The 54,634-nt window shown below is 60.5% G+C and carries 49 protein-coding genes, 1 other RNA gene and 2 pseudogenes; 35 read left to right on the forward strand and 17 right to left on the reverse strand.

What is annotated here, in order from left to right:
- Positions 1 to 870 (forward strand): acyl-CoA dehydrogenase family protein (locus tag DBR18_RS09880; RefSeq protein WP_256588660.1); only part of this gene is annotated, 870 nt, incomplete at its 5' end.
- Between the two features lie 88 nt (positions 871 to 958).
- On the opposite strand, the gene DBR18_RS09885 is transcribed toward DBR18_RS09880, so the two are convergent.
- On the reverse strand, positions 959 to 1,999 hold the full coding sequence (locus DBR18_RS09885) for an NADP(H)-dependent aldo-keto reductase (protein WP_041073179.1): 1,041 nt from the start codon (positions 1,997 to 1,999) through the stop codon (positions 959 to 961).
- A gap of 244 nt (positions 2,000 to 2,243) precedes the next feature.
- Between DBR18_RS09885 and rplM the strand changes: the two genes are divergently transcribed.
- The 7 genes from rplM to DBR18_RS09920 all read left to right on the forward strand — a co-directional run bounded on the left by rplM (position 2,244) and on the right by DBR18_RS09920 (position 7,130).
- Positions 2,244 to 2,672: a 50S ribosomal protein L13 gene (gene rplM, locus DBR18_RS09890; protein WP_003228062.1), complete on the forward strand. Its 429-nt coding sequence runs from the start codon at positions 2,244 to 2,246 to the stop codon at positions 2,670 to 2,672.
- A gap of 14 nt (positions 2,673 to 2,686) precedes the next feature.
- On the forward strand, positions 2,687 to 3,079 hold the full coding sequence (gene rpsI, locus DBR18_RS09895) for a 30S ribosomal protein S9 (RefSeq protein ID WP_007961615.1): 393 nt from the start codon (positions 2,687 to 2,689) through the stop codon (positions 3,077 to 3,079).
- A 270-nt stretch (positions 3,080 to 3,349) separates the two neighbouring features.
- Positions 3,350 to 3,943, forward strand: coding sequence for a ubiquinol-cytochrome c reductase iron-sulfur subunit (petA, locus tag DBR18_RS09900; protein ID WP_003228055.1), 594 nt, complete (start codon positions 3,350 to 3,352; stop codon positions 3,941 to 3,943).
- Positions 3,943 to 5,154, forward strand: a complete 1,212-nt coding sequence (locus DBR18_RS09905; protein ID WP_007961618.1) for a cytochrome bc complex cytochrome b subunit — start codon at positions 3,943 to 3,945, stop codon at positions 5,152 to 5,154. Before petA ends, DBR18_RS09905 begins: the two co-directional genes overlap by 1 nt.
- Positions 5,154 to 5,936 (forward strand): cytochrome c1, encoded by a 783-nt coding sequence (locus DBR18_RS09910; RefSeq protein ID WP_108590188.1) that lies wholly within the window; start codon positions 5,154 to 5,156, stop codon positions 5,934 to 5,936. Before DBR18_RS09905 ends, DBR18_RS09910 begins: the two co-directional genes overlap by 1 nt.
- A 146-nt stretch (positions 5,937 to 6,082) precedes the next feature.
- Positions 6,083 to 6,700, forward strand: coding sequence for a glutathione S-transferase N-terminal domain-containing protein (locus tag DBR18_RS09915; protein ID WP_003228048.1), 618 nt, complete (start codon positions 6,083 to 6,085; stop codon positions 6,698 to 6,700).
- A 16-nt stretch (positions 6,701 to 6,716) separates the two neighbouring features.
- A complete protein-coding gene (locus DBR18_RS09920) occupies positions 6,717 to 7,130 on the forward strand; it encodes a ClpXP protease specificity-enhancing factor (protein WP_108590189.1) in 414 nt (137 codons plus the stop codon).
- Positions 7,131 to 7,281: 151 nt separating this feature from the next.
- Here DBR18_RS09920 and DBR18_RS09925 read toward each other — a convergent pair whose 3' ends face one another.
- The 4 genes from DBR18_RS09925 to DBR18_RS09940 form a co-directional block, all read right to left on the reverse strand.
- Positions 7,282 to 7,860 carry a BON domain-containing protein gene (locus tag DBR18_RS09925; RefSeq protein WP_108590190.1) on the reverse strand — a complete coding sequence of 193 codons (579 nt, stop codon included), beginning with the start codon at positions 7,858 to 7,860 and terminating at the stop codon, positions 7,282 to 7,284.
- Positions 7,857 to 8,450, reverse strand: coding sequence for a phosphoheptose isomerase (locus DBR18_RS09930; protein WP_025109297.1), 594 nt, complete (start codon positions 8,448 to 8,450; stop codon positions 7,857 to 7,859). The genes DBR18_RS09925 and DBR18_RS09930 overlap by 4 nt, the downstream gene beginning before the upstream one ends.
- A gap of 104 nt (positions 8,451 to 8,554) precedes the next feature.
- Positions 8,555 to 8,917: a YraN family protein gene (locus DBR18_RS09935; protein ID WP_007961623.1), complete on the reverse strand. Its 363-nt coding sequence runs from the start codon at positions 8,915 to 8,917 to the stop codon at positions 8,555 to 8,557.
- Positions 8,917 to 10,728: a penicillin-binding protein activator gene (locus DBR18_RS09940; protein ID WP_108590191.1), complete on the reverse strand. Its 1,812-nt coding sequence runs from the start codon at positions 10,726 to 10,728 to the stop codon at positions 8,917 to 8,919. The genes DBR18_RS09935 and DBR18_RS09940 overlap by 1 nt, the downstream gene beginning before the upstream one ends.
- Positions 10,729 to 10,905: 177 nt before the next feature.
- On the opposite strand from DBR18_RS09940, the gene rsmI reads away from it, so the two are divergent.
- From rsmI to lpxC, 18 genes are all read left to right on the forward strand, one after another.
- Positions 10,906 to 11,811, forward strand: coding sequence for a 16S rRNA (cytidine(1402)-2'-O)-methyltransferase (gene rsmI / locus DBR18_RS09945; RefSeq protein WP_108590192.1), 906 nt, complete (start codon positions 10,906 to 10,908; stop codon positions 11,809 to 11,811).
- Positions 11,812 to 11,884: 73 nt separating this feature from the next.
- An RNA gene (rnpB, locus tag DBR18_RS09950) (RNase P RNA component class A) lies at positions 11,885 to 12,237 on the forward strand.
- A 401-nt stretch (positions 12,238 to 12,638) separates the two neighbouring features.
- Positions 12,639 to 13,094 (forward strand): division/cell wall cluster transcriptional repressor MraZ, encoded by a 456-nt coding sequence (mraZ, locus tag DBR18_RS09955; RefSeq protein WP_003205355.1) that lies wholly within the window; start codon positions 12,639 to 12,641, stop codon positions 13,092 to 13,094.
- The gene (rsmH, locus tag DBR18_RS09960; protein WP_371921081.1) at positions 13,091 to 14,038 is read left to right on the forward strand and encodes a 16S rRNA (cytosine(1402)-N(4))-methyltransferase RsmH; all 948 of its coding nucleotides are present in this window, start codon (positions 13,091 to 13,093) and stop codon (positions 14,036 to 14,038) included. The genes mraZ and rsmH overlap by 4 nt, the downstream gene beginning before the upstream one ends.
- Positions 14,035 to 14,328: a cell division protein FtsL gene (gene ftsL / locus DBR18_RS09965; RefSeq protein WP_108590193.1), complete on the forward strand. Its 294-nt coding sequence runs from the start codon at positions 14,035 to 14,037 to the stop codon at positions 14,326 to 14,328. Before rsmH ends, ftsL begins: the two co-directional genes overlap by 4 nt.
- Complete coding sequence (locus DBR18_RS09970) at positions 14,328 to 16,067, forward strand: penicillin-binding protein 2 (protein ID WP_177325714.1); 1,740 nt, start codon at positions 14,328 to 14,330, stop codon at positions 16,065 to 16,067. The genes ftsL and DBR18_RS09970 overlap by 1 nt, the downstream gene beginning before the upstream one ends.
- Positions 16,067 to 17,530 carry a UDP-N-acetylmuramoyl-L-alanyl-D-glutamate--2,6-diaminopimelate ligase gene (locus DBR18_RS09975; protein WP_108590194.1) on the forward strand — a complete coding sequence of 488 codons (1,464 nt, stop codon included), beginning with the start codon at positions 16,067 to 16,069 and terminating at the stop codon, positions 17,528 to 17,530. The genes DBR18_RS09970 and DBR18_RS09975 overlap by 1 nt, the downstream gene beginning before the upstream one ends.
- Positions 17,523 to 18,890 (forward strand): UDP-N-acetylmuramoyl-tripeptide--D-alanyl-D-alanine ligase, encoded by a 1,368-nt coding sequence (gene murF / locus DBR18_RS09980; protein WP_108590195.1) that lies wholly within the window; start codon positions 17,523 to 17,525, stop codon positions 18,888 to 18,890. Before DBR18_RS09975 ends, murF begins: the two co-directional genes overlap by 8 nt.
- The gene (mraY, locus tag DBR18_RS09985; protein WP_007961631.1) at positions 18,890 to 19,972 is read left to right on the forward strand and encodes a phospho-N-acetylmuramoyl-pentapeptide-transferase; all 1,083 of its coding nucleotides are present in this window, start codon (positions 18,890 to 18,892) and stop codon (positions 19,970 to 19,972) included. The genes murF and mraY overlap by 1 nt, the downstream gene beginning before the upstream one ends.
- Positions 19,973 to 19,977: 5 nt before the next feature.
- Positions 19,978 to 21,324 carry a UDP-N-acetylmuramoyl-L-alanine--D-glutamate ligase gene (murD, locus tag DBR18_RS09990; protein ID WP_108590196.1) on the forward strand — a complete coding sequence of 449 codons (1,347 nt, stop codon included), beginning with the start codon at positions 19,978 to 19,980 and terminating at the stop codon, positions 21,322 to 21,324.
- Entirely contained in the window at positions 21,321 to 22,538 is a 1,218-nt protein-coding gene (gene ftsW / locus DBR18_RS09995) for a putative lipid II flippase FtsW (RefSeq protein ID WP_047296416.1), read from the forward strand. Before murD ends, ftsW begins: the two co-directional genes overlap by 4 nt.
- Entirely contained in the window at positions 22,528 to 23,598 is a 1,071-nt protein-coding gene (gene murG, locus DBR18_RS10000) for an undecaprenyldiphospho-muramoylpentapeptide beta-N-acetylglucosaminyltransferase (protein ID WP_108590197.1), read from the forward strand. Before ftsW ends, murG begins: the two co-directional genes overlap by 11 nt.
- Positions 23,591 to 25,051, forward strand: a complete 1,461-nt coding sequence (gene murC, locus DBR18_RS10005; RefSeq protein ID WP_108590198.1) for a UDP-N-acetylmuramate--L-alanine ligase — start codon at positions 23,591 to 23,593, stop codon at positions 25,049 to 25,051. Before murG ends, murC begins: the two co-directional genes overlap by 8 nt.
- Positions 25,048 to 26,022: a D-alanine--D-alanine ligase gene (locus tag DBR18_RS10010; RefSeq protein ID WP_108590199.1), complete on the forward strand. Its 975-nt coding sequence runs from the start codon at positions 25,048 to 25,050 to the stop codon at positions 26,020 to 26,022. Before murC ends, DBR18_RS10010 begins: the two co-directional genes overlap by 4 nt.
- Positions 26,023 to 26,026: 4 nt before the next feature.
- Positions 26,027 to 26,893, forward strand: coding sequence for a cell division protein FtsQ/DivIB (locus DBR18_RS10015; RefSeq protein ID WP_041073143.1), 867 nt, complete (start codon positions 26,027 to 26,029; stop codon positions 26,891 to 26,893).
- A 15-nt stretch (positions 26,894 to 26,908) separates the two neighbouring features.
- Positions 26,909 to 28,168: a cell division protein FtsA gene (ftsA, locus tag DBR18_RS10020; protein ID WP_003228014.1), complete on the forward strand. Its 1,260-nt coding sequence runs from the start codon at positions 26,909 to 26,911 to the stop codon at positions 28,166 to 28,168.
- Between the two features lie 68 nt (positions 28,169 to 28,236).
- Positions 28,237 to 29,433: a cell division protein FtsZ gene (ftsZ, locus tag DBR18_RS10025; RefSeq protein ID WP_003228013.1), complete on the forward strand. Its 1,197-nt coding sequence runs from the start codon at positions 28,237 to 28,239 to the stop codon at positions 29,431 to 29,433.
- 112 nt (positions 29,434 to 29,545) lie between these two features.
- Positions 29,546 to 30,457, forward strand: coding sequence for a UDP-3-O-acyl-N-acetylglucosamine deacetylase (gene lpxC / locus DBR18_RS10030; RefSeq protein WP_007961638.1), 912 nt, complete (start codon positions 29,546 to 29,548; stop codon positions 30,455 to 30,457).
- A 149-nt stretch (positions 30,458 to 30,606) separates the two neighbouring features.
- On the opposite strand, the gene DBR18_RS10035 is transcribed toward lpxC, so the two are convergent.
- The 7 genes from DBR18_RS10035 to DBR18_RS10070 form a co-directional block, all read right to left on the reverse strand.
- Complete coding sequence (locus DBR18_RS10035) at positions 30,607 to 32,112, reverse strand: sensor domain-containing diguanylate cyclase (protein ID WP_108590200.1); 1,506 nt, start codon at positions 32,110 to 32,112, stop codon at positions 30,607 to 30,609.
- A 141-nt stretch (positions 32,113 to 32,253) separates the two neighbouring features.
- On the reverse strand, positions 32,254 to 33,570 hold the full coding sequence (locus DBR18_RS10045; protein ID WP_108590201.1) for an OprD family porin: 1,317 nt from the start codon (positions 33,568 to 33,570) through the stop codon (positions 32,254 to 32,256).
- Positions 33,571 to 33,766: 196 nt separating this feature from the next.
- On the reverse strand, positions 33,767 to 33,988 hold the full coding sequence (locus tag DBR18_RS10050; RefSeq protein ID WP_108590202.1) for a hypothetical protein: 222 nt from the start codon (positions 33,986 to 33,988) through the stop codon (positions 33,767 to 33,769).
- Between the two features lie 191 nt (positions 33,989 to 34,179).
- A complete protein-coding gene (locus tag DBR18_RS10055; protein WP_108590203.1) occupies positions 34,180 to 35,544 on the reverse strand; it encodes a heavy metal sensor histidine kinase in 1,365 nt (454 codons plus the stop codon).
- Positions 35,534 to 36,211, reverse strand: a complete 678-nt coding sequence (locus DBR18_RS10060; RefSeq protein WP_007916978.1) for a heavy metal response regulator transcription factor — start codon at positions 36,209 to 36,211, stop codon at positions 35,534 to 35,536. The genes DBR18_RS10055 and DBR18_RS10060 overlap by 11 nt, the downstream gene beginning before the upstream one ends.
- An 8-nt stretch (positions 36,212 to 36,219) precedes the next feature.
- Positions 36,220 to 39,321 carry a multidrug efflux RND transporter permease subunit gene (locus DBR18_RS10065; protein WP_108590204.1) on the reverse strand — a complete coding sequence of 1,034 codons (3,102 nt, stop codon included), beginning with the start codon at positions 39,319 to 39,321 and terminating at the stop codon, positions 36,220 to 36,222.
- A complete protein-coding gene (locus DBR18_RS10070) occupies positions 39,318 to 40,475 on the reverse strand; it encodes an efflux RND transporter periplasmic adaptor subunit (RefSeq protein WP_108590205.1) in 1,158 nt (385 codons plus the stop codon). The genes DBR18_RS10065 and DBR18_RS10070 overlap by 4 nt, the downstream gene beginning before the upstream one ends.
- Positions 40,476 to 41,508: 1,033 nt before the next feature.
- Here DBR18_RS10070 and DBR18_RS10080 point away from each other — a divergent pair.
- From DBR18_RS10080 to DBR18_RS10090, 4 genes and pseudogenes are all read left to right on the forward strand, one after another.
- Entirely contained in the window at positions 41,509 to 41,871 is a 363-nt protein-coding gene (locus tag DBR18_RS10080) for a DUF6124 family protein (RefSeq protein WP_108590207.1), read from the forward strand.
- A gap of 311 nt (positions 41,872 to 42,182) precedes the next feature.
- Positions 42,183 to 42,422, forward strand: a complete 240-nt coding sequence (locus tag DBR18_RS10085; protein WP_108590208.1) for a hypothetical protein — start codon at positions 42,183 to 42,185, stop codon at positions 42,420 to 42,422.
- A gap of 149 nt (positions 42,423 to 42,571) precedes the next feature.
- A pseudogene (locus DBR18_RS30260) lies at positions 42,572 to 42,853 on the forward strand (PAS domain-containing protein); the annotation flags it as partial.
- Positions 42,854 to 43,108: 255 nt separating this feature from the next.
- Positions 43,109 to 44,161 carry a methyl-accepting chemotaxis protein gene (locus tag DBR18_RS10090; RefSeq protein ID WP_371921082.1) on the forward strand — a complete coding sequence of 351 codons (1,053 nt, stop codon included), beginning with the start codon at positions 43,109 to 43,111 and terminating at the stop codon, positions 44,159 to 44,161.
- A gap of 140 nt (positions 44,162 to 44,301) precedes the next feature.
- Here the strand turns inward: DBR18_RS10090 and DBR18_RS10095 are convergent, their stop codons facing one another.
- The 5 genes from DBR18_RS10095 to norR all read right to left on the reverse strand — a co-directional run bounded on the left by DBR18_RS10095 (position 44,302) and on the right by norR (position 48,755).
- A complete protein-coding gene (locus tag DBR18_RS10095; RefSeq protein WP_108590210.1) occupies positions 44,302 to 45,051 on the reverse strand; it encodes a YkgJ family cysteine cluster protein in 750 nt (249 codons plus the stop codon).
- Positions 45,052 to 45,134: 83 nt separating this feature from the next.
- Positions 45,135 to 45,461: a hypothetical protein gene (locus DBR18_RS10100; RefSeq protein ID WP_108590211.1), complete on the reverse strand. Its 327-nt coding sequence runs from the start codon at positions 45,459 to 45,461 to the stop codon at positions 45,135 to 45,137.
- Positions 45,462 to 45,620: 159 nt separating this feature from the next.
- Positions 45,621 to 46,079 carry a GNAT family N-acetyltransferase gene (locus tag DBR18_RS10105; RefSeq protein ID WP_108590220.1) on the reverse strand — a complete coding sequence of 153 codons (459 nt, stop codon included), beginning with the start codon at positions 46,077 to 46,079 and terminating at the stop codon, positions 45,621 to 45,623.
- 27 nt (positions 46,080 to 46,106) lie between these two features.
- Positions 46,107 to 47,009 (reverse strand): chemotaxis protein CheV, encoded by a 903-nt coding sequence (locus tag DBR18_RS10110; RefSeq protein ID WP_025109268.1) that lies wholly within the window; start codon positions 47,007 to 47,009, stop codon positions 46,107 to 46,109.
- A 192-nt stretch (positions 47,010 to 47,201) separates the two neighbouring features.
- The gene (gene norR / locus DBR18_RS10115; RefSeq protein WP_108590212.1) at positions 47,202 to 48,755 is read right to left on the reverse strand and encodes a nitric oxide reductase transcriptional regulator NorR; all 1,554 of its coding nucleotides are present in this window, start codon (positions 48,753 to 48,755) and stop codon (positions 47,202 to 47,204) included.
- 163 nt (positions 48,756 to 48,918) lie between these two features.
- Here norR and hmpA point away from each other — a divergent pair, with 163 nt between their 5' ends.
- The 5 genes and pseudogenes from hmpA to cyoB form a co-directional block, all read left to right on the forward strand.
- Positions 48,919 to 50,100, forward strand: a complete 1,182-nt coding sequence (gene hmpA / locus DBR18_RS10120) for an NO-inducible flavohemoprotein (RefSeq protein WP_108590213.1) — start codon at positions 48,919 to 48,921, stop codon at positions 50,098 to 50,100.
- A 262-nt stretch (positions 50,101 to 50,362) separates the two neighbouring features.
- Positions 50,363 to 50,518 (forward strand): annotated as a pseudogene (locus DBR18_RS29010) (ester cyclase); the annotation flags it as partial.
- A 25-nt stretch (positions 50,519 to 50,543) separates the two neighbouring features.
- On the forward strand, positions 50,544 to 51,053 hold the full coding sequence (locus tag DBR18_RS10130) for a disulfide bond formation protein B (protein ID WP_007968385.1): 510 nt from the start codon (positions 50,544 to 50,546) through the stop codon (positions 51,051 to 51,053).
- 826 nt (positions 51,054 to 51,879) lie between these two features.
- Positions 51,880 to 52,821, forward strand: a complete 942-nt coding sequence (gene cyoA / locus DBR18_RS10140) for a ubiquinol oxidase subunit II (RefSeq protein ID WP_007968383.1) — start codon at positions 51,880 to 51,882, stop codon at positions 52,819 to 52,821.
- A 3-nt stretch (positions 52,822 to 52,824) separates the two neighbouring features.
- Positions 52,825 to 54,634: cytochrome o ubiquinol oxidase subunit I (cyoB, locus tag DBR18_RS10145; RefSeq protein WP_108590215.1), on the forward strand; the 1,810-nt coding region annotated here is incomplete at its 3' end.

The following is a 54,634-nucleotide window of genomic DNA, read 5'->3' on the forward strand; positions in this document are numbered from 1 at the left end:
CTGCATTCGGACATCGTCGCGCCGTACATCCTGCATTACGGCAGCGAGGCGCTGAAGCAAAAGTACCTGCCGAAACTGGTCTCTGGCGAGATGGTCAGCGCGATTGCCATGACCGAGCCGGGTGCCGGCTCCGACCTGCAAGGGGTCAAGACCACGGCGGTGCTGGACGGGGACGAGTATGTGATCAACGGCTCCAAGACCTTCATCACCAACGGCTTTCTGGCTGACCTGGTGATCGTGGTCGCCAAGACCGATCCCAAGGCCGGTGCCAAGGGCACCAGCCTGTTCGTGGTGGAAGCGAATACGCCGGGCTTCGAGAAGGGCAAACGCCTGGAAAAGGTCGGAATGAAGGCCCAGGACACGTCGGAACTGTTCTTCCAGGACGTGCGCGTGCCGAAGGAAAACCTCTTGGGGCAGGCCGGGGCAGGGTTTGCCTACCTGATGCAGGAACTGCCACAGGAGCGCCTGACCGTGGCGATCGGTGGGCTGGCCTCAGCCGAGGCTGCGCTGAAGTGGACGCTCGATTACACCCGTGATCGCAAGGCGTTTGGCAAGGCGATTGCCGACTTCCAGAACACCCGCTTCAAGCTGGCGGAGATGGCTACGGAGATTCAGATCGGCCGGGTCTTTGTCGACAAGTGCCTGGAGCTGCATCTGCAAGGCAAGCTGGATGTGCCGACGGCGGCGATGGCCAAATACTGGGGCACTGACCTGCAATGCAAAGTGCTCGACGAGTGCGTGCAGTTGCATGGCGGCTACGGCTTCATGTGGGAATACCCGGTGGCCCGGGCGTGGGCGGATGCGCGGGTGCAGCGGATCTATGCCGGCACCAATGAAATCATGAAGGAGATCATCGCGCGGTCGCTGTGAGAGCCTGAAAAGATCGCAGCCTGCGGCAGCTCCTACACCGGATCGGTGTGAACCCTGTAGGAGCTGCCGCAGGCTGCGATCTTTTTACTTACGGTGCCGGGTTCGGATGATCCTTGTGAATCGCCTCGATCCCCGCCAGCACTTCATCGGAAAGTTTCAGATCAAAACTGGCAATGTTGCTGTCCAGTTGCTCAAGCGTCGTTGCGCCAATGATGTTGCTGGTGACGAACGGTTGCTGGGTGACGAACGCCAGGGCCATCTGCGCCGGATCCAGACCGTGTTCACGGGCCAGGGCCACGTAACGGCTGCAGGCGGCTTCCGATTGCGCGTTGAAATAGCGGCTGAAGCGGCTGTAGAGGCTCAGGCGGCCTTTTGGCGGACGAGCGCCACCTTCGTATTTGCCCGACAGGAAACCGAATGCCAGCGGCGAATAGGCGAGCAGGCCACATTGTTCACGGATGGCGATTTCCGCCAGGCCGATTTCGAAGCTGCGGTTGAGCAGGTTGTACGGGTTCTGGATCGACACTGCGCGCGGCCAGCCACGGGCCTCGGCCAGGGCGAGGAAGCGCATGGTGCCCCATGGTGTCTCGTTGGACAGGCCGATGTGGCGAATCTTGCCGGCCTTCACTTGCTCGTCGAGCGCTTCGAGGGTGTCTTCGAGCGGCGTCAGGTTGGCTTCGATCTTGTGTTTGTAACCCAGTTGGCCGAAGAAATTGGTGCTGCGCTCCGGCCAGTGCAACTGGTAGAGGTCGATGTAGTCGGTCTGCAGGCGCTTGAGGCTGGCATCCACCGCTTCGGTAATGTGCTGGCGGTTATGGCGCAGGTTTTTGTCGCGGATGTAATCGATGGTGTTGCCGGGACCGGCGATCTTGCTGGCGAGGATCCAGTCGGCGCGGTCACCACGGCTTTTGAAGTAATTGCCGATGTAGCGCTCGGTGGTGGCGTAGGTTTCGGCTTTCGGCGGCACCGGGTACATCTCGGCGGTGTCGATGAAATTGATCCCGGCTTCCTTGGCCCGCTCGATCTGGGCGAAGGCTTCAGCTTCAGTGTTTTGCTCGCCCCAGGTCATGGTGCCGAGGCAGATTGCACTCACGTTCAGGTCGGTACGGCCTAGCTGGCGATAGTCCATCGGGTGCTCCTTGGGCAAAACAATCATAAAAGCAGGTTGAAAATTTTTTCGCAATCTGCATAATTGCTGACCTCTTTCTGCAGTGGAAGTGATGCGCCGCCGCCGAAGAATCTTGCCGTTGAACGGACGCGCCGACCCGAGCCCCCGAAAGCGTCTGTATCCGGCTGCCTTTGACTTGTCAAAGTACGCACTATTCAGTAAGATCCGCCGTCTTATTTACAGGCGGCCCCTGAGGCTATAAAGAATGAAAACTTTTACTGCTAAACCGGAAACAGTAAAGCGCGACTGGTTTGTCGTCGACGCTGCTGGTCAGACCCTGGGTCGTCTGGCCACCGAAATCGCGAGCCGTCTGCGTGGCAAGCACAAGCCTGAGTACACTCCTCACGTTGACACCGGCGACTACATCGTCGTAATCAACGCCGAGCAGATCCGTGTTACCGGCGCTAAAACCACTGACAAAATGTACTACTCCCACTCCGGTTTCCCGGGCGGCATCAAGTCGATCAACTTTGAAAAGCTGATCGCCAAGGCCCCTGAGCGCGTGATCGAGACCGCGGTTAAAGGCATGCTGCCTAAAAACCCACTGGGTCGCGACATGTACCGTAAGCTGAAAGTCTATGCGGGCGCTGCACACCCTCATACTGCTCAGCAGCCCCAAGAACTGAAGATTTAACGGAATAGTTCATTATGTCGGCGACTCAAAATTACGGCACTGGCCGTCGCAAGACCGCAACCGCACGCGTTTTCCTGCGTCCGGGTACTGGTAACATCTCCATCAACAACCGCTCCCTGGACTCGTTCTTCGGCCGCGAAACTGCCCGCATGGTAGTTCGTCAGCCGCTGGAACTGACCGAGACTGTCGAGAAGTTCGACATCTACGTCACTGTCATCGGCGGTGGTGTAAGTGGTCAGGCTGGCGCAATCCGCCACGGCATCACTCGCGCTCTGATGGACTACGACGAAACCCTGCGTAGCGCTCTGCGCAAAGCTGGCTTCGTTACTCGCGACGCCCGTGAAGTTGAACGTAAGAAAGTTGGTCTGCGTAAAGCGCGTAAGCGTCCGCAGTACTCGAAGCGTTAATTCGTTTCCACGTTCAAAAAAGAACGCCCGATTCCTCACGGAACCGGGCGTTTTTTTATGCCTGCGATTTATCAAAAGAATTGCGCTGTGACAACTTGCCACATTCGTAGACCCCCTATACTGCAAGGCTTGAGGGTGTGAGCTCCGGGTAATTCCCTTGTCAGAATTGGGGCTTTTCATTACCATCTCGGCAAAATTTTTATAAGTAACATTGATTTATTTAGTAGATGCCTGATTTAACAGGCCACAAAGCTGATGGGAGAGGACTGAATGAGCAATGACGGCGTGAATGCAGGCCGGCGTCGCTTCTTGGTAGCAGCCACATCCGTGGTGGGTGCTGCAGGAGCGGTGGGGGCTGCGGTCCCGTTCGTGGGGTCATGGTTTCCCAGTGCCAAGGCGAAAGCCGCCGGTGCACCGGTGAAAGTGAATGTCAGCAAGATCGAGCCAGGACAGCAGATGATTGCCGAGTGGCGCGGCCAGCCGGTGTTCATTGTCCGCCGCACTGCGGAAATCCTGGGGAATCTCAAGAAGATCGAGGGCCAGCTCTCCGATCCGACTTCCAAAAACTCCACGCAACCTACCTATGTCGATCCTGAAGTGCGTTCGATCAAGCCGGAAATTCTGCTGCTGATCGGGATCTGCACTCACCTGGGTTGCTCACCAACCTTCCGTCCCGAAGTGGCACCTGCGGATCTGGGTAAAGACTGGGTCGGCGGCTATTTCTGCCCTTGCCACGGTTCCCACTACGATCTGGCTGGCCGCGTCTACAAGTCGCAACCTGCGCCTTTGAACCTGCCAGTTCCCCCGCATTCCTATGAGACCGATGACCTGATTGTCATTGGCGTCGATACGGAGAAAGCGTGATGAGCAAGTTCATGGATTGGGTTGATGCGCGCTTCCCCGCGACCAAAATGTGGGAAGACCATCTCAGCAAGTATTACGCGCCAAAAAACTTCAACTTCTTCTATTTCTTCGGCTCGCTGGCACTGCTGGTGCTGGTCAACCAGATTGTCACCGGTGTCTGGCTGACGATGAGCTACACCCCTTCGGCAGAAGAGGCATTCGCTTCCGTCGAATACATCATGCGCGACGTCGAGTACGGCTCGATCCTGCGTCTGCTGCACTCCACCGGCGCTTCGGCGTTCTTCATCGTGGTCTATCTGCACATGTTCCGTGGCCTGCTCTACGGTTCGTATCAGAAACCCCGTGAGCTGGTATGGGTCTTCGGCATGCTGATCTACCTGGCGCTGATGGCTGAAGCGTTCATGGGTTACCTGCTGCCGTGGGGCCAGATGTCCTACTGGGGCGCCCAGGTGATCATTTCGCTGTTCGGTGCGATCCCGGTGATCGGCAACGACCTGACCCAGTGGATTCGTGGTGACTACCTGATCTCCGGGATCACCCTGAACCGCTTCTTCGCCCTGCACGTCGTGGCCCTGCCGATCGTGATCCTCGGTCTGGTGGTGCTGCACATTCTGGCGCTGCACGAAGTCGGTTCGAACAACCCTGACGGCGTCGACATCAAGAAGCACAAAGATGAAAACGGTGTGCCGCTGGATGGCATTGCGTTCCACCCGTACTACACCGTGAAAGACATTGTCGGCGTGGTGGTGTTCCTGTTCATCTTCTGTTTTATCGTGTTCTTCTTCCCGGAAATGGGCGGCTACTTCCTCGAAAAACCAAACTTCGAGCAAGCCAACCCGTTCAAGACACCCGAGCACATTGCCCCGGTCTGGTACTTCACGCCGTTCTACGCGATCTTGCGTGCGATCCCGGACAAACTCATGGGCGTTATCGCCATGGGCGCCTCGATTGCCTTGCTCTTCGTGCTGCCGTGGCTTGACCGCAGTCCGGTCAAATCGATGCGCTACAAGGGCTGGATGAGCAAGATCTGGCTGGTGGTGTTCTGCATCGCGTTCGTGATCCTCGGCATTCTGGGTGTACTCGCCCCGACTCCGGAGCGCACGCTGGTATCGCAGGTCTGCACCTTCCTGTACTTCGCCTACTTCATTCTGATGCCGTTCTACACCAGGCTCGAGAAGACCAAACCGGTTCCGGAAAGGGTGACTGGCTGATGAAAAAGTTATTTTTTGCTCTGATTTTCGCTGCTTTGCCTGCCCTGTCTTTCGCCGCCGAACATGGTGGCCCGGAGCTGGAAAAAGTCGATATCGACGTGTCCGACAAAGCTGCCCTGCAAGACGGTGCGCGCACCTTCGCCAACTATTGCATGGGTTGCCACAGTGCCAAGTTCCAGCGTTACGAGCGGGTGGCCGATGACCTCGGCATTCCCCACGACATGATGCTCGAGAAACTGGTGTTCACTGGCGCCAAGATCGGCGACCACATGAACATCGGCATGCAGCCAACGGACGCCAAGACCTGGTTCGGTGCTGCGCCGCCGGACCTGACCCTGGTGGCTCGCGTACGTGGCACCGACTGGCTCTACGGTTATCTGCGCTCGTTCTACGAAGATCCGGCGCGCCCTTGGGGTGTGAACAACAAGGTCTTCCCGAACGTCGGCATGCCCAACGTGCTGGTCGGCCTGCAAGGTCGTCAGGTGGTGGGCTGCAAGCAAGTGCAGATCGTCGAGGACGGCAAGAAGCAATATGATCCGCTGACCGGTACGCCGTTGACCCATGAAGCGTGCGATCAGTTGACCATCGTGCCGAAAACCGGTGCTCTGAACGAAGAGCAGTTCGATGAGAAGGTCAAGAATCTGGTAACCTTCCTGGCTTACTCGGCTAACCCGGTTAAGCTGCAACATCAGCGCATCGGTACCTACGTCTTGCTGTACCTGGCGTTCTTCTTTGTGTTCGCCTACCTGCTCAAGCGTGAATACTGGAAAGACGTGCACTGATACGCTTCAAGCATTGCTGTTAATCGCGCGCGCCCAAGGGCGCCTCCGATAACGCAAGGTCTGGTTCGCCAGGCATTGCGGGAGGCGCCCTCTGGGCGCGCGCGTTTTTCCGGTTCCGATCATTTCAACAAGCGAGGAGGATCGCCATGGGCGTGACCAATCGGTTGGCCTGTTACTCCGACCCCGCCGACCACTATTCCCACCGAGTGCGCATCGTGCTTGCAGAGAAGGGTGTCAGCGCCGAAATCATTTACGTGGAAGCTGGCCGCCAGCCGCCTAAACTGATTGAGGTGAACCCTTACGGCAGTCTCCCGACGCTGGTCGATCGTGACCTGGCGTTGTGGGAGTCGACCGTGGTGATGGAATATCTGGATGAGCGTTACCCGCATCCGCCACTGATGCCGGTTTATCCGGTGGCGCGTGCCAACAGCCGCCTGCTGATTCACCGTATTCAGCGCGACTGGTGTGGGCTGGTGGATCTGATCCTGGATCCGAAAACCAAGGAAGCCGCGCGTGTCGTGGCGCGCAAGGAATTGCGTGAAAGCCTGACGGGCGTGTCGCCGCTGTTTGCCGACAAGCCGTTCTTCCTCAGTGAGGAACAAAGTCTGGTGGATTGCTGCCTATTGCCAATACTCTGGCGTTTGCCGATTCTGGGTATTGAACTGCCGCGGCCGGCCAAGCCGCTGCTTGATTATATGGAGCGCCAGTTTGCGCGTGAGGCTTTCCAGGCGAGTCTGTCTGGCGTCGAACGCGATATGCGCTAAGGCTTAAGGAGCCGCTATGAACTCCAGTCGACCTTATCTGGTCCGCGCGCTCTACGAGTGGATTGTGGATAACGATTGCACCCCGCACATGCTGGTCAATTCCGAGTACCCGGCAGTGCAGGTGCCACAGGGTTTTGCCAGTGACGGGCAGATTGTCCTGAACATTTCGCCCAGCGCCGTGCGTCACTTGCACATGGACAACGACGTGGTGACCTTCGAGGGTCGCTTCGGTGGCGTTCCGCACAGCCTGTATGTGCCGATCAGTGCGATCCTGGGCATTTACGCTCGGGAAAACGGTCAGGGCATGGTGTTCGATCTCGAGTCGCCGATGGATGACGAAGGCGATATCGAGCCCGATGACGATCTGCCGCCACCGGACAGCGAGCCGCCGCGCCCAAGCGGCCGGCCAAGTTTGAAAGTGGTGAAATAATAAAAAAGGCGACCCGGAAGGGTCGCCTTTTTTATATCTGTTCTATTCCTGTAGGAGCTGTCGAGTGGAACGAGGCTGCGATCTTTTGATCTTGATCTTAAAAACAAAATCAAAAGATCGCAGCCTGCGGCAGCTCCTACATGGGTATCGGTCAGTCGATGTATTCGAACAGCTTGACGATTTTCTGTACGCCGGAAACGCCTTGCACCAGGTTGGTCGCCTGTTGCGCTTCCTGCTTGGTCAACAGGCCCAGCAGGTAGACGATACCGTTCTCGGTCACGACTTTGATGCGCGAGCCGGGAATGCTGGCGTCGGCAAGCATCTGGGTCTTGATCTTGGTGGTCAGCCAGGCATCGTTCTGGCGGGCGAGGAAGCTTGAAGGGGCAATGACCTGCAGCTCGTTGTGTACTTTTTTCACGCGCTGGACGTTGGCGGCGGCCTGTTCGGCCTTGGCCTTGAGGTCTTCACGCGGCGTCTGGCCGGCGAGCAGCACCACGCCGTTGAAGCTGGTGACAACGATGTGCGAGTCCTTGTCCAGCGCCGGATCGGCCTTGGCCACATTGACGCCGACTTTGGTCTCGATCAGCGAGTCATCGATTTTACTGCCGAAGGTCCGGGTGCCACGGTCATCTTCAATCGGCGCTTCACGGCTGGCATTCACCACCGAGGTGCAGCCGCTGATGCCCAGGCACAGAGTCAAGGCCAGAAGGCCAAGGCGATTAGGGGTCATTCTTCACTCCCGAACAGTTGGCTGTCGATCAGATCGCAGAGGCAATGGATCGCCAGCAGGTGGACTTCCTGAATACGTGCAGTGACGTGGGCCGGTACGCGGATCTCCACGTCTTCAGGCAGCAGCAATGAAGCCATGCCGCCGCCATCGCGGCCAGTCAATGCTACGACAACCATTTCGCGATCATGTGCGGCCTGGATCGCCTGAATAATGTTTGCCGAGTTGCCGCTGGTCGAAATCGCCAGCAACACATCGCCTGGCTGACCGAGCGCGCGGATCTGCTTGGAGAACACTTCGTTATAGCTGTAGTCGTTGGCGATCGAGGTGATCGTCGAGCTGTCGGTGGTCAGGGCGATGGCCGGCAGGCTCGGGCGTTCGCGCTCGAAGCGGTTGAGCAACTCCGAGGAGAAGTGCTGGGCGTCGCCGGCCGAGCCGCCATTGCCGCACGAAAGCATTTTGCCTTCGTTGAGCAGTGCGTTGACCATGATCTGGCTGGCTTGCTCGATGTGCGGTGCAAGTACGTCCATCGCCTGTTGCTTGGTGTCGATACTGGCCTGGAAAAGCTGGCGAATTCGGGATTGCATGTCCATCTGTGTGACCTTAAGTAGCGCGGCTGTTCGGCACATGAAAGTGCAGCCCGCAAAGCAAAGAGCAAAAATTGTCGGTGAAAGTGTCCGGGGTGGTGTGCAGAGAATCAACCATCGAACGCATTCTGCAACCAGTTCAACTGATCCGGGTGCCTGTCGATGGCCACCACGTCGAAGCGGCAAGGGGAATCGGCCCAGCGTGATTCACGCTGAAGAAAATACTGTGCGGCGAAAATCAGTTTCTGCCGTTTGCGCTCATCGATGCTAGCGAGCGCGCCACCCCATTGAGTGTTTTTTCTGTAGCGGACTTCGACGAATACTACTGTATCGCCATCAAGCATGACCAGATCAAGCTCGCCCCGTTTGCATGACCAGTTCTGCGCCAGCAGGCGCAGACCCTGGTGTTGCAGATGCTCGAGCGCCTGGCGCTCGGCATCTTTACCACTTTGCAGGTGCGAGCCGTCGGGCATCAGCGCGGGGTGTCCGGCAGGCGCTGAACCTGACCGCTGACGAACTGCGCCCAAGGCAGCTGGCGTACGACGCGCTGAGTCTGGGTCATGCCGAGGCTGCCGGATTCACCTTCGATGCGGCTGTCCGGCAGGGCCTTGAGTTGACCCAGGCGCGGTGCCAGGCGATACGCATCCACGCCCATCGCGTACAGGCGACCGAGGCTGCCGGCGGCCTGTGGCCATTGCGCAACCACTTGCTGACGCAGCGGGTCGCTGGTTTCCAGCAACCATGGGGTTTCGCAGAAGCGCACGCCGTTCATGTCGTTGTACTGATTCACGTCGCCGCTGGCGCTGTACACGTGGGAAGTCGCGTAGACCGGAACGTCACCGGCGTACTGGAAGTTCAGGGTCGGCTTGATCTGCTGCGCCTGTTGCGGGGTGGCTGCCAGGAAGATGAATTCGATGTCCTGACGGCGTGACGGCTGTGCGGCTACGTTGGTGCCAGCGGCGTTCTGCAGGCTCTTGGCGCGGGCTTCGCTTTGACGCAGCTGGAACATGTCGGCGATCTGCTGGGCCAGTTGCACCGGCTGATCGACACGTTCGGTGGCGACAATGCTGCCGCCGTTGGCTTGCCAGTCCTGGCTGAACGCACGCAGTACGCGATCGCCCCATTCGCCTTTCGGCACCATGATGGCGGCGCGATGCAGGCCGTCGGCGCGGGCACGGCGCGAGACTTCGCGGGCTTCGTCTTCAGCGGCCAGACCAAACTGGAACAGTTGCACCGGACCTTGATCACCTTCGCTGTAGTTCAGCGCGAGGGTGGTGATCGGCAGTTGCGGACGGGTGCTGAGTTGTTTGACCAGCGGTTTTTCCAGCGGGCCGACCACCAGTTGCACGCCATCGGCCTGGGCCTTGCGGTAGAACTCGTCCATCGAGGTCAGTTTGGAGCTGTCGTAGAACTCGATGGCGGGCGGCTTCTGGCCGGCCTGTTGCGCTTGATAGTGCGCAGCCATGAAGCCTTCACGCAGGGCCTTGCCGACCGAGGCCAGCGGGCCGTCCTGCGGCAGCAGCAGAGCGATCTTGCTCAGGGGCTGGCTGGCCAGTTCCTTGAGTTTGGTCAGTGGCAGCGGCAGGTTGATTGCTGCCGGGTGTTTCGGGTTCTGAGCGCGCCAGTTGTCGATCGCCGCTTGCTGTTGCTCCAGGGTGCCAGCGGTTTTCACCGCCAGGGCCAGGCCCATCCAGCCGCCGAGATCGTCGGAGGTGTTGGCTTGCAGTTGATCGGTTGGCAGCGAAGCGATCAGCGTCCAGATGGCTTCGTGGTTCTTGCTCGCGGCTTCGCCTTTGAGCATTGGTGCAATGAAGATGCGCTCGCGAGCGGCCGCCAGAGTCTGGCCATCGGCTTCCAGTGCGCGGGCATGCACGGTGCCGGTGCGTACTTGCTGGTCTTCCGGCATCTCGCTCAGGTGCTGCAGGCTCGGATGGCTCAGGGCCGTCAGCGCGGCTTTCGGCTGATTGCGGGTCATCGCCAGTTCAGCAGACAGGGTGCTGGCGAAGATCTGCTGGCCTGGCTTCAACTGCTCCATCGGCACTTGTTGCAGGATCTGCGCGGACTGGCCGGCGTTGCCCTGGCGATAAGCCAGGTCGGCCGCGCTCAAGCGCAACAGGGCGGCTTTTTCCGGCGTCTTGGCCTGGGTCGCCTGTTCGAGCAGTTGCTCGATGCTGGCATCCGGAGTCCGTGGAAGTTCGCCAAGGCTGGAGGAAGGGGAGCTGGCGCAGGCCGCCAGCAAGGCAGCGAGGCAGAGGGCAGTGAACAGCCGCAGGCAAGCGATCATGTAAGTGTTCCTGATACTCGATCAAATTAGCGTGGAATTGTACCCAAGCACTGGCCGGGGCGCGATGTTACTGGCGTGAAACCGTCAATTTAGCTGAAGCAAATGTTGCAGCGCTGCACAGGGATGCGCAAAACCGGCGTCGGCCGGAGCGCATCGCAAGCCTCGTGACGCGTTACAATGCCGGCTTTTACCGATCATGAGGTGTGCGCTTTGACTGCTCCAGGTCCTTTGAATTCCGCTGCTGGCTCGCTTTATGTGGTGGCGACGCCCATCGGCAACCTGGACGACATCAGCGCCCGGGCTCTGAAAATCCTCCGCGAAGTGGCGCTCATCGCTGCTGAAGACACGCGCCACTCCGCGCGGTTGATGCAGCACTTCGGCATTGCCACGCCATTGGCGGCGTGCCATGAACATAACGAACGTGATGAAGGTAGCCGCTTTATTACCCGTTTGCTGGCGGGCGACAACGTCGCGCTGATTTCCGATGCCGGGACACCGCTGATTTCCGATCCGGGTTATCACCTGGTACGGCAGGCGCGGGCAGCTGGAATCAATGTGGTGCCGGTGCCGGGTGCCTGCGCGTTGATCGCGGCGCTGTCGGCGGCGGGGCTGCCCTCCGACCGGTTCATCTTCGAAGGCTTCCTGCCGGCCAAGTCGGTGGGGCGCAAGGCACGTCTGGAAGCGGTCAAGGAAGAGCCGCGCACACTGATTTTCTACGAGGCCCCGCATCGTATTCTTGAGTGTCTGCAGGACATGGAAGCGGTGTTCGGCGGCGAGCGTCAGGCGTTGCTGGCCCGGGAAATCACCAAGACGTTCGAAACGCTCAAAGGTTTGCCGCTGGCTGAGCTTCGGGCATTTGTCGAGTCGGACAGCAATCAGCAGCGCGGCGAATGCGTGGTGCTGGTGGCGGGCTGGTCCGCGCCGGAGTCCGAAGACGCGGTGAGCAGCGAGGCCATGCGCGTTCTCAACCTGCTGCTGGAAGAGATGCCGCTCAAGCGCGCCGCCGCTCTGGCTGCGCAAATCACCGGTGAACGCAAGAACGTGCTGTACCAGGTCGCGCTGGATCAGCAGAAGGGCGAGTAACCCGTCGCGCAGACCGGTCTGGCGGCTATTAGCGCTTGTTCTTCGGGCGCTCTGCCGTTAACCTGCGCGGCGGAGAGTCGATCGGACAGTCGCTGCCCTCTATGAAAATTAGAGGGGGGAGGAAAGTCCGGGCTCCATAGGGCGAAGTGCCAGGTAATGCCTGGGAGGCGTGAGCCTACGGAAAGTGCCACAGAAAATAACCGCCTAAGCGCCTGGCGCCGGTAAGGGTGAAAAGGTGCGGTAAGAGCGCACCGCACGTCTGGCAACAGTTCGTGGCTAGGTAAACCCCACTTGGAGCAAGACCAAATAGGGTCCCAAGGCGTGGCCCGCGCTGGGACCGGGTAGGTTGCTAAAGATGTCCAGCGATGGCCATCGTAGACGAATGACTGTTCAAGACAGAACCCGGCTTACAGATCGACTCTCCACCTTTTTCTTTCCCTGCTTGAATCTTTGGTATCAGGGCTGTGTATTATCGGCAGGCCTGCGCTAAAGTTCGGCAGCGGCGAATGCAGTAATAGCCATTTCCCACCTTGCTTCAATCAACAGCAGAAGCGCTTTTGTAATACCGAAAAAATCTTACTCTTAACAAATTACTTTAACTTTCGAGCGCAGCTTTCAGTGCTGCATCAAGTTATTGGTCGAAAGTCTCCGTCAGATTCTCGTTGCCCCTCCTTTTAAGCTCCTAAATCTCCGTTCTGTAAGGGTTTTCCTTTAATCCGCGCCTTGACGGTGTGGTGGGCGCATTCCTATAGTGTGCGCAAGTGGCGGAAAGTGGCATGAAGTGGGTTTTTTGAGCTCAAAACGATAAAAATTGGAGAAACGCTGACGTGTTTCGCGGAGCTAACGCTATCAGTCTCGACGCAAAGGGCCGTCTCGCCATGCCGAGCCGGTACCGTGACGAGCTCGTTTCGCGTAGTTCCGGTCAACTTATCGTGACCATTGATGCCGTTGATCCGTGCCTGTGTGTCTACCCGCTCGATGAGTGGGAAATTATTGAAACCAAGTTGCGCGCACTCCCTTCGCTACGCGAAGAGAACCGTCGCCTGCAACGTTTATTGATTGGTAATGCCGTCGACCTCGAGCTCGATGGCAGTGGTCGTTTTCTGGTTCCGCCGCGTCTGCGCGAATACGCAAAGCTCGATAAGCGCGCGATGCTGGTAGGCCAACTGAACAAGTTCCAATTGTGGGACGAGGATGCATGGAACGCGGTATCTGCCGCTGACCTTGCTGCTATTCAACAACCGGGCGCCATGCCTGACGAACTGCGTGATTTGATCCTGTGACTATTGATAGCGGCTTTAACCACATCACCGTACTGCTTGACGAAGCCGTCGAGGCTCTCGCCGTACGCCCTGATGGCTGCTATCTGGACGGTACGTTCGGGCGCGGCGGGCACAGCCGGCTGATCCTCAGCCAGCTCGGGCCGGACGGTCGACTCATCGGGTTCGACAAGGATCCTCAGGCGATTGCCACCGGGCAAACGCTAGCGGCCGAAGACGGCCGCTTTGTCGTTGTGCAGCGCAGCTTTGCCGAACTGGGTTCGGTGGTTGCCGAGCAGGGTCTGAGCGGCAAGGTCAGCGGTATCCTGCTCGATCTCGGCGTGTCTTCGCCGCAGTTGGATGACGCCGAGCGCGGCTTCAGTTTCCTCAACGACGGCCCGCTGGACATGCGCATGGATCCGTCCCGTGGCATCAGCGCTGCCGAATTCGTCAACACCGCACCGGTGGAAGAAATCGCCCGGGTGTTCAAGGAATACGGCGAAGAACGTTTCTCCGGGCGCATGGCCCGTGCCGTGGCCGAGCGCCGCGACATCAAGCCGTTCGAGCGCACCGCCGATCTGGCCGAAGTCCTGAAAGTCGCCAACCCGGCGTGGGAAAAGGGCAAGAACCCCGCCACCCGCGCGTTCCAGGGCTTGCGCATTCACGTCAACAACGAACTGGGTGATCTGGAAGCCGGCCTCGAAGCCGCACTGGATGCTCTGGAGATCGGTGGCCGCCTGGTGGTCATCAGCTTTCACTCGCTGGAAGACCGTATCGTCAAACTGTTCATGCGCAAGCTGGTAAAAGGCGAAGCCGACAACCTGCCGCGCAACCTGCCGGTTCGCCACGTGGCGTTCGAACCGAAAATCAAAGTCCATGGCAAAGCGCAGACGGCCTCTGATGCCGAACTCAAAGCCAACCCACGTTCCCGTAGCGCTGTCATGCGTGTCGCGGAGAAGTTGCGGTGAGCAAGCTTTTCGCCAAGCCCCTGCCGGGCGGCAGCTTTATCATGCTGCTGCTGTTCGTCGGCGTGCTCGTGTCGGCCATTGGCGTGTCTTACAGCGCGCACTGGAACCGGCAGTTGCTCAACAATCTTTATAACGAACTCAGCGTGCGCGACAAGGCGCAGGCCGAGTGGGGGCGCCTGATTCTCGAGCAAAGCACCTGGACTGCGCACAGCCGCATCGAAGTGCTGGCCACCGAACAACTGAAGATGCACATCCCTGGCGCGGCTGACGTGAAGATGGTGGCGCCATGATGAAACTCGAAGGCGCACTTTTCCCGTGGCGCTTCCGCCTGATGGTGGCCCTGCTCGGCGTGATGGTTGCGGCGATCTGCTGGCGCATCATCGACCTGCAAGTGGTTGACCGTGACTTCCTCAAGGGGCAGGGCGACGCGCGCAGTCTGCGTCATATTCCGATTCCTGCGCACCGTGGTCTGATCACCGACCGCAATGGCGAACCTCTGGCCGTGAGTACCCCGGTGACCACCCTGTGGGCCAACGCAAAGGAAATGCAGACCGCCAAAGAGAAGTGGCCAGCACTGGCCGCGGCGCTGGGGCAGGATCCGAAAGCCTTGGCCGAACGCCTTGAAGCGCAAGCCAATAAAGAATTCATCTATCTGGTGCGCGGGCTGACCCCCGAGCAAGGCCAGGCTGTGCTCGACCTGAAAGTGCCGGGCGTTTACGGCATCGAAGAGTTCCGCCGCTTCTATCCGGCTGGCGAGGTCACCGCGCACATGGTCGGCTTTACCGACATTGACGATCACGGACGCGAAGGCGTCGAGCTGGCCTACGACGAGTGGCTGGCCGGTGTGCCGGGCAAACGGCAGGTCATCAAGGATCGGCGCGGTCGGCTGATCAAGGATGTCCAGGTCACCAAGAACGCCAAGGCCGGCAAGCCCTTGGCGTTGTCGATTGACCTGCGCCTGCAATACCTGGCCAACCGCGAATTGCGCAACGCGATCATCGAGAACGGCGCCAAGGCCGGCAGCCTGGTGATCATGGACGTGAAGACCGGCGAGATTCTTGCCATGGTCAACCAGCCGACCTATAACCCGAACAACCGTCGCAACCTGCAACCGGCGATGATGCGTAACCGCGCGATGATCGACGTGTTCGAACCGGGTTCGACCATGAAAGCGATCTCGATGAGCGCCGCGATCGAGTCCGGTCGCTGGAAGCCGAGCGACACCGTCGAGGTGTATCCGGGTTCCCTGCAGATCGGCAAGTACACGATCAAGGACGTTTCCAAGACCGAAGGTCCGGTGCTGGACATGACCGGTATCCTGATCAATTCCAGTAACGTCGGCATGAGCAAGGTCGCGTTCGATATCGGCGGTGAGACCATTTACCGTCTCGCCCAGAAAGTCGGCCTCGGCCAGGACACCGGCCTCGGTTTCCCGGGCGAGCGTGTCGGCAACCTGCCGAACTACCGCGACTGGCGCAAGGCTGAAACCGCGACGCTGTCTTACGGCTACGGTATTTCCGTGACCGCGATCCAGCTGGTGCACGCATTCTCGGCGCTGGCCAACAACGGTCGTCTGGCGCCGCTGACCCTGATCAAAACCGACAAGCCGCCGCAGACCACCCAAGTGCTGCCGGAAGCGGTGGCGAAAACCATGCAGGGCATGCTGCAGCAAGTGATCGAAGCACCGCGCGGCGTGTTCCGTGCGCAGGTGCCGGCGTATCACGTGGCCGGCAAGTCGGGTACTGCGCGCAAAACGTCGGTGGGCACCAAGGGCTACGCCGAAAACTCGTACCGCTCGTTGTTCGCCGGTTTCGGCCCGATGAGCGATCCGCGTTACGCCATCGTGGTGGTGATCGATGAACCGTCCAAGGCCGGTTACTTCGGTGGTCTGGTGTCGGCGCCGGTATTCAGCCGTGTGATGTCCGGCACCCTGCGTCTGATGAACGTGACCCCGGACAACCTGCCGACCACCCAACAGGCCAACGCTACCCCGGTCGTTCCGCTGAAAGCCAATGGAGGGCGCGGCTGATGTCTCTTAGTCTGAACAAGATATTTCCCCACGCCGGCCACGATCTGCTGATCCGTGAACTGGCGCTGGACAGCCGCAACGTACGTGCGGGTGATCTTTTCCTCGCTGTGCCCGGCGGCAAGTTCGATGGTCGTGCGCACATCGCCGATGCCTTGCAGCGCGGCGCGGCGGCGGTTGCCTACGAAGTGGAAGGCGCCACCGTGCTGCCGATCACCGAAGTGCCGTTGATTCCGGTCAAAGGTCTGGCGGCGCAGCTGTCCGATATCGCCGGGCGTTTTTATGGCGAACCGAGCCATCACCTGAACCTGATCGGCGTGACCGGCACCAACGGCAAAACCAGCGTGACCCAACTGGTTGCGCAGGCACTGGATCTGCTCGGTCAGCACTGCGGCATCGTCGGCACGCTGGGCTCCGGCTTCTATGGCGCGCTGGAAAGTGGTCTGCATACCACGCCGAATCCGATTGCCGTGCAAGCGACCCTCGGCGACCTGAAAAAGGCCGGGGCCAAAGCCGTGGCCATGGAAGTGTCGTCCCACGGTCTGGATCAGGGCCGGGTCACCGCGTTGGCGTTCGACGTTGCGGTGATGACCAACCTGTCCCGCGATCATCTGGATTATCACGGCACCATGCAGGCGTACGCCGAGGCCAAGGCCAAGCTGTTCGCCTGGAATGACCTGAAGTGCCGCGTGGTCAACCTCGACGACGATTTCGGTCGGCAACTGGCCGCCGAAAAACGTGAGTCGCGGCTGATCACCTACAGCTTGCTCGACAGCAGCGCCTACCTGTTCTGCCGTGAAGCGCAGTTCGATGACCACGGCGTGCGTGCCACGCTGGTCACGCCGCAGGGCGAGCACCATCTGCGCAGCACGCTGCTGGGCCGTTTCAACCTGAGCAACGTACTGGCGGCGGTCGGTGCCTTGCTCGGTCTGGACTATGCCCTCGACGAAATTCTCAAGGTGCTGCCGAAACTCGAAGGCCCGGCCGGACGCATGCAGCGTCTGGGTGGCGGCACTCAGCCGCTGGTGGTGGTCGATTACGCCCACACCCCGGATGCCCTGGAAAAAGTTCTGACCGCGCTGCGCCCACACGTCAAAGGCCAGTTGCTGTGCCTGTTCGGCTGTGGCGGCGACCGCGATCGCGGCAAGCGTCCGCTGATGGCCGAAGTGGTCGAGCGTCTGGCTGATCGCGTACTGGTCACCGATGACAACCCGCGCACGGAAGACCCGGCGCAGATTTTCGATGACATCCGCGCCGGTTTCACCGCTGTGGATAAGGTAACCTTCGTCGCCGGCCGTGGTCAGGCGATCGCCCAGCTGATTGCCGGTGCGTCGGCGGATGACGTGATCGTTCTGGCGGGCAAAGGTCACGAGGACTATCAGGAAATCAACGGCGAACGTCACGCGTTCTCCGATCTGGTCGAAGCCGATCATGCCCTCACCGCATGGGAGGTGGCCCATGCTTAAGGCGCTGAAATTGAGCGAGCTGACCAACGTGCTCGACGCACGTCTGATCAGCACCGATGCCAGTTTCGACGGTGTCAGCATCGACAGCCGTGCGATTACTGCTGGCCAACTGTTTATTGCCCTGACGGGCCCGCGCTTCGATGGTCACGACTATCTGAACGACGTCGCCGGCAAAGGCGCGGTCGCGGCGCTGGTCGAGCGCGAAGTGCCCGACAGCACCTTGCCGCAACTGCTGGTCAAGGACACCCGCCAGGCCCTCGGTCAGTTGGGCGCGCTGAACCGTGCCGCGTTCACGCAACCGGTCGCAGCCATCACCGGCTCCAGCGGCAAGACCACGGTCAAGGAAATGCTCGCGAGCATCCTGCGCACCCGGGGTGCCGTGCTCGCCACGCGTGGCAATCTGAACAACGACCTCGGCGCGCCGCTGACCCTGCTCGAACTGGCCCCGGAACACACCGCCGCCGTGATCGAGCTGGGCGCATCGCGTCTGGGTGAAATCGCCTATACCGTCGGGCTGACCAAGCCGCATGTGGCGATCCTCAACAACGCGGGTACTGCCCACGTTGGCGAATTTGGCGGCCCGGAAAAAATCGTCGAGGCCAAGGGCGAGATCATCGACGGTCTGGCGGCGGATGGCATCGCTGTCCTCAACCTCGACGACAAGGCCTTCGGTATCTGGAAGACCCGTGCCGGTGCGCGCAAGGTGCTGACCTTCTCCCTGAGCAATCCTCAGGCAGACTTCTACGCCAGCGACCTGAGCACCGATGCCCGGGGTTGCCCGGCCTTCAACCTGCATACACCTGAAGGTGTGGAGCACGTTCAACTGAACCTGCTCGGCACCCATAACGTCGCCAACGCCATGGCTGCCGCCGGTGCCGCACATGCCCTGGGCGTTTCGCTGTTCGGCATCGCCACCGGGCTTGGCGCGGTACAACCGGTCAAGGGTCGCACCGTCGCGCAGCTGGCGAAAAACGGCATGCGCGTGATCGATGACACTTACAACGCAAACCCCACCTCCATGTGCGCTGCCGTTGATATACTCGCCGGCTTTTCCGGCCGCACCGTCCTGGTGCTCGGAGATATCGGCGAGTTGGGCGACTGGGCGGAGCAGGGGCACCGCGACGTGGGCGAATACGCCCGTGGCAAGGTTTCCGCGCTTTACGCGGTCGGGCCGAACATGGTCCACGCCGTGAACGCATTCGGTAAAGAGGCGCATCACTTCGGCACGCAAGCTGAACTGATCAAAGCCCTTGATGCCGAGCAGGACACAAACACCACCATTTTGATCAAGGGTTCGCGCAGTGCAGCGATGGAAAACATCGTTGCGGCTCTGTGCGGGTCCAGTCTGGAGAAACATTAATGCTGCTGCTGCTAGCGGAGTATCTGCAACAGTTCTACAAAGGCTTCGCGGTCTTCCAGTACCTGACCCTGCGCGGGATTCTCGGTGTGCTGACCGCGCTGGTTTTGTCGCTGTGCTACGGCCCGTGGATGATCCGTACCCTGCAGAACCGTCAGATCGGTCAGTCCGTACGCAATGACGGCCCGCAATCGCACCTGTCCAAGTCGGGTACGCCGACCATGGGCGGCGCGCTGATTCTGTCTTCCATCGGCGTCAGCACTCTGCTGTGGGCTGACCTGAGCAACCGCTACGTGTGGGTCGTGCTGCTGGTGACCCTGCTGTTCGGCGCCATCGGCTGGGTCGACGATTACCGCAAAGTGATCGAGAAGAACTCTCGCGGCTTGCCAAGCCGCTGGAAGTATTTCTGGCAGTCGGTGTTCGGTCTGGGCGCGGCGATCTTCCTTTATATGACCGCGACCACGCCGGTGGAAACCACGCTGATCCTGCCGATGCTCAAGGACTACAGCATTCCGCTGGGCGCCGGTTTCATCGTACTGACCTACTTCGTGATCGTCGGTTCGAGCAACGCGGTCAACCTGACTGACGGCCTCGACGGTCTGGCGATCATGCCTACCGTGATGGTCGGCGGCGGTCTGGGGATTTTCTGCTACCTGTCGGGTAACGTGAAATTCGCCGAGTACCTGCTGATCCCTTACGTGCCGGGCGCGGGCGAGCTGATCGTGTTCTGCGGCGCACTGATCGGTGCCGGACTCGGATTCCTGTGGTTCAACACCTATCCGGCGCAAGTGTTCATGGGCGATGTCGGTGCTCTGGCACTGGGTGCGGCACTGGGCACCATTGCGGTGATCGTCCGTCAGGAAATCGTCCTGTTCATCATGGGCGGCGTGTTCGTGATGGAAACCCTGTCGGTGGTTATCCAGGTTGCTTCTTTCAAAATGACCGGTCGCCGCGTGTTCCGCATGGCACCGATTCATCACCACTTTGAACTCAAGGGCTGGCCCGAGCCACGCGTGATCGTCCGTTTCTGGATCATCACCGTGATTCTCGTGCTGATCGGCCTTGCCACCCTGAAGCTGAGGTAGAACGAGTGTCTCTGATCGCTTCTGACCACTTCCGCATCGTTGTCGGCCTCGGCAAGAGCGGCATGTCCCTGGTTCGCTTCCTGGCGAACCGGGGCGTGTCGTTTGCCGTCGCCGATACGCGGGACAATCCACCGGAACTGGCCACGCTCAAGCGTGACTATCCGCACGTGGAAGTGCGTTGTGGCGAGCTGGACGTCGAGTTCCTGTGCCGTGCCGACGAGCTCTACGTGAGCCCCGGCCTGGCGCTGGCGACCCCGGCCCTGCAAGCCGCTGCCGCCCGTGGCGTGAAAATGGCCGGCGACATCGAGCTGTTCGCGCGTAACGCGCGGGCGCCGATCGTGGCCATCACCGGCTCCAACGCGAAAAGCACCGTCACCACCCTGGTCGGCGAGATGGCGGCTGCGGCCGGCAAACGCGTCGCAGTGGGCGGTAACCTCGGCACGCCGGCGCTGGAATTGCTCAGCGATGACGTCGAGCTGTACGTGATGGAGCTGTCGAGCTTTCAGCTGGAAACCACCGACCAGCTCAACGCCGAAGTGGCCACCGTGCTGAACATCAGCGAAGACCACATGGACCGCTACAGCGGCCTGCCGGCGTACCACCTGGCCAAGCACCGGATCTTCCGTGGGGCGAAGCAGGTCGTGGTCAATCGGCAGGATGCACTCAGCCGTCCGCTGATCGGCGAGGGCCAGCCGTGCTGGACCTTCGGCCTGAACAAACCGGATTTCAAGGCGTTCGGACTGCGCGAAGAAGATGGCGAGAAATACCTGGCCTTCGAATTCCAGAACCTGATGCCGGTGCGCGAACTGAAAGTGCGCGGCGCGCATAACCAGGCCAACGCCCTTGCGGCGCTGGCGCTGGGGCATGCGGTCGGCCTGCCGTTCGACGCCATGCTCGATGCCCTGCGCAATTTCGCCGGTCTCGAACATCGCTGCCAGTGGCTGCGGGATCTCGACGGCGTCGGTTACTACAACGATTCCAAAGCCACCAACGTCGGCGCCGCTCTGGCCGCCATCGAAGGCCTCGGCGCGGACATCGACGGCAAGGTCGTGCTGATCGCCGGTGGCGACGGTAAAGGCGCCGAGTTCAAGGATCTGCGTGATCCGGTGGCGGCCAACTGCCGCGCCGTGATCCTGATGGGCCGCGACTCCGACAAGATCGGCGCCGCCATCGGCGATGCCGTGCCGCTGATTCGCGCCACCTCGCTGGTCGAAGCCGTCGAGCAGTGCCGCGCAGTCGCCCAGCCGGGTGACGTGGTGCTGCTGTCGCCGGCCTGCGCCAGTTTCGACATGTTCAAGAATTACGAAGACCGTGGTCACCAGTTCGTCCGCGCTGTGGAGGATCTGGCATGAGCCTGCGCAATATCATCAAGCCGTACCCGTCGCCGATCATCACCGGCCGTGGCATCGACCTCGACTTCCCGATGCTTGCCGGTTGCCTGGCGTTGCTGGGCCTTGGCCTGATCATGATCGCCTCGGCCTCCACCGAAGTGGCGGCGGCACAATCGGGCAGCGCGCTGTATTACATGATTCGCCACCTGATCTACGTGGCGCTGGGCCTGGGTGCCTGCATCGTCACCATGATGATTCCGATCGCCACCTGGCAGCGTCTGGGCTGGATGATGCTGATCGGCGCATTCGGTCTGCTGGTGATGGTGATCGTCCCGGGGATCGGCCGTGAAGTGAACGGTTCGATGCGCTGGATCGGTTTCAGCTTCTTCAACGTGCAGCCGTCGGAGATCGCCAAGGTGTTTGTGGTGATCTACCTCGCCGGGTATCTGGTACGTCGGCAGAAAGAAGTGCGCGAGAGCTGGATGGGCTTCTTCAAGCCGTTCATCGTGCTGTTGCCGATGGCCGGCCTGTTGCTGATGGAGCCGGACTTCGGTGCCACCGTCGTAATGATGGGTGCCGCTGCGGCGATGCTGTTCCTCGGCGGGGTCGGGTTGTTCCGCTTCTCGCTGATGGTGGTGCTGGCAGTCGGGGCCGTGGTCTTGCTGATCCAGATGCAGCCTTATCGAATGGCGCGTCTGACCAACTTCGCCGACCCGTGGGCCGACCAGTTCGGCGCCGGTTACCAGTTGTCGCAGGCATTGATCGCTTTCGGTCGCGGTGAGTGGCTGGGCGTCGGCCTGGGCAACAGCGTGCAGAAACAGTTCTACCTGCCGGAAGCGCACACCGACTTCGTGTTCTCGGTCCTGGCCGAAGAGCTGGGCGCGGTCGGTTCGCTGTGCACCGTGGCGCTGTTCGTCTTCGTGTGTATTCGCGGCATGTACATCGGTCTGTGGGCGGAGAAAGCCAAGCAGTTCTTCGCCGCTTATGTGGCTTACGGTCTGTCGTTCCTGTGGATCGGCCAGTTCCTGATCAACATCGGCGTGAACGTCGGCCTGCTGCCGACCAAGGGCCTGACCCTGCCGTTCCTCAGTTATGGCGGCAGTTCCCTGGTGATCTGCTGCGCCTGCCTCGGCTTGTTGCTGAGGATCGAGTGGGAGAGTCGGACCCACCTGGGCAGTGAAGAGATGGAATTCCATGAGAGCGACTTCGCCGAGGAGCCGAACCATGGGCGCTAACGTATTGATCATGGCCGGCGGCACTGGCGGCCACGTGTTCCCGGCGCTGTCCTGTGCCCGCGAGTTCCAGGCACGCGGCTACACCGTGCACTGGCTCGGCACGCCGCGCGGGATCGAAAACGATCTGGTGCCAGCTGCCGGTCTTGAACTGCACCGCATCAATGCCACGGGGTTGCGTGGCAAGGGCAAGCTGTCGCTGCTCAAGGCTCCGTTCATGCTGCTCAAGTCGGTGTGGCAGGCGCGAGCGGTGATTCGCAAGCTGCGTCCAGTCTGCGTGGTCGGCTTCGGTGGTTATGTGACCGGCCCTGGCGGAATCGCTGCGAAACTGGCCGGTGTGCCGGTGATCGTTCACGAGCAGAACGCCGTGGCCGGCACCGCCAATCGGTTGCTGGTGCCGTTCGCCGCCCGAGTGTGTGAAGCGTTCCCCGACACCTTTACTCTGTCGGACACCCGCCGTACCACCGGAAACCCTGTGCGCAGTGAGCTGTTCCTCGAAACATCGCGACCGGCTCTGGCCGGCCGCAAAGCGCGTTTGCTGATCCTCGGCGGAAGCCTTGGCGCAGAACCGTTGAACAAGTTGCTGCCTGAAGCTCTGGCGCAAGTCCCTGCCGACTTGCGTCCGGAAGTGTTTCATCAGGCCGGCAAAAACCACGATGAAGTGACTGCAGAGCGCTATCGCGCCGCCGGCGTGGACGCGCAGGTGCAGCCCTTTATCAAAGACATGGCCCAGGCCTATGGCTGGGCTGACCTGGTGGTGTGCCGCGCTGGCGCGCTGACCATCAGTGAGCTGGCTGCCGTTGGTCTGCCCTCGATGCTGGTGCCTTTGCCCCACGCAATCGACGATCACCAGACCCGCAACGCCGATTATTTGGCCCGTGAAGGCGCAGCCTTCCTGATGCCGCAAAGAACGACTGGTGCCGCGGACCTTGCCGCGCGCCTGACAGAGGTCTTGATGCAACCGCAACGACTCGAAGAAATGGCCCAAGCGGCCCGCCGTTTGGCCAAACCCGATGCCACCCGTAGCGTGGTCGATACCTGCCTGGAGGTGGCCCATGGTTGAGAATCAGAAAGCCATGCCACAACCGGAAATGCGCCGCATCCGTCGCATCCACTTCGTCGGTATCGGCGGCGTGGGCATGTGCGGTATCGCTGAAGTGTTGCTGAACCTGGGCTATGAAGTGTCCGGTTCCGACCTGAAAGCCTCGCCGGTGACCGAGCGTCTGGAATCGTTCGGCGCGCACATCTTTATCGGCCACCGCGCCGAGAACGCCGCTGCCGCCGATGTGCTGGTGGTCTCGAGCGCCGTCAACACCTCCAACCCGGAAGTGGCGACCGCCCTTGAGCGCCGCATCCCGGTAGTGCCGCGTGCCGAAATGCTCGCCGAGCTGATGCGCTATCGCCACGGCATCGCCGTCGCCGGTACTCACGGCAAAACCACCACCACCAGCCTGATCGCTTCGGTGTTCGCCGCCGGTGGCCTGGACCCGACCTTCGTGATCGGTGGTCGTCTGAATGCCGCGGGCACCAATGCCCAGCTCGGCACCAGCCGCTACCTGATCGCCGAAGCCGACGAAAGTGACGCCAGTTTCCTGCACCTGCAACCGCTGGTAGCCGTGGTCACCAACATCGACGCCGACCACATGGCGACCTACGACGGTGACTTCAACAAACTGAAGAAAACCTTCGTCGAGTTCCTGCACAACCTGCCGTTCTACGGTTTGGCGGTGATGTGCCTGGACGATCCGGTGGTGCGTGAAATCCTGCCGCTGGTCAAACGTCCGACCGTGACCTACGGCTTCAGCGAAGACGCTGACGTGCGCGCCATCAATGTGCGTCAACAAGGCATGCAGACCTTCTTCACCGTGCTGCGCCCGGATCGCGAGCCGCTGGACGTATCGGTGAACATGCCGGGCAACCACAACGTGCTCAACTCGTTGGCGACCATCTGCATCGCCAGCGACGAAGGCGTCAGCGACGAAGCCATCGTTCAGGGCCTGTCCGGGTTCCAGGGTGTCGGCCGACGCTTCCAGGTCTACGGCGAACTGCCGGTGGACGGCGGCAACGTGATGCTGGTCGACGACTACGGGCACCACCCGACCGAAGTCGCCGCCGTGATCAAAGCCGTGCGCGGTGGCTGGCCGGAGCGCCGTCTGGTGATGGTCTACCAGCCGCACCGTTACAGCCGCACCCGCGACCTGTACGACGACTTCGTCAATGTACTGGCCGACGCCAACGTGCTGCTGCTGATGGAAGTCTATCCGGCCGGCGAAGAGCCGATCCCGGGCGCGGACAGTCGCAAGCTGTGCAACAGCATCCGTCAGCGCGGACAGCTCGACCCGATCTACATCGAGCGTGGTGTCGACCTCGCACCGCTGGTCAAGCCGCTGCTGCGTGCCGGCGACATCCTGCTGTGCCAGGGCGCAGGGGATATCGGCGGTCTCGCGCCGAAGCTGTTGAAAAGTGAATTGTTCGCCGGCGCCGTGGCCGCGTCGGTCGAGGGGAAGTTGAAATGACTGCTGCCTACGCCAAGCTGTTCTCCACCATCGCGCCGAAAGACTTCGGCCGTGTCGCCGTGCTGTTCGGTGGCATGAGTGCCGAGCGTGAGGTTTCGCTGAAATCCGGTAACGCCGTGCTCGACGCGCTGCAAAGCGCGGGCGTGGACGCGTTCGGGATCGACGTCGGCGAGGATTTTCTGCAGCGTCTGCTGAACGAAAAGATCGACCGCGCGTTCATCATTCTCCACGGTCGTGGCGGTGAAGACGGCTCGATGCAGGGCCTGCTCGAATGCGCCGGCATTCCTTACACTGGCAGCGGCATCCTCGCTTCGGCACTGGCGATGGACAAGCTGCGCACCAAGCAGGTCTGGCACAGCCTCGGGATTCCGACGCCGCGTCACGCCGTGCTGTGCAGCGAAGCCGATTGTATTTCGGCGGCGACGGAACTGGGCTTCCCTTTGATCGTCAAACCGGCGCATGAAGGTTCAAGTATCGGGATGGCCAAAGTGAGTTCTGCGTCCGAGTTGATCGACGCATGGAAAGCGGCCAGTACCTACGATTCGCAAGTCTTGGTGGAGCAATGGATTCAAGGTCCGGAGTTCACCATCGCCACCCTGCGTGACCAGGTGTTGCCTCCTATCGCCCTGGGTACACCGCACACGTTCTACGACTACGACGCCAAGTACATCGCCAACGATACCCAGTACCGCATTCCGTGCGGGCTGGATGCCGCCAAGGAACAGGAACTCATGGATCTCACGGCCAAGGCCTGTGAGGCGCTGGGGATTGCCGGTTGGGGCAGGGCGGACGTGATGCAGGACGCCGAGGGGCAGTTCTGGTTCCTGGAAGTGAACACCGCACCGGGCATGACCGATCACAGCCTGGTGCCGATGGCGGCCCGTGCTGCCGGTCTGGACTTCCAGCAACTGGTTCTGGCCATTCTGGCCGCCAGTGTTGAAGGCTCCGGTCATACAGAGGCGCGAGGTTAAGACCATGCAAGGCGCTCAGCTCAGACATCAGCCACCCGCACCCGGCCGCAAGCCGGTGCCGCGGGGTGCCAGCCGAATGGTGGCCAAAGAGCCGATGTCTGCGCGCCTGCCGAAAGCCAATTTCGGCTTTCTCAAAAGCCTGTTCTGGCCGGTGCTGCTGGTGGCGCTCGGGTTCGGTACTTACGAAGGCGCGCAGCGTTTGCTGCCGTACGCCGACCGGCCGATCACCAAGATCGCCGTGCAGGGCGACCTGAGCTACATCAGCCAGCAAGCGGTGCAGCAGCGAATCGCCCCGTACGTGGCGTCGAGCTTCTTCACCATCGACCTGGCCGGGATGCGCACCGAACTCGAACAGATGCCCTGGATTGCCCACGCCGAAGTACGTCGGGTATGGCCGGATCAGGTGGTGATCCGCCTCGAAGAGCAACTGCCCGTGGCCCGTTGGGGCGACGAGTCGCTGCTCAACAACCAGGGCCAGGCGTTTACGCCCAAGGAGTTGGCGAACTACGAACACCTGCCACAGCTGTTCGGCCCACAACGGGCCCAGCAGCAAGTGATGCAGCAGTATCAGGTGCTGAGCCAGATGCTCCGGCCGCTGGGCTTCTCGATCGCGCGCCTGGAACTGCGTGAACGTGGCAGCTGGTTCCTGACCACCGGTGCCGGCAGCTCCGGCCCCGGCATCGAGTTGCTGCTGGGACGCGGCAACCTGGTGGAAAAGATGCGCCGCTTCATTGCCATCTATGACAAGACGCTTAAAGACCAGATTACGAACATTGCGCGCATCGATCTGCGCTACGCCAACGGCCTCGCTGTTGGCTGGCGGGAACCAGTAGCGCCGACGACAGCCCAACCCGCTGTCGCAAAGAATTAAGAAGAGGCAGGACCCATGGCAAACGTGCAAAGCGGCAAAATGATCGTCGGTCTGGATATCGGCACCTCCAAGGTGGTGGCGCTGGTAGGCGAGGTCGCGGACGACGGCACGCTGGAAATCGTCGGTATCGGTACTCACCCGTCCCGCGGCCTGAAGAAGGGCGTGGTGGTGAACATCGAATCCACCGTGCAATCGATCCAGCGCGCGATCGAAGAAGCCCAACTGATGGCGGGCTGCCGCATTCACTCGGCGTTCGTCGGCGTGGCCGGCAATCACATCCGCAGCCTGAACTCTCACGGCATCGTCGCGATTCGTGACCGCGAAGTGAGTTCGGCTGATCTGGAGCGCGTCCTCGACGCCGCCCAGGCCGTGGCGATCCCGGCTGACCAGCGCGTGCTGCACACCCTGCCGCAGGATTACGTGATCGATAACCAGGAAGGCGTCCGCGAGCCTCTGGGCATGTCCGGCGTCCGTCTGGAAGCCAAGGTTCACGTGGTCACCTGCGCCGTCAACGCCGCCCAGAACATTGAAAAATGCGTGCGTCGCTGCGGTCTGGAAATCGACGACATCATTCTCGAGCAACTGGCCTCGGCCTATTCGGTACTGACCGACGACGAAAAAGAGCTGGGCGTGTGCCTGGTCGACATCGGCGGCGGCACCACCGACATCGCGATCTTCACCGAGGGCGCAATCCGCCACACCGCGGTGATCCCGATTGCCGGCGATCAGGTGACCAACGACATCGCCATGGCGTTGCGCACCCCGACCCAGTACGCCGAAGAGATCAAGATCCGCTACGCCTGCGCCCTGGCCAAACTGGCCGGTGCCGGTGAAACCATCAAGGTGCCGAGCGTTGGCGACCGTCCACCGCGCGAACTGTCGCGTCAGGCCCTGGCCGAAGTGGTCGAGCCGCGTTACGACGAACTGTTCACCCTGATCCAGGCCGAGCTGCGTCGCAGCGGCTACGAAGACCTGATCCCGGCGGGCATCGTCCTGACTGGCGGCACGTCGAAGATGGAAGGCGCCACCGAACTGGCCGAAGAAATCTTCCACATGCCGGTGCGCCTGGGCGTGCCGCATGGCGTCAAGGGCCTGGACGACGTGGTGCGCAACCCGATTTATTCCACTGGCGTTGGCTTGTTGATGTACGGCCTGCAGAAGCAGTCCGACGGGATCTCGTTCTCGGGCATCGGCAGCCGCGACAGCTACAGCAACGATGAACCACAGGCGCCGTTGCTGGACCGATTGAAGAAGTGGGTTCAAGGCAACTTCTGACGCTTTACCGCAACACCGCAACAAAAATGCAGTAGGCGAAAAAACTAGAGAATGTAAGGAGAGGGAAAATGTTCGAACTCGTAGACAACATCCCCGCAAGCCCGGTAATCAAAGTTATCGGTGTTGGCGGTGGCGGCGGCAACGCTGTCAACCACATGGTCAAGAGCAACATTGAAGGCGTTGAATTCATCTGCGCCAACACCGATGCTCAAGCGCTGAAAAACATCGGCGCGCGCACCATCCTGCAACTGGGCACCGGTGTGACCAAAGGCCTGGGCGCCGGCGCCAACCCGGAAGTCGGCCGTCAGGCTGCGCTGGAAGATCGCGAGCGCATCGCTGAAGTGCTGGCCGGCACCAACATGGTGTTCATCACCACCGGCATGGGCGGTGGTACCGGTACCGGTGCTGCGCCGATCATCGCCGAAGTGGCCAAGGAAATGGGCATCCTGACCGTTGCGGTCGTGACCCGTCCGTTCCCGTTCGAAGGCCGCAAGCGTATGCAGATCGCCGACGAAGGCATCCGCATGCTCTCCGAAAGCGTCGACTCGTTGATCACCATCCCTAACGAGAAGCTGCTGACCATCCTCGGTAAAGACGCAAGCCTCTTGTCGGCTTTCGCCAAGGCTGACGATGTACTGGCCGGTGCCGTGCGCGGTATCTCCGACATCATCAAGCGTCCGGGCATGATCAACGTCGACTTCGCCGACGTGCGTACCGTGATGAGCGAAATGGGCATGGCGATGATGGGCACTGGCTGCGCCAGCGGTCCGAACCGTGCACGTGAAGCGACCGAAGCGGCCATCCGCAACCCGCTGCTGGAAGACGTGAACCTGCAAGGCGCACGCGGCATCCTGGTGAACATCACCGCCGGTCCTGACCTGTCCCTGGGTGAGTACTCCGACGTGGGTAGCATCATCGAAGCCTTCGCTTCCGAGCACGCAATGGTCAAGGTCGGTACGGTAATCGATCCGGACATGCGCGACGAACTGCACGTCACCGTGGTTGCCACCGGTCTGGGCGCGAAAATCGAGAAGCCTGTGAAGGTCATCGACAACACCGTTCACACCTCCATGGCCTCTGCTCAGGTGCAACAACCGGCTCCTGCGCGTCAGGAAGCTCCGGCGGTGAACTACCGTGACCTGGACCGTCCGACCGTCATGCGCAACCAGGCTCAGGCCGGTGCTGCGACTGCCGCGAAGATGAACCCGCAGGACGATCTGGACTACCTGGACATCCCGGCATTCCTGCGTCGTCAGGCCGATTGATGGAATGTATCAGGGCTATGACGGTGATTGGTGTTCAGCAAAGGCTCGGTCTGCTATTATCGCCAGCCTTTGTTGATACCAGTTCGCAATTTGCGCTGAAGCGGCCCAAGCCATGATTAAACAACGCACACTGAAAAATATTATCCGTGCCACAGGTGTAGGCCTGCACTCCGGGGAGAAGGTCTACCTGACCCTCAAGCCTGCGCCTGTCGACACTGGCATTGTGTTTTGTCGCGCTGACCTCGACCCTGTGGTGCAGATCCCTGCCCGCGCGGAAAACGTCGGCGAAACCACTATGTCGACGACGCTGATCAACGGCGACGTCAAAGTGGACACGGTAGAGCACTTGCTCTCGGCCATGGCTGGCCTGGGCATCGATAACGCCTACGTCGAGCTCTCCGCGTCCGAAGTCCCGATCATGGATGGCAGCGCTGGACCGTTCGTATTCCTGATTCAATCGGCAGGCCTGGAAGAACAGGACGCCGCCAAGAAATTCATCCGCATCCTGCGTGAAGTGACAGTGGAAGACGGCGACAAGCGCGCTACTTTCGTGCCTTTCGAAGGGTTCAAGGTGAGCTTCGAGATCGACTTCGATCACCCGGTTTTCCGGGACCGCACCCAAAGTGCAAGCGTGGATTTTTCCAGCACTTCGTTCGTAAAAGAAGTCAGCCGCGCCCGTACCTTTGGTTTCATGAGTGACATCGAGTACCTGCGCAAGCACAACCTCGCACTCGGCGGCAGCGTTGAAAACGCGATCGTGGTGGATTCCGATGGTGTACTGAACGAAGACGGCCTTCGCTACGAAGACGAATTCGTGAAGCACAAGATCCTCGATGCGATTGGCGACCTGTACCTGCTGGGCAACAGCCTGATTGGTGAGTTCAAAGGCTTCAAGTCCGGTCATGCACTGAACAACCAGCTGCTGCGCAAGTTGATTGAGCAGACAGATGCGTGGGAAGTCGTGACGTTCGAAGACGCCAGCACTGCACCGATCTCTTACATGCGCCCGGTTGCGGCGGTGTAAGTAAAAAACCTCTCTAGTTTTTTGAAGGCCATCCCCGGATGGCCTTTTTTTATGCCCTTGTTAAAAGCAAAAGATCACAGCCTTCGGCAGTTCCTACAGGGAAAGGTATTCCAACTGTAGGAGTTGCCGAAGGCTGCGATCTTTTGCTCTTACGAACTGACTACGCGATTGCGCCCGCTCTCCTTGGCCTGATACAACGCCTTGTCTGCGGCAAACAACAATTGCTCAAGCGACATCTCGACTGCAGTCGTCCAAGTGCTGATGCCGATACTGACGGTCATCGCCATGTCCGCGCCCTCGACCCTCGGCATCTGCTCGACCGCCTGGCGGATATGCTCGGCAATCTGCGCGGCACCGTTGCTGTCGGTTTCGGCGAGGATCACCGAAAACTCTTCGCCGCCGTAACGGGCGACCAGATCCGCCGGGCGCCGCACATTCGCCGTGATCACCCTGGCCAGTTCGCGCAGCGCCTGATCACCGGCCTGATGCCCGTGACGGTCGTTGAACGCCTTGAAGTGATCGGCGTCGATCATCATCACCGACAGCGGTTTGCCTGAACGCTGGGCGCGGAACCATTCGTGGCGCAGCGATTGATCGAGCATTCGCCGGTTGGCCACGCCGGTCAGCGCATCGGTGGCGGCCAGTTGCGCCAGTTCCCGTTCGGCACGCTGGCGCAAACGCAGTTCGCGGGCGAGCAGCCAGGTCAGCCACAGCAACCCGGCACAGAGCACGCCGGTGGCGCCGCTGATCAACAGCGCGGTGCGCCGCCAGGTGCCGAACACTTCCTCGCTGGAGAGCGCGACCATTACCGTCAACGGCAAATTACCGACCCGCGAATAGGTATAGAGGCGCTGCTGATGGTCCATGCTGGAAACGCTGGTGAAACTGCCTTTGCCATCCTTATCGCCGAGAATCCGCACCACGTTGGGCCGGTTGCCGAAGTTTTTGCCGATGGAGTCGCTTTGCAGATACGGCTTCTGCGCGAGCAGGATGCCGTCGCTGTTGATGATGTTCAGCGTGCTGTCCTTGCCGATGTCGAGGCTGTTGAACAGTTGGTCGAAGTAGTCGAGCTTCATTGACGCCACCGCTACGCCGGCGAATTCCCCGGTGTCCGAGGAGATCCGCCGACTGAAACTGATGCGCCACTGGTTGGCTTCGTCGCAATCGCAGCGGGTCTTGAACGGGCGGCTGATGAACATGCCGATGTCACGGTTGAAGGCGTGGGCGAGAAAGTAATCGCGATCGGCGAAATTGGCCGGCTTGGGTTCGACCCGCGATGAATCGGCGACCACCTCGCCATGCTTGTCCAGCAGCAGGATGTCGCCCTTGAAGCGCGCCGTGGTCGAGCGGTCGAACAGCGCCAGGTGGCGGATCTGCGGCGTGACGTCGCGCAAGTCATCGCGCTGCGCGGCGGCGATCAGGCCTTGCAGGGTCAGGTCGTACAGTTCGACCGTGCGCAGGACGTCGGCGTCGATCAGTTGCGCAATGGTGGTGGCACTGCGGGTGGCCGATTCCTGAGCATTGGCGTGCTCACGGATCAGCAGAAAAGTGACGATGCACAGAATCGCGATCACGGTCAGCGAACTGCCGCAGATCAGCAGCAATTCGGGGCGTCCGGTCTTGCCCGCAACAGGTGGGGTACGGCTCGCGATCATGATGGGGGCTTTTGGTTGGGAGGATCTTATAAGCGTAGGAGCTGCCGAAGGCTGCGATCTTTTGATCTTGTTTTTAAAAATCAGGATCAAAAGATCGCAGCCTTCGGCAGCTCCTACAAGTTCAGTGTTAACTGATTGATCTTAGAAGACGTTGATCGGGTAGTCGACAATCACACGGTATTCATCTGTGTCAGTGTCGATTGCGCCGTAACCGTTGCCGCCACGGTTGGTCGCCCATTGCAGGCGTACCGCGAGATCTTTCGCCTGGCCGCTTTGCACCACGTATTTCAGGTCGAGGTCACGCTCCCAGTGTTTGGCGTTGCGGCCGTCAGCGCTGTACCACGAAGCGTAGCCCTTGCTGTCCGGGTCGACTTTGGTCAGGTCCACCGTGCCACGCGAATAGGAAACCGCCGAAGTCAGGCCCGGCATGCCGATGCCGGCGAAATCATAAGCGTACTTGAGCTTCCACGAGCGCTCGTTCGGGCCGTTGAAGTCCGAGTACTGCTGCGAGTTGTCGAGGTAAACGCTGTCGCCCTGGCTGATGTAGTCGAACGGCGTGTTGCCGTTCACGCGTTGGTATGCGGCAGTGACGCTGTGGCTGCCGATGCCGACGGTGAAATGCAGGCTGTAGGTGTTGTTGTCGATGTTGCCCAGCAGCGCGTCGCCGGTGTCTTGCGTGTGATAGAAGTGCAGACCCGGGTTGAGGCTGACCAGATCGTTCAACTGCCAGGTGTAGTCGAGGTCGTAGTAGTACTGGTTCCAGATGTCCTTAAGCTCAGCGGCGTACAGATTGCTGGTCAGGCCTTCGACGCCGCTCCAGGAGATGCCTGCCCAGTTCAGGTGGCGGCTTTCGTCGCCGTCAGCCAGTTTGCCGTAAGAGGTGCCGATGCGCTGGTGCCCGCTCTGGTTGTACGGCTTGTTGAAACTGGCCTGGCCGCCTTCGAACATCCAGCCGTCGAAACTGTGGTTGGTCAGGCTCACGCCACGGAAGGTCTGCGGCAGCATGCGCGACTCACCGCCAGCAATCACCGGGTTGGTGAGGAACAGGTCACCGGCCTTCAGTTCGGTATCGAAGGCGCGCATTTTCAGCGTTCCGCCCGCGGTCGAGAACGAGCCCGGCGCTTTGCCGTTGCCATCGCTGACCGGCAGGATGCTTGAGCCATCGGTGCCGCCACCGCCGTCGAGCTTCAGCCCGAGCATGGCGTGGGCGTCGATGCCGAAACCGACCGTGCCTTCGGTGTAACCCGACTGAAAGATCCCGAGAAACCCCTGGCCCCACTCGATGTTGTCGTCCGTCTGCTGCAGGCGGTTACGATTCATGTAGTAGTTGCGGGCGTTGAGGTTGAGGCTCGAGCCTTCGACGAAACCTTGCTTGGCGGCTTCGTCGGCATGGGCGGCGGGGGCAATCGTTGCGGCAATTGCAATGAACAACGGAGAGAAGCGGACTGGGTAACGCACTTGCGATGGAGCTCCTTGGGTCAGCTGACACTTCAATGTCTTGAGGTGCGGGATGTTTCTTGTTGTTACAGACGAACCAAACGGCTTTCAGACCACAACGAAAAAAGGCCGCTGAAAATCAGCGGCCTGCAAGGACGACGGTTGAACGGGAAGAGCCAAACAACCGCGTCGAGGGAAACGTTTCGCGGTGCGCGACTCAGCTGTCTTTCTCGGACGCTTGAGCCTGGGAAGTGGCGGCCTGTGGGGCTTGCGAAGCGTCCTGCGACTTGACCATCACTTCTGCCTGAGACTGCTGGAATGCCTGGGCGCGAGCGGCATTCTGCGCTACGAACGCCTGCGATTCTTCAGCCATCGCCATCGGCGACAGGATCAATGAGGACAAAACGAAAGCGCTGGCAATACCCATACTGTTGGACATCTTGAAAACCTTCTTGCTTGGCAAGTGCTGTTTGGTGCGGGCAAAGATAAGGTTGCCGGGCGCCGGGAAACAGCGTGATTTTCATAAATGACTGTTACAGCAAAAGCAAAGATCGCAGCCTTCGGCAGCTCCTACAGGGGAAAAGTGAACACCTGTAGGAGCTGCCGAAGGCTGCGATTTTTTGATCTGCTTCAAACCGGCAAATAAATCCCGAAGGTATTCATCCCCCGATCACTGCGCACAAACACATCGCCACCATGCATCAGTGCAATCGCCTTGACGATCGCCAGCCCCAATCCATGGTTATTGCCGCTGTTGCTGCGCGAGGCATCGACTCGATAGAAGCGTTCGAACAAGCGTGGCAAATGCTCGCTGGCAATCGGCGATCCCGGGTTGGCCACGCCGATGCTGACCTGATGCTCTTCAACTTCGATGCGCACCTCGATCACCTTGCCCGGCTCGGTGTGCTGAACGGCGTTGCTCAGCAGATTGATCAATGCCCGGCGCAGATGCGCGATCTCGATCCGCACCTGCGCATCGCCACTGACGTGCACCTGCACTTGCGCATCTTCGAGGATGAAATCCAGGTACTCCAGCGTGGTCGCGACCTCATCGGCCAATGAGGTTTCAGTGAGTTTGGTCGCCTTGCTGCCCTGGTCGGCGCTGGCCAGAAACAACATGTCGTTGATGATCGAACGCAGGCGTTCCAGTTCTTCAAGATTGGATTGCAGCACTTCGAAATAATGTTCGGCGGAGCGCCCGCGCGTCAGTGCGACCTGGGTCTGGCCGATCAGGTTGGTCAATGGCGAGCGCAGTTCGTGGGCGACGTCGGCGTTGAACGATTCCAGCCGCGAATACGCCTGTTCGACCCGCTCCAGTGTCGAGTTGAACGACTCGACAAACTGTTCAAGCTCCGGCGGCAACGGTGACAAACGCAAGCGCCCGGCCCGCAGTGGCGGCGCCAGACGCTGGGCTTCGTGGGACAGTCTGATCAGCGGCTTGAGGCCGATTCGCGCCACCCAATAACCCAGCGCCGACGCCAGCAGCACGCCGACAATCGCCAGGCCGATCAGGGCGATCAGCAGGTTGTGCTGGGTTTCGTGAAAGGTCTCGGTGTCGATGCCGATCATGAAGCGCAGCGGCGGGCGTTGATCCTTGGCCGGCAGTTCGGTGAGCAGTACTTTCAGCGGATAAGGATGCTCGGGCAATTGCAGGTCATGCATGCCCGTCGGGCCTTTGGCGAAGGCGCGGATTCGCGCGTCAGGCTCGCCATACTCGTAACCGGGATCACCGCTGACCACCCAGAAACGGATGCGCTTGTCTTCCTCGCCGAGCAGCTTGAGCTTGGCGTTGATCTTCACCCAATGCTCGGGCGTGCCATACCGGTTGAGCGCCGATTCCAGCACGCTGTAACGCGCGTCCAGCTCGGCTTCCGGCAGCAGCCCCAGGCCCTTGTCGACCTGCTGATACAACGCGCCGCCGATCAACAGAAACACCAGTAGCGCCACCAGCGTGAACATCCCGCTCAGGCGCAGGGCAATCGAGTTACTGGACACCGCGGCTCTCCAGCACATAACCCATGCCCCGGATGGTGTGCAGCAGTTTCTCGTCGAACGGTCCGTCGAGCTTGGCCCGCAGACGTTTGATCGCGACTTCGACGACGTTGGCGTCGCTGTCGAAATTGATGTCCCAGACCATCTCGGCAATCGCGGTTTTCGAAAGGATTTCACCTTGTCGCCGCGCCAGTACGCTGAGCAGCGAGAACTCTTTCGCCGTCAGATCCAGCCGCGTGCCGGCGCGGGTGGCCTTGCGGCTGATCAGGTCGATCCACAGGTCGGCGATGCTCACCTGCACCGGTTCATGGCCGCCGCTGCGCCGGGTCAGCGCTTGCAGGCGGGCCACCAGTTCGAGGAAGGAAAACGGCTTGCCGAGGTAATCGTCGGCGCCGTCGCGCAGGCCCTTGATCCGGTCTTCGACGCGCTCGCGGGCGGTGAGCATGATCACCGGGGTTTGCTTGCGCGCACGCAATGCGCGCAATACGCCGAAGCCGTCCAGGCCCGGCAGCATGACGTCGAGGACGATCACCGCGTAGTCGCTTTCCAGCGCCAGATGCAGGCCCTCGACGCCGTCGCGGGCCAGATCCACGGTGTAACCCTGTTCCGTCAGACCGCGGTGCAGATAGTCCGCGGTTTTTTCCTCGTCTTCGATAATCAGAACGCGCATGACCCGCCTCAGTCTGTGGTTGCCAGTGCCGGTAAAGGTTCTGGCTTAGGCCGATGGAACAGCCGCTCGAGCCACAAGTATATGACCGGAGTGGTAAACAGCGTCAGCATCTGGCTGACCAGCAAACCGCCCACCACCGCAATCCCCAGCGGCTGGCGCAGCTCGGCGCCGGTGCCGTAGCCGAGCATCAGCGGCAGCGCGCCGAGCAGGGCGGCGAGGGTGGTCATGATGATCGGCCGGAACCGCGTGATGCACGCTTCGAAGATTGCATCCTGCGGCGCCAATCCGCGATGGCGCTGGGCTTCCAGCGCAAAGTCGATCATCAGGATGCCGTTCTTCTTGACGATGCCGATCAGCAGCACCAGCCCGATCAGCGCCATGATCGAAAAATCCTGACCGCAGATCCACAGCATGATCACCGCACCGAGGCCCGCTGTCGGCAGGGTCGAAATGATCGTCAGCGGATGCACGAAGCTCTCGTAAAGCACGCCGAGAATGATGTACACCGCCACCAGTGCCGCGAGAATCAGCCACGGCTGACTCGCCAGCGAACTCTGGAACGCCTGCGCCGCGCCCTGGAAGTTGCCGCTGATGGCGGTGGGCATGCCGATCTCGGCCTTGGCCTGATTGAGCAGAATCACCGCGTCGCCCAACGCCACGCCGGGCGCGAGGTTGAACGACAGGTTGGCGGCCGGGAACATGCCGTCATGGGCAATCGACAGTGGGCCGATGGTCGGCGCATCGAATTTGGCCAACGCAGACAGCGGCACCATCTCGCCACTCAGCGGCGAGCGCAGGTAGAAATAGTTGAGGCTTTCGGCCTTGCCGCGTTGCTTGGTGTCCAGCTCCAGAATCACGTTGTACTGGTTGACCTGGGTCTGGAACTCGTTGATCTGGCGTTGGCCGAACGCATCGTACAGCGCCTCGTCGACATCGCTCGCGGTGAGGCCGAAACGCGCGGCGGCGCTGCGATCGATGCTGATGTGGGTGATGCTGCCGCCCAGTTGCAGGTCGTTGGAAATATCGCGGAACGCCGGGTTGCTGCGCAGTTTTTCCGTCAGGCGCTGGGTCCAGGTGGCGAGGGTCGCGCCATCGTTGCTCTTGAGCACGTATTGGTACTGCGCACGGCTCGGGCCGGAGCTCAAGTTGATGTCCTGGCCGGCGCGCAGGTACAGGACGATGCCCGGGACTTTCATCAGTTGCGGACGAATCCGGTCGATGAACTGGCTGGCGGACACGTCGCGGTCACCGCGTTTTTTCAGGGCAATCCAGAAGCGCCCGTTGGCGATGGTCTGGTTGCTGCCGGACACACCCACCGAATGCGAGAACGCCTGCACGGCCGGGTCGGCGGCGACGATTTCGGCCATCGCCAGGTGTTTTTTCACCATGTCGCCGTAGGAGATATCCGCAGCGGCTTCGGTGGTGCCGAGGACAAAACCGGTGTCCTGTACCGGGAAAAAACCCTTGGGGATAAAGATGTAGCCGGCAATCGCCATTGCCAGCGACAGGCCGAACACGCCGATCATCAGCTTCTGATGGGCGAGGGCGCGGCGCAGGCCTTTTTCGTACCAGCCGAGCAGGCGTTCGCTGAAGCCCGGTTTGTCGTGGGCGTGGTGCACCGGTTTGCGCATGAAGAGCGCTGCCAGCGTCGGTGCCAGGGTCAGCGACACCACCACGGAAATCATGATGGTCGAAGTCGCGGTCAGGGCAAACTCCTTGAACAGCCGCCCGACCACACCGCCCATGAACAGCAGCGGAATGAACGCCGCCACCAGCGAGAAACTGATCGACACCACGGTGAAGCCAATCTCACCGGCGCCTTTGACCGCCGCCTCGCGCATGCTGTCGCCGGCCTCCAGATGCCGGTGGATGTTTTCCACCACCACGATCGCGTCGTCCACGACAAACCCGACTGCGACGACAATCGCCACCAGCGTCAGGTTGTTCAGGCTGAACCCCAGCAGGTACATCAGGGCGAAACTGGCGGTCAGCGACACGCCGAGCACGGCCGAGACAATCATGGTCGCCGACAACTGGCGCAGGAACAGCGCCATTACCGCCACCACCAGCAGAATCGCGATCAGCAGAGTGATTTCGACTTCATGCAGCGAGGCGCGGATGGTCTGGGTGCGGTCGATCAGGGTTTTCACCTGCACCGAGGCCGGGAGCATGGCTTCGAGGCCGGGCAGGGCGGCCTGAATACGGTCGACGGTTTCGACGATGTTGGCGCCGGGCTGGCGCGAGATCACCAGGTTTACCCCCGGTTGATCACCGGCCCAGGCTTGCACGTAGGCATCTTCCGAACCGTTGACGACTTTGGCGACATCGCGCAGGTGAACCGGGGCGCCGTCCTTGTAGGAAACGATGAGTTGGCTGTAGTCCTCGGGGTGGAACAACTGGTCGTTGGTCGACAGCGTCGAGATGCTCGATTCCCCGTACAACGCACCTTTGGCGAGGTTGAGGCTGGTCTGCTGGATTGCCAGCCGGATGTCGGCCAGGGTCAGGCCGATGGCCGCCAGTTTGTCGGCGGAGGCTTGTACGCGGATCGCCGGACGTTGCTGACCGGTGATGTTGATCTGGCCTACGCCGTCGATCTGACTGATCTGACGTGAGAGCAGGGTTTCCACCAGATCGCTGAGTTCGGTGCCGGGCATTTGCGTTGAGCTGACGCTGAGGATCAGCACCGGGCTGTCGGCCGGGTTGACCTTCTTCCAGGTCGGCAGGGTCGGCATGTCCTTGGGCAGCTTGCCGGCGGCGGTATTGATCGCGGCCTGGACTTCCTGGGCGGCGGTGTCGATGCTCTTGTCGAGGGTGAATTGCAGGGTCAGCAGGCTGGAGCCGAGCGCACTGCTGGAAGTCATCTGGGTCATGCCGGGGATGGCGCTGAATTGCACCTCCAGCGGCGTGGCCACGGACGAGGCCATGGTGTCGGGGCTGGCGCCGGGCAATTGCGCCGAGACCTGGATCGTCGGAAATTCCGCTTCCGGCAGTGGGGCAATTGGCAAACGCGGGAAGGCAATCGCACCGACCAATACCAGCGCGATGGTCAGCAGAATCGTCGCGACCGGGTGATCGATGCACCAGGTGGAGACGCCTTTGTGCTCCTTCATGGTTTTGGCTCCGCTTGCACCACCTGCGGCGGCTCGGTCATGACCTGCACGGTCGAACCGGGTTTGAGCCGCGACTGGCCGTCACTGACCAGTTGATCGCCGGCCTTTACGCCTTTGATGATGTCCTGGCCGCTGCCCTGATAAACCATCTGCACTTGTACGGCTTCGACCTTGTCGCCATTCACGCGATAGACGAAGTGTTGATCAAGACCGCGCTGTACGACGGTGGGCGGCACCACCAGCGCATCCTTGTCCAGCGCCGTCTGAATTTTTACCGTCACCAGCAGGCCCGGCCAGAGTTTCTGGCTGGCATTGTCGAATTCGGCCTTGGCGCGGATGGTGCCGGTGTTGGCGTTGATCTGGTTGTCGATCAGGGTCAGGTGACCTTCGCCGAGCAGGTTGCCGGTTTCGCCGTCGGTGTCGGCGCCGATGTAGGCCTTGACCTGCGCACGCTGCGGATCGTTGATCAGGCCCTGCAGGGTCGGCAGCATTTGCTGCGGCAGCGAGAACTCCACGGCGATCGGGTCGATCTGGGTCACGGTGAACAGGCCGGCGGTGTCGGTCATGCGCAGGAAGTTGCCTTCATCGACTGTACGAATACCGACGCGACCGGTGACCGGGGAGCGAATCTGCGTGTAGGAAAGCTGTACCTGCGCCGAGTCAATCGAGGCCTGGTTGCCTTGGGCGGTGGCTTTCAATTGGTTGACCAGTGCCTGCTGCTGGTCGTAGGTCTGCTTGGAGACGCCGTCGTCGACGCTGAGCAGTTTGTAGCGCTTGAGGTTGACCAGGGCGACTTGCAATTGCGCTTGGCTTTCGCCCAGTTGCGCGCGGGCCTGATCGAGGCTGGCGCGGATTGAGCGGTCGTCGATGGTGGCGAGCAGGTCGCCGGCCTTCACCAGTTGGCCTTCCTTGACGAAGATTTTGGTGAGGATGCCGTCGACTTGTGGGCGCACCACCACGCTGTGCAACGAGAGGACCGAGCCGATGCCGCTGGTGTAGCGGGGGACGTCTTTTTCGCTGACCGTGACGACGCGGACCGGGATGGCGGTCGGGGTTGCCAGTTTGGTCGGGGCGGGTTTCAGTGCCCACCCTGTGCCTGCGGCGGCCAGGGCGATCACTAGGGCTAGCAGGGCTTGGTTTTTTTTGATTCGCATGCGGGGTGGGCGCCGGACGGAGTTTGGGCAGGGTTGTTGTCTTTATAAACCTGTCTGCAGGTCAGTAGGGTGACGGCTAGCTGTCAGCGCTGTCAGTTTCGCCGGGGTGTATATCCGTTTCTGCGGGTGTGGCTGATTACGGTTCCGCCCTTACGGCGGGTCACTTTTTCCAGACGCCGAAAAAGTAACCAAAAAGGCTTGCTCCTGCGTTCGGCCCTCTCGCTAAAGCTCGGGGTCCCTTCGCTGCGGGATTGATCCGGGCGCAGCGCCTCCGGTTTGCTTCGCTGCACCTCCTCTCGCTGTGTTTGGCTGCGCCAAACGGTCGCTGCGCTCCCACGCCCGGATCAATCCCTCCACTCAGCCTTCCGACGTCGCCCGTGGATCAAGATCAAGAGCGGCAGCCGAGCTTGCGCTCATCCTGGAGTGGGGCGGCATGCGCCGCGTGCGGGTTGTACTTATCTTCCCTGTAGGAGCTGCCGCAGGCTGCGATCTTTTGATCTTGCTTTTGCTCTTCTGTGGGAGCTGGCTTGCCAGCGATGGCGGCCTGACAGCCGACCGATCTCCAACTGAATGCACCCAGCCTTCCTGTAGGAGCTGCCGAAGGCTGCGATCTTTTGATCTCGCTTTTGAGTTGTGAAAGCCAAAGTCAAAAGATCGTCCGAACGCGGCCCGAGCCTTCGGCAGCTCCTACAGTGAGTGGGTTTGTGTTTAAAAGTGTGTGAGCAAACCAGAACCTTCCCACAAGATTTTCAGGTTGTCCGTCGGACGCACGATCTCTAGGCTTTGGTTGTCACCGCAAATCGGTGATCGGGTGTGAGAACCCGCTAAGAGGTTTTAATCAAGCGCCAGCCGCACCATAATCGCCGCCAGCTTATTTGCTGCCGACGATCTTCTATGGCGGCTGTGTGCGGGCGGACTTCGGTTCGGCCGGGTTGATCTCTTACCGGTTTCTCACTCCGCACATAGCTGCCACCTCTTCGTCGCGTGAGAAACGACAGAGATGGCTTTAATCAGATGATTAGAGATCAATTCAATGTCGAAACCCGTACCCGATCCTCCCGTAGAAACCACAACCCCGCTCGCCGAAGCCATCCGCGCTGAAGACCTCGCCAAAAACCGCGAAGCCATCAAACGTGCGCTCGATTTCTACCTCTGTCCGCAACCCGTCCAGCCACGACAGCCAAGCACAATGTTTCTGGTCAACCCAGGTATCGACACCGAAACCCTGCTCGCCCACGCTTACGAATCGTTGGCCTCTGCCAGTGCCATGGCCAGCAACTTCGCCAATGAACTCGGTGGTTCGCAGCGCAGCACTGCCCTGGCGATCCAGCAAATCGTCATGCTCGCCGAGCTGGCGGTGAATCGGGCGCTGGATCGGGTTGATCCACGCACTTGATCCGTCCGAGCACCGCGTCATCGTCCATCGCGAGCAGGCTCGCTCCCACAGAAAAACGCGCTTCACCTGTGGGAGCGAGCCTGCTCGCGAAGACGTCTGTGCGGGCGACGCATGTCTGTCGGCTATTGTTGTTAGCCGGTCCCAAAAAAGGGACCGATCATTCCCGATTTGGGAAACATTGAACTATCACCTACCTCTAAACCGTTCGGCGTGCGCTGCAAATCTTCAGGTGCCGAGTCCGGGCGCGCAGGTATACTGCGCGCCTTCGCGGCTCACTGTTCGGGCCCGACTTTTTGCTTTGCGGAGCTTTTATGACTTCCCCGACCCAACCGCCGGTTGACCACGCCGTGAGCGATGTTCCGGCCGAGCTTGCCGACGCCAGCGAAACCAAACCCGAGATCCCGGCTTTCAAGTTCCCGTTCAAACCGGGCGAACTGGCGGCTGCCAAGGGTTCGAACCAGCCGTGGTACAAGAACGGCGCCAAGAATGGCCACACCAAGACCCCAGGCATGGCGCCGCCGGGGACCCGCCGTTCGATGGGCAAGCGCTGAGTTTCACCCCGCCTTCAGCCATCGGCTGCGATTTTCGGTCGCAGTGATGGCTAAGTGCTCAGTTCCTGAGCCAGATCAATATTTGACCAATTGGTGCGCTTAGAGTCAGCAGCCCTGCCGACTCTTCCAATAAAACGAGCGCGCCATTCATGAAGATCAATCTCCCGGTAACCGGCCGTAACGTCGATGTGGCGCTGGATGCGAACATTCTTTCGACCACCGATCTGACCAGCGCGATCACCTACGCCAACGAAGACTTCATCAGAATCAGCGGTTACAGCCGCGACGAATTGCTTGGCACACCGCACAACCTGTTGCGCCACCCGGACATGCCGTCGCAGGCGTTTGCGCATATGTGGCAGACGCTAAAGGGCGGGCGCTCGTGGATGGGACTGGTGAAGAATCGCTGCAAGAACGGCGATCACTATTGGGTCAGCGCGTATGTCACGCCGGTGACGCAGAACGGCGTGGCGGTGGAGTATCAGTCGGTGCGCACCCGGCCTGATGCGCGGCAGGTGGCGGCGGCTGAGCGGGCGTATGCGCAATTGCGCGGTGAGTCGAAGGGGCGGCGGCCGCTGCCCGGGCTTGGTTTGCGCGGCAAGGTCACGGCGTCGGCCAGTGCTTTGCTGGGGCTGGTGTTGGGGATTGAAGCCTGGTTGCGCCCGGAGTCGGTGTGGATCGACGGGGTGCTGTTTGTCTGCGGCAGCAGCCTTTGTGCGGTGAGCGTGCGCTGGATCCTAAGCCCGCTTGCACGCCTGACGGAGCGGGCGCGGCAGGTCGCGGACAATCCATTGAGCCAGAGCATTTACACCGGGCGCCGCGATGAAATCGGCCAGATAGAATTCGCCCTGCAGATGCTCGAAGCCCAGGTCGGCGCGGTGGTCGGGCGTATCGGCGATGCGTCGCAACAGTTGGCCGGGCACGCGGCGCAATTGGTCGATCATCTGCAAAGCAGTCACAGCAGTTCGCTGGCGCAACAGGCGGAAACCGATCAGGTGGCGGCGGCGATTCACCAGATGGCCGCCAGTGTCGCGCAGGTTGCCAGCCATGCGCAGCAGGCGTCGGTGGCGGCGGACATGGCCGGCACGGAGACCCGTGAAGGGCATTTGCTGGTGGGGGAGAGTCGCAGTGCGGTGCTGCGTCTGGCCGAGGAACTGCGGCGGGCGACCGAGGTGATTCATCAGCTCGAAGGCCACAGCAGCGAGATTTCCGGGGTGCTGGAGGTGATCCGCAGCATCGCCGAGCAGACCAATCTGCTGGCGCTCAACGCGGCGATCGAGGCCGCGCGGGCCGGGGATGCCGGGCGCGGCTTCGCGGTGGTGGCTGATGAGGTGCGCGGCCTGGCGCAGCGCACGCAGCAGTCGACCAACGAGATTCAGCGCATGATTAGCACTTTGCAAAACGGCGCGCGGGACGCGGTGCTGGTGATGCAGCAGAGCAGCGAGCATGTGGATAACAGCGTCGAACAGGCGCAGCGTGCCGCGCGGGCGCTGGACGGGATCAGTGAACGGGTTGAGCAGATCACCGAAATGAGCCTGCAGATTGCCGCAGCGGTGGAGCAGCAGAGCGCGGTGAGCGAAGACATCAACCGCAACATCGTCAGCATTCGCACGGCGTCGGAATTGACGGTGGATGAGGGACGGCAGAGTCAGCGCAATTCCGAAGATGTGGCGGGGCTGGCGGGGGATTTGCGGTTGCTGGCGCGGGAGTTCTGGGGGCAGCGGCAGGTTCGGGATTGATGCTGTTCCCACTGGCCTCATCGCTGGCAAGCCAGCTCCCACAGGTTTCTGTGGCTTGCACACATTATGTGAACTCTCGAGAACATTGTGGGAGCTGGCTTGCCAGCGATGAGGCCAGTCCAGTCACCTTGAATTTTGGATCAAGCCGCCCGCAGCGAAATAAACGCATACGTCTGCGTCGGCTCCGTCACCACCTGCGCTCCAGCCGCCACCAACTGCCCGGCAACGTCATCCCCGGACAGATGAAACAGCCATTCACTGGATTCCGTATTCAGTGGCTGTGCTGCAACCTGATCAATCACGGCCGCAAAAGCGTCCATCTGCGGCAAATACGCGGTAAACCCGTCGCCCTTGAGCGCTGTGGTGCGGATGCCCAGCGCGGCGCAGATCGCATCCTTGATCCGGATGTCATCGCGATCCGCCTGACGTGACCGCTGGATCAGCTCCAGCAGGTCCTGATCGACCAGCTCACCGCCGGCAATCAGCAGCGGCCCCTGTTGCCATGACTCCGGCGGGCAATCCTTGGCAGCCGGGTTGAGCGGGATGTGCGGGTTGATCTCCGCGGGGTAAATCCTGCACACCAATGGCCGGCGCTCGTAGATGCGGCACAGGTTGTCCTCGTCAAGATTCCGGCAGCGACCGACGTTGTACGCGGCGAAGGTGATGGCCACGTGGGCCTCGGCCGTGCCGCTGCGCACCACCAGCGAACGCCGCTCGGCGTGCTCACGCTGCTGCGCCGGCAGGCCCAGGCCGTTGCCGAGAAAGGCCTCGACCAGCACGATCACCTGACCGCCATCCGCCGCCCACATGCGGGCCTCAGCGAGGGTCAGGGGCACATGATGGTCGGTGCAGCATTTGCCGCAGCCAACGCAGGAAAACGTCGTATTCATTGCACGATCAATCTTCAATCAGAGTGTGAAACGGCGACGTAAAGTCGCCAGGCAGGTCTGGATCGAAGCAAGTTATGCGCCACTCAGCGGGTTTGGGCGCCCGTACGGATCGAGTCCCATTCGGTGACGAACGCGGTTTTCGACTTTTTGCTGTACAGGCACAGCTCGGTGCCTTGCTGGCCTTTCATGTGTTTTTGCGGGTATTGGCCTTGCAGCAGGACTGCGGTGTAGCCGACGCGGTCATCGAATTGCGCGGGGCTGCCCACGGGTTTGGTGTCTTTAAGGCCGCTGGCTTTGGTGCAACTGGCAAGGACGGTTTTGTCGTAGGCAGCCCAGGCGTCGGGGCTGGAGGCATGGGCCTGGGAGGTGAGGGCGGTGAGACAGAGCAGGCTCAGGGTGAGGGTTTTCATGGGGCGGCATCCTTGGTCTTGAGGGTCCAGGGGTTGGAGTATGCCTGAAGAGTTTTGTTGCCTGAGACGCCGCTGAAAGATCGCAGCCTGCGGCAGCTCCTACATGGAAATGCATCCCCCTGTAGGAGCTGCCGAAGGCTGCGATCTTTTGACTTTGAATCAGTCCGGCACGATTTCCCGGCGAACCACAGACATCCCGGCACTTTCATACAACCGCTGCGCCCGCAGGTTGTCTTCCAGCACCTTCAGATCGACAAAGCCTTCGCGCCTTTGCTGAAACACCTTGAATGCATTGAGCAATAACGCACGACCCAGACCACGACCCTGCATCCGCGGATGAACCACCAGATTCTTGATGTACGAACTGGTCCAGCACTGCGCCACGCCGACCACGCCCTCGGCGTCCGTGGCAATCCAGCACAGCCGGGGATCGTATTCGGCATCGCTTTCAAACCGCTGTTGCCACTCCTCCAGTGCCGGCACGCGACCACCGCCCTCGCGGTAGCCGAGTTGCATCAGTTGATGCACGGCCGCCGCGAGTTCCGGTCGATAAGTGCTCAGTTCGACACCATCGGGCCAATGAATCGGTGGTACGCCTTGACGCAGATCGCGGCGCATCAGAAAGCAGTAGGTCTGGCTCAAGACTCAGTGACCGTTGGCCGCGACGTGTTTGGCCGCTTCGATCAGGCGTTGGGTCAGCTCCGGCGACGAGAACTTGGTCAGCACCGCGTTGGCCCCGGCCAGGCGCGCTTTCTCGCTGTTCATCGCGCTGTCGAGGGAGGTGTGCAGCAGCACGTAGAGGTGGGCGAAGTCCGGGGTTTCGCGCAGGGTGCGGGTGAAGGCGTAGCCGTCCATTTCGGACATTTCGATGTCAGAGACGATCAGGTTGATCTGCTGCGCGGTGCCTTGCAGGTCGAGCAGACAATCGATGGCTTCCTTGGCACTGCGTGCGGTATGGCATTGCAGGCCGAGATTGCGCAGGGTGTGCACCGATTGCTGCAGGGCTACCTGGCTGTCGTCGACCACCAGAATTCGCGCGTTGCCGAGCACTTCCGCGTCTTCCATGCTCAGGTCGGTCGGGGCCATTTCGATCTGCGCCGGGGCGATGCTGTGGATGACTTTTTCAATGTCCAGCACCTGTACCAACGTACCGTCCACCGAGGTCACGCCGGTGATGTAGGCGCGTGAACCACCGGAGCCGAACGGCGGCGGCTTGATGTCGGTGGTCAGGCAATGGACGATTTTGCTCACGGCCTGCACGTGCAGACCTTGCTTGGAGCGGCTGACGTCGGTGACGATCAGGCAGCCGCCGTTCGGATCTTCCAGAGGCCGTTCGCCAATGGCGCGGCTGAGGTCGATCACCGACAGCGAGGCGCCGCGCAGGGTGGCGATGCCTTTGACGTGCGGGTGCGACTCCGGCAGCTTGGTCAGCGGCGGGCAGGGGATGATTTCACTGACTTTCAGCAGGTTGATCGCCATCAGCTTGCCGCTGCGCAAGGTAAACAACAGAAGCGAGAGTGAATCTGCGCGGGCTTTGGTGGAAGACATATGAACCTTCTGTGGAAAAAGGTGATGGGCGAGGGTGCAAATCGCCAGAAACTATTGATGCCGGGTTATCGACTTGTCGGGGGCAGGCTTTAGTGCCATTGGGCAGGTGAGGATCAAAAGATCGCAGCCTGCGGCAGCTCCTACAGGGGTAAGTGAACTGTGTAGGAGCTGCCGAAGGCTGCGATCTTTGCTTTATTTCATGCCCAGACGCTTGGCCATCCGCCCAAGATTCGCCCGATCCAGCCCCAGCTCCCGCGCCGCACTGGCCCAGTTATCCTGATTGCGTTCGAGCGCGGCGCCGATCAATCGGCGTTGATACGCCTCGGTGGCGCTGCGCAAATCACCGCTGATCAACGGTATCGCCGGTACTTCAGTGGCAGGTGCGGGCGATTTATCCACAACCTCGCGCGGCAAATCCAGATCCGCCGCGCTCAAACTGAGAATCTTCGGCCGTACCTTGCAGTTGCCCAGCGCTTTCAGTGCGCTGCGGCCAATCAAGTGTTCCAGTTCACGCACGTTGCCCGGCCAAGTGTAGGCGAGCAAGGCCTCTTGGGCGTCGCTGCTCAGGCGCAGGCTGTTGAGGCCCATGCGCGAGCGGTTCTGTTCCAGAAAGAAGCCGCTGAGCAGCAACACGTCGCGCCCGCGATCACGCAGCGCCGGCACTCGCAGCGGGTACACGCTCAAGCGGTGATAGAAGTCGGCGCGATAGCGGCCGCTGCGCACTTCTTCGGCCAGATCGCGGTTGGTCGCGGCGATCAGGCGCACGTCGACCTGATGTTCCTTGTCCGAACCGAGCCGTTGCAACTGGCCGCTTTGCAGCACCCGCAGCAACTTGGCCTGCACGGTCAACGACAGTTCACCGACTTCATCGAGAAACAGCGTGCCACCATTGGCCAGTTCGAACTTGCCGCGGCGGTCGCTGGTGGCGCCGGTGAAGGCGCCGCGCACGTGGCCGAACAGTTCGCTCTCGACCAGAGTGTCGGGCAGGGCGGCGCAGTTGAGGCTGATGATCGGTTTGTCGGCGCGCGGGGAGGCGGCGTGGATCGCCTGCGCCACCAGTTCCTTGCCGACCCCGGTTTCGCCGGTGATCAGCACGGTCAGGTCGCTGCCGCCGACCAGATTGATTTCCTCCACCAGACGTTTGTGTGCCTTGCTCTGGCCGATCATTTCGCGCTGCTGCTGACCACTGGCCTGCCGGTAGACCTCGGCGCGCTGGTGCTCATCCTCGGCGCGCAACGCCAGGCGTTCGATGCGCTCGGCAGCGTTGACCGTGGCCGAGGCGAGGCTGGCGAAGGCTTGCAGGGCGTCGAGTTCGATCGGCTCGAAACGCTCCGGATCGAGGGCGTCGAGGGTGATCAGGCCCCAGAGCTTTTCGTCGACGAATAGCGGACAGCCGAGACAGTCATGCACTTCGAGATGATCGCCCAGGCCATCGACCAAGCCGTCGTACGGATCGGGCAAGTCGCTGTCGGCGGCGAAGCGGGTTGGCCCGGCGCCGTCCAGCAGGATCTCGAAGCGTGGATGGTCGCTGACTTTGAAGCGCCGGCCGAGGGTGTCGGTGCTCAAGCCATCCACCGCCAGCGGCACCAGCCATTCCCCGTCCAGGCGCAACAACGCGGCGGCATCGCAGGGCAGCAGGGCGCGCATGGCTTCGAGCAGGCGTCGATAGCGCTCGCCCTCGGGCAATTCGCGGGACAGGTCGGAGACCAGCGGCAGTAAAGCAGTGAGCAGGGATTTGGCGGTCATGGTCTTGTAGTCAAAGAGACTCGATGTAGTCGAGATGACTATAAATGCGTTTTGGTCTAAATGACTACTTTTAAATTAAATCATTGATTTATAACGATAAAAAATCTGGCATGAAAACTGATAACTACAGGGTAATTCTCAAGAAAGCTCAGGAGTCACTCTTATGCTTAGCGTCCAGGATCGTGCCATCGTCAAATCCACCGTACCTCTGCTGGAAAGCGGCGGTGAAGCGCTGATCACGCATTTCTACCGCATGATGCTCTCTGAATACCCAGAGGTTCGCCCGCTGTTCAACCAGGCGCATCAGGCCAGTGGTGACCAGCCGCGTGCGTTGGCTAACGGCGTGTTGATGTACGCCCGGCACATCGATCAGCTCGACCAGTTGGGCGATCTGGTGGCGAAGATCATCAACAAGCACGTCGCCCTGCAGATCCTGCCGGAGCATTACCCGATTGTCGGCACTTGTTTGCTGCGCGCCATTTCCGAAGTGCTCGGTGACGAGATCGCTACGCCGGAAGTGATGAGCGCGTGGGGCGCCGCTTATGGGCAACTCGCGGAGATCCTGATTGGCGCTGAAGCCGCGATCTATGACCAGAAAGAACAGGCGGTCGGCGGCTGGCGCGGGGCGCGGGAGTTCATCGTGGTGAACAAGGTCGAAGAGAGCGCCGAGATCATTTCGTTCTACTTCGAGCCGGCGGACAAAGGTCCGATACTCGCTGCGGAGCCGGGCCAGTACATCGGCATGAAGCTGATCCTCGACGGTGAAGAAATCCGCCGTAACTATTCGCTGTCGTCACTGGCCAATAAAGGTCAATACCGCATCAGCGTCAAACGCGAACCGGGTGGCCGTGCGTCCAATCATTTGCATGATCAACTGCATGTTGGCGCGAGCATTCAGCTGTTCCCGCCATCGGGCGAGTTCACCCTGACTGCCAGCGACAAGCCGTTGGTGCTGATCAGTGGCGGGGTCGGCATCACTCCGACTCTGGCGATGCTCGAAGCGGCGTTGCAAACCGAGCGCCCGGTGCACTTTATCCACTGCGCGCGCAATGGCAGCGTGCATGCGTTCCGCGACTGGATCGACGGGCTGGCGGCGCGTTATCCACAGCTCAAGCGCTTCTATTGCTACGCCGAAGATGACGGCGTGAGTCCGGCGGCGGACAGGGTCGGGATCCTCAGTCAGGAACAGTTGAGTGAGTGGCTGCCGGCGCAGCGGGATGTTGATGCCTACTTTCTTGGACCCAAGGGCTTCATGGGGGCGATCAAGCGGCATCTGAAAGCGCTGGGTGTGCCGGAGCAGCAGAGCCGTTATGAATTCTTCGGGCCGGCGTCGGCTTTGGAATAATCCAGAACCGGGTTGCCTTCATTCGCGAGCAGGCTCGCTCCCACAGGATTTGTGGCGTGCACAGAATGTGTGGACGACGCTGAACCTGTGGGAGCGGGCTTGCCCGCGAAGGCCGTTATGCAGTTCTGACTTATAGAAAAGTGTTCCAAGGTTAATCGTTTCTTAACCGGTTTATCGTTTATTCCCCCCGATGCTGATGGCAGGCGCTCGTTCGTTTGGCTGATCAGGATCGCCCCGGTCGCACGCCATCTTTCCTCGCCGTGGTACGTTCAAGGCTCTCAACGGGCTGGGTCAGCGTGTAGACTTCCGGGCAACCGATATCTATCAGATCGACAACGGTCGCATCGCGGCCGATGGGCATATCGAAGACAACATCAGCCTGATGGCGCCACTGCAAGGGCAGCCGCCGATCAGCTGAACCATGGACATACAAGGGAAACGCGATGAGCGAGGAAACGATTCGACTGGGACGTGAACGGCGCTTTCTGGTGCTGCTGGGCATCATTTGCCTGGCGTTGATTGGTGGCGCGCTCTACATGCAGGTCGTGCTGGGCGAGGCGCCATGCCCGCTGTGCATCCTGCAGCGTTATGCACTGTTGCTGATTGCGCTGTTTGCCTTTATTGGCGCGGCCATGCGCACCCGACGCAGCATTACCGTGTTCGAGGTGCTGGTGGTGATCTGCGCGATTGCCGGGGCCGGCGTCGCCGGGCATCACGTGTACACCCAGTTCTATCCGGCGGTGAGCTGCGGCATCGATGTGTTGCAGCCGATTGTCGACGACCTGCCGTTGGCGAAGATCTTCCCGCTGGGCTTCCAGGTCGATGGCTTCTGCTCGACGCCGTACCCGCCGATTCTCGGTCTGTCGCTGGCGCAATGGGCGCTGGTGGCGTTCGTGCTGGTGGTGATCCTGGTGCCGCTGCTGACCTCGCGTAACCGAAAAGCATTGCGCTGAATCAACTCTTCGGCTGATCGGCCGATACAGAAAACGCCCCGATTTGCGGATCAGCCAATCGGGGCGTTTTGCATTTCAGAGCGTTTGTGAAATCGCTGTGACGAACGGCAACCGAGCGTGCGACAGGTGTGCGACATGTTGTCACACGCGCCCTGTCGCAGGGCGTTTCGGCGACCCGGATTGGCGTAATGTTACAAAAAAGGATTGGTCTGTTTCGGCAATTTTCTGGTTTTGCACGCAGGTGCCAGATCAGGCAGTTTTAACAGGCTCTGGCAGATGGCCAGAGGCCTTTGAATATCGGGCTTTGCGCCAATTCGGCGTTGGGAAAAAGCCTTCGGAGCTGTCTGAACTGAGGTGGATAGGCTTACATTTTTTGGTGTTTTTGTTGAGAATCGATTTCGATAACATGCGGAACTTTTGCAAAAACGGTGATGGATTGTTGCTCTGAGCGATAAAAATTATTTCGGGATAAGACATGGTGTATAGGGCGCTACCTATCTACAATCGCCCGCACTGAATTCCCGGCACTGTTCGACCTTTATTAAGGAACCGGACAGGAAGTCGGGTGTCGAGCGGGCCGAAAGGCTTTCAAGACACCCAGGTGTCGGTGCCTTCCAACTTTCCGCACCAAATGGAATTGGTCTGTAACAAGGCCTTTGACCACGAATTCGAATAAGAACTGACCGCTGTCCCAAGGTTTTGTCGAGCGTCTGACGCGCGACGGGCGGCCCTTATTCAATCCAAAGAAAATGCCAACCCTTGGCAGGGTGAAGTGTTGGCGATCAAAACCCAACTGCATTGCGCAAGCTGCTTTAGAGGTCGTGAGATGAGTAAAAACAGGTACCCCAGATTACTAGGCCTAGTGCCGCTGCTCGGCACGTTGTTGCTGGGAGGCTGCAACATGACCCTGCTCAATCCAACGGGCCAGGTCGGCCTGGAACAGCGCAACCTGATCATCACCGCCACGCTGCTGATGCTGTTGGTCGTTGTGCCGGTTATCGTCATGACCTTCCTGTTCGCCTGGAAGTACCGCGCGTCCAACAAGGATGCCGTCTACACCCCGAAATGGTCGCACTCGACCAAAATCGAAGTGGCTGTGTGGACCATCCCGGTCCTGATCATCATCGCCCTGGGTTACATCACCTACATTTCGACCCACAAACTGGACCCGTACCGTCCGATTGAATCCGACGTCAAGCCGGTGACCATCGAAGTCGTGGCGCTGGACTGGAAGTGGCTGTTCATCTACCCGGAACAAGGCATTGCCACGGTCAACAAGATCGTGTTCCCGGCACACACCCCGGTCAACTTCCGGATCACCTCCGACGCCGTGATGAACTCCTTCTTCATCCCGGGCCTGGGCGGCCAGATCTACGCAATGGCGGGCATGACCACCCGGCTGCACCTGATCGCTGACCGCAACGCTGAAATGGACGGTATCTCCGCCAACTACAGCGGCGCTGGTTTCACCGGTATGAAATTCAAAGCGATCGCAACTTCTCAGGAAGATTTCGACGCCTGGGTAAGTGAAGTCAAAAAGGCACCTAAACAGCTTGAACCAGCTGAATACGCAGCCCTTGCCAAGCCAAGCCAGAACAATCCAGTCGAGCTCTACTCCTCGGTCACGCCGAACCTGTTCCAGACCATCGTCGACAAGTACGAAGGCATGAAACCGGGCAAGCCGCTGAAGCACGAGAAGAAAGAGAAAGAAGTGGCGGCAACGGACATGGACTCGAATTCGCATTCAGCTGCCGGGGCAGAGGAGTAAACGATGTTTGGTAAATTAAGTTGGGAAGCGATCCCTTTCCACGAGCCGATCGTGATGGTCACCATCTCGATGATCGCGCTCGGTGGTCTGGCGTTGTTCGCTGCAATCACCTACTTCAAGAAGTGGACCTACTTGTGGACCGAGTGGCTGACGTCGGTCGACCACAAGAAAATCGGTGTGATGTACATCATCGTTGCCATGGTCATGCTGCTGCGTGGCTTTGCCGACGCCATCATGATGCGTACCCAGCTGGCCATGGCCACCGAGGGTTCGCCTGGCTACCTGCCACCTGAACACTATGACCAGATCTTCACCGCTCACGGTGTGATCATGATCATCTTCATGGCGATGCCATTCTTCACCGGCCTGATGAACCTTGCAGTGCCGCTGCAGATCGGCGCGCGTGACGTTGCCTTCCCGTTCCTGAACTCCCTGAGCTTCTGGCTGCTGGTGTCCGGCGTTGTGCTGATCAACCTGTCCCTGGGCGTCGGCGAATTCGCCAAGACCGGCTGGGTTGCCTATCCGCCGCTGTCGGGTCTGCAGTACAGCCCTGGCGTGGGGATGGACTACTACATCTGGGCGCTACAGCTATCCGGGTTAGGTACGACGCTGACGGGGGTCAACTTCCTCGCCACCGTGCTGAAAATGCGTACCCCTGGCATGAAACTGATGGACATGCCGATCTTCACCTGGACCTGCACCTGGGCCAACGTTCTGATCGTGGCTTCGTTCCCGATCCTGACCGCTACCCTGGCACTGCTGACCCTCGACCGTTACATGGATTTCCACATTTTCACCAATGAACTTGGTGGCAATCCAATGATGTACGTCAACCTGTTCTGGGCCTGGGGCCACCCTGAGGTTTACATCCTGATCCTGCCGGCATTCGGCATCTTCTCGGAAGTGATCTCGGCGTTCACCGGCAAGAAACTGTTCGGCCACCACTCGATGATCTACGCTTCGGGCGCGATCTCGGTACTGGGCTTCATGGTTTGGCTGCACCACTTCTTCACCATGGGTTCGGGTGCCAGCGTCAACGCCTTCTTCGGTCTGGCGACGATGCTGATTTCCATCCCGACGGGTGTGAAACTGTTCAACTGGCTGTTCACCATCTACCAGGGCCGTCTGCGCTTCACCAGCCAGGTGATGTGGACACTGGGCTTCATGGTGACCTTCGCCATCGGCGGCATGACCGGCGTACTGCTGGCCATCCCGGGTGCTGACTTCGTTCTGCACAACAGCCTGTTCGTGATCGCGCACTTCCACAACGTGATCATCGGCGGCGCGGTATTCGGCTACATCGCAGGTTTCGGCTTCTACTTCCCGAAAGCGTTCGGCTTCAAGCTGCACGAAGGCTGGGGTAAAGCAGCGTTCTGGTTCTGGATCTCGGGCTTCTTCGTCGCGTTCATGCCGCTCTATGCACTGGGCTTCATGGGCATGACCCGTCGTCTGAACGCCACCACCAACCCTGAGTGGGTGCCGTACCTGTACGTGGCCATGTTCGGTGCGGTGATGATCGCTGTCGGTATCGCCTGCCAACTGATCCAGCTGTACGTCAGTGTGCGTGACCGCAACAAGCCAGAGAACATGTGCGAACACGGTGACCCGTGGAATGCCCACACTCTGGAATGGTCGACCTCGTCGCCACCTCCGTTCTACAACTTCGCTGTGCTGCCTAAGGCTGACTGCATCGACCCGTTCACCGAAGCCAAGGAAAACGGTACTGCGTACCAGGCTCCGGCCAAGTACGAGCCGATCCACATGCCGAACAACACCGCCACTGGCGTGGTGATGGGCGCACTGCTGACCGTCT

The sequence above is a fragment of the Pseudomonas sp. HMWF021 genome, from assembly GCF_003061005.1.
Taxonomy (GTDB): domain Bacteria; phylum Pseudomonadota; class Gammaproteobacteria; order Pseudomonadales; family Pseudomonadaceae; genus Aquipseudomonas.

Excerpts from the sequence above, each read along its gene's own strand:
- DBR18_RS09915 (WP_003228048.1), top strand. The coding sequence starts at position 6,083 with ATGGGCGTGACCAATCGGTTGGCCTGTTACTCCGACCCCGCCGACCAC.
- cyoA (WP_007968383.1), top strand. The coding sequence starts at position 51,880 with ATGAGTAAAAACAGGTACCCCAGATTACTAGGCCTAGTGCCGCTGCTC.
- murG (WP_108590197.1), top strand. The coding sequence starts at position 22,528 with ATGGGCGCTAACGTATTGATCATGGCCGGCGGCACTGGCGGCCACGTG.
- DBR18_RS09930 (WP_025109297.1), bottom strand. The coding sequence starts at position 8,450 with ATGGACATGCAATCCCGAATTCGCCAGCTTTTCCAGGCCAGTATCGAC.
- DBR18_RS10100 (WP_108590211.1), bottom strand. The coding sequence starts at position 45,461 with ATGAAAACCCTCACCCTGAGCCTGCTCTGTCTCACCGCCCTCACCTCC.
- mraY (WP_007961631.1), top strand. The coding sequence starts at position 18,890 with ATGCTGCTGCTGCTAGCGGAGTATCTGCAACAGTTCTACAAAGGCTTC.
- murC (WP_108590198.1), top strand. The coding sequence starts at position 23,591 with ATGGTTGAGAATCAGAAAGCCATGCCACAACCGGAAATGCGCCGCATC.
- DBR18_RS09910 (WP_108590188.1), top strand. The coding sequence starts at position 5,154 with ATGAAAAAGTTATTTTTTGCTCTGATTTTCGCTGCTTTGCCTGCCCTG.
- norR (WP_108590212.1), bottom strand. The coding sequence starts at position 48,755 with ATGACCGCCAAATCCCTGCTCACTGCTTTACTGCCGCTGGTCTCCGAC.
- DBR18_RS09925 (WP_108590190.1), bottom strand. The coding sequence starts at position 7,860 with ATGACCCCTAATCGCCTTGGCCTTCTGGCCTTGACTCTGTGCCTGGGC.
- DBR18_RS10050 (WP_108590202.1), bottom strand. The coding sequence starts at position 33,988 with ATGTCCAACAGTATGGGTATTGCCAGCGCTTTCGTTTTGTCCTCATTG.
- DBR18_RS09975 (WP_108590194.1), top strand. The coding sequence starts at position 16,067 with ATGTCTCTTAGTCTGAACAAGATATTTCCCCACGCCGGCCACGATCTG.
- DBR18_RS10070 (WP_108590205.1), bottom strand. The coding sequence starts at position 40,475 with ATGCGAATCAAAAAAAACCAAGCCCTGCTAGCCCTAGTGATCGCCCTG.
- murF (WP_108590195.1), top strand. The coding sequence starts at position 17,523 with ATGCTTAAGGCGCTGAAATTGAGCGAGCTGACCAACGTGCTCGACGCA.
- petA (WP_003228055.1), top strand. The coding sequence starts at position 3,350 with ATGAGCAATGACGGCGTGAATGCAGGCCGGCGTCGCTTCTTGGTAGCA.
- DBR18_RS10085 (WP_108590208.1), top strand. The coding sequence starts at position 42,183 with ATGACTTCCCCGACCCAACCGCCGGTTGACCACGCCGTGAGCGATGTT.
- rplM (WP_003228062.1), top strand. The coding sequence starts at position 2,244 with ATGAAAACTTTTACTGCTAAACCGGAAACAGTAAAGCGCGACTGGTTT.
- ftsA (WP_003228014.1), top strand. The coding sequence starts at position 26,909 with ATGGCAAACGTGCAAAGCGGCAAAATGATCGTCGGTCTGGATATCGGC.
- DBR18_RS10105 (WP_108590220.1), bottom strand. The coding sequence starts at position 46,079 with ATGCGCCGCGATCTGCGTCAAGGCGTACCACCGATTCATTGGCCCGAT.
- DBR18_RS10010 (WP_108590199.1), top strand. The coding sequence starts at position 25,048 with ATGACTGCTGCCTACGCCAAGCTGTTCTCCACCATCGCGCCGAAAGAC.
- DBR18_RS10060 (WP_007916978.1), bottom strand. The coding sequence starts at position 36,211 with ATGCGCGTTCTGATTATCGAAGACGAGGAAAAAACCGCGGACTATCTG.
- ftsW (WP_047296416.1), top strand. The coding sequence starts at position 21,321 with ATGAGCCTGCGCAATATCATCAAGCCGTACCCGTCGCCGATCATCACC.
- DBR18_RS10095 (WP_108590210.1), bottom strand. The coding sequence starts at position 45,051 with ATGAATACGACGTTTTCCTGCGTTGGCTGCGGCAAATGCTGCACCGAC.
- lpxC (WP_007961638.1), top strand. The coding sequence starts at position 29,546 with ATGATTAAACAACGCACACTGAAAAATATTATCCGTGCCACAGGTGTA.
- DBR18_RS10080 (WP_108590207.1), top strand. The coding sequence starts at position 41,509 with ATGTCGAAACCCGTACCCGATCCTCCCGTAGAAACCACAACCCCGCTC.
- DBR18_RS09905 (WP_007961618.1), top strand. The coding sequence starts at position 3,943 with ATGAGCAAGTTCATGGATTGGGTTGATGCGCGCTTCCCCGCGACCAAA.
- DBR18_RS09920 (WP_108590189.1), top strand. The coding sequence starts at position 6,717 with ATGAACTCCAGTCGACCTTATCTGGTCCGCGCGCTCTACGAGTGGATT.
- ftsZ (WP_003228013.1), top strand. The coding sequence starts at position 28,237 with ATGTTCGAACTCGTAGACAACATCCCCGCAAGCCCGGTAATCAAAGTT.
- DBR18_RS09885 (WP_041073179.1), bottom strand. The coding sequence starts at position 1,999 with ATGGACTATCGCCAGCTAGGCCGTACCGACCTGAACGTGAGTGCAATC.
- DBR18_RS09935 (WP_007961623.1), bottom strand. The coding sequence starts at position 8,917 with ATGCCCGACGGCTCGCACCTGCAAAGTGGTAAAGATGCCGAGCGCCAG.
- DBR18_RS10130 (WP_007968385.1), top strand. The coding sequence starts at position 50,544 with ATGAGCGAGGAAACGATTCGACTGGGACGTGAACGGCGCTTTCTGGTG.
- rpsI (WP_007961615.1), top strand. The coding sequence starts at position 2,687 with ATGTCGGCGACTCAAAATTACGGCACTGGCCGTCGCAAGACCGCAACC.
- hmpA (WP_108590213.1), top strand. The coding sequence starts at position 48,919 with ATGCTTAGCGTCCAGGATCGTGCCATCGTCAAATCCACCGTACCTCTG.
- rsmI (WP_108590192.1), top strand. The coding sequence starts at position 10,906 with ATGCCGGCTTTTACCGATCATGAGGTGTGCGCTTTGACTGCTCCAGGT.
- DBR18_RS09940 (WP_108590191.1), bottom strand. The coding sequence starts at position 10,728 with ATGATCGCTTGCCTGCGGCTGTTCACTGCCCTCTGCCTCGCTGCCTTG.
- DBR18_RS09970 (WP_177325714.1), top strand. The coding sequence starts at position 14,328 with ATGAAACTCGAAGGCGCACTTTTCCCGTGGCGCTTCCGCCTGATGGTG.
- DBR18_RS10035 (WP_108590200.1), bottom strand. The coding sequence starts at position 32,112 with ATGATCGCGAGCCGTACCCCACCTGTTGCGGGCAAGACCGGACGCCCC.
- DBR18_RS10065 (WP_108590204.1), bottom strand. The coding sequence starts at position 39,321 with ATGAAGGAGCACAAAGGCGTCTCCACCTGGTGCATCGATCACCCGGTC.
- DBR18_RS10110 (WP_025109268.1), bottom strand. The coding sequence starts at position 47,009 with ATGTCTTCCACCAAAGCCCGCGCAGATTCACTCTCGCTTCTGTTGTTT.
- DBR18_RS10015 (WP_041073143.1), top strand. The coding sequence starts at position 26,027 with ATGCAAGGCGCTCAGCTCAGACATCAGCCACCCGCACCCGGCCGCAAG.